The sequence below is a fragment of the Streptomyces pyxinae genome, from assembly GCF_024756275.1.
Taxonomy (GTDB): Bacteria; Actinomycetota; Actinomycetes; order Streptomycetales; family Streptomycetaceae; genus Streptomyces; species Streptomyces pyxinae.
Map to the genome: position 1 here is coordinate 115,344 of NZ_JANUGQ010000017.1, position 52,219 is coordinate 167,562.

Here is a 52,219-nt window from a genome sequence, read left to right on the forward strand (position 1 = left end):
GTGCTGGACGCCTCGGCCGAGCGGATCGCGCGGATGCTCACCGCCGAGCGGCGGCTCGCGGCCGACGCCTCGCACCAGCTCCGTACGCCGCTGACCGCACTCTCCATGCGGCTGGAGGAGATCGCCCTCACCGACGACCTGGAGACGGTGAAGGAGGAGGCGACGGTGGCGCTCACCCAGGTCGAGCGGCTCACCGACGTGGTCGAGCGGCTGCTGACCAACTCGCGCGACCCGCGTACCGGCTCGGCGGTGCCCTTCGACCTGGACGACGTGGTCAAGCAGCAGATCGAGGAGTGGCGGCCCGCCTACCGCAGCGCGGGCCGGGCGATCGTCCGGTCCGGCAAGGTCGGCATGCGGGCGGTCGGCACCCCGGGCGCGGTCGCCCAGGTGCTGGCCGCGCTGATCGAGAACTCGCTGATGCACGGGGGCGGCACCGTCGCCCTGCGCACCCGGGTGACCGGCAACCAGGCGGTGGTCGAGGTGACCGACGAGGGGCCGGGGGTGCCGTCCGGCCTCGGCGCGCGGATCTTCGAGCGGGCGATCAGCGGCCGCAACTCCACCGGCATCGGGCTCGCCGTCGCCCGCGACCTGGCCGAGGCGGACGGCGGCCGGCTGGAGCTGCTCCAGCAGCAGCCCGCGGTCTTCGCGCTGTTCCTGGCCAGGGAGGCGGGCGCCCACCGGGACCAGCCGGAGGGCGAGGAGGCGGCCCCCCGCACGGTCCGCTGAGCCGGGCCGGGTGTGCGGCCGGGGCCTACCGGCGGGGCCTACCGGGCGGGGCCTACCGGGCGGGCCGGGTCGGTGGCGCCGCTCAGCGGGGGCTGCCGCGCCGGTCCGGGCCGCCGGGGGCTGCCGCACCGGTCCGGGCCGCCGGGGGCAGCCGCGCCGCTCGGACGGGCCGGCCCGTCCGACCGGTCAGCCGCGCCGGGCCACCGAGGGGGCCGGCTCGGGGCGCCGCTGCTCCAGGAACGGTTCGGCGGGCCGTACCGCCTCCTGCTCGGGCAGCGCCCGGAAGACCCAGCTGCGGTAGGACCAGAAGCGGAACAGGGTCGCGACGCCGATGCCGAAGAACTTGAAGAAGTTGTTCTGGAGCGGGCTGTCCCAGCCGAAGCCGTAGGTGGCGGTGTAGAGGACGCCGTTCTCGATCACCGCGCCCAGGATGCTGAACACCACGAAGAGCATCAGCTCCCGGGCCCGGCGGCTCTTGTCCCGGTCCCGGTAGGTGAAGTAGCGGAAGCCCACGTAGTTGCAGCCGATCGCCACCGCCGTGGCCAGCAGGCTGGCGCGTACCACCTGGAGGTCGGTGGCGCTCCGCAGCAGATTGAAGACCCCCATGTTGACGAGGAGCCCCAGACCGCCGATCACCCCGAATTTGGCGATCTCCCGGGCGAGCTGGTCCAGCCGCACACGTAGTGCGCCTCGTTCACTCATGGTGACCTTTCAGCTTCATCCGGTCGGCTCTGTCAACCCAGCCATGCTAACCACCACCGCCGGGTGACGCTCGGGGGCTGGGGGACGGAGGGGGCGTACGGGACGAACCCCCGCGCGCCCGGCGGCGCGGGGGCGCCCGGGCGGGCCGTCCGTGGGCTGACGTGACCGGCCCGCGGGGGCGGCGGATACCCTGGAAGAGTGACGTTCCCGGTAGTCGGTATGGTCGGCGGCGGCCAGCTCGCTCGTATGACCCACGAGGCGGGCATCCCGCTCGGCATCAGATTCAAGCTTCTCAGTGACACCCCGCAGGACTCCGCTGCGCAGGTCGTGAGCGATGTCGTCATCGGCGACTACCGCGATCTGGACACGCTGCGTGAGTTCGCGCGGGGCTGCGATGTGATCACTTTCGATCACGAGCATGTACCCACCGAGCACCTCCGGGCCCTGGAAGCGGACGGCATCCCCGTCCGGCCGGGGCCCGACGCCTTGGTGCACGCCCAGGACAAGGGGGTGATGCGGGCGAAGCTGAGCCGGATCGGCGCCCCCTGCCCCCGGCACCGGCTGGTGGCCGACCCGGCGGACGTGACCGCGTTCGCCGCCGAGGGCGACGGCTTCCCGGTCATCCTCAAGACCGTACGCGGCGGATACGACGGCAAGGGCGTCTGGTTCGTCCGCTCCGAGGCGGAGGCGGCCGAGCCCTTCAAGGCGGGCGTCCCGGTGCTCGCCGAGGAGAAGGTCGACTTCGTACGGGAGCTCGCCGCCAACATCGTCCGCTCGCCGCACGGCCAGGCGGTCGCCTACCCGGTGGTGGAGTCCCGGCAGGTGGACGGCGTCTGCGACACCGTGATCGCCCCCGCTCCCGACCTCTCCGAGGAGCTGTCCGGCCAGGCGCAGGAGCTGGCGCTGCGGATCGCCCGGGAGCTGGGCGTGGTGGGCCATCTCGCGGTGGAGCTGTTCGAGACCCGGGACGGCCGGATCCTCGTCAACGAGCTGGCCATGCGCCCGCACAACTCGGGCCACTGGAGCCAGGACGGCGCGGTCACCTCGCAGTTCGCCAACCATGTACGCGCCGTGCTCGACCTGCCGCTGGGCGACCCGCGCCCCCGCGCGCGCTGGACGGTCATGTGCAATGTGCTGGGCGGCGACTACCCGGACATGTACGCGGCCTATCTGCACTGCATGGCCCGTGACCCGCAGCTCAAGATCCACATGTACGGCAAGGACGTGAAGCCCGGCCGCAAGGTGGGTCACGTCAACACCTACGGCGACGACCTGGCCGACGCGCTGGAGCGCGCCCGGCACGCCGCCGGCTATCTGCGAGGAACGATCGTTGAGTAATCCACTCGTGGGCATCGTGATGGGCTCCGACTCGGACTGGCCGGTGATGGAGGCCGCCGCCCAGGCGCTGGACGAGTTCGAGATCCCGTACGAGGTCGACGTGGTGTCCGCGCACCGGATGCCGCGCGAGATGATCGCGTACGGCGAGGAGGCGGCCGGCCGGGGACTCAAGGCGGTCGTCGCCGGGGCCGGGGGCGCCGCCCATCTGCCCGGCATGCTCGCCTCGGTGACCCCGCTGCCGGTCATCGGGGTGCCGGTGCCGCTGAAGTACCTGGACGGCATGGACTCGCTGCTCTCCATCGTGCAGATGCCCGCGGGGGTGCCGGTGGCCACCGTCTCGGTCGGCGGCGCCCGGAACGCCGGACTGCTCGCCGCCCGGATCCTGGCCGCCTCCGACCCCGTACTCCTCGGCCGGATGCGGGAGTTCCAGCAGGAGCTGAACGACCAGGCCACCGAGAAGGGCCGGCGGCTGCGCGGCAAGGTCGAGGGCTCGGCGGCGTTCGGCTTCGCCCGATGAGCGGGGCCGGGGCGCCCGGGCACGGCGGCGCGGCGGACACTGGGGATGGGCCGTCCCGCGCGGCCGGATCCGGGGGCGGGCCCGCAGCCGGGTCCGCGACCGGATCAGCGGCCGGTTTCCTGGCCGAGGCGCGGGAACTGCTGGCGGACCATCCGGTGGCGGACGGTCACAACGACCTTCCGTGGGCGCTGCGCGCGCAGGCCGGGTACGACCTGGACCGGCTGGACATCGCCGCCGACCAGACCGGACGGCTCCACACCGACCTCGGACGGCTCCGGGCCGGCGGGGTCGGCGCGCAGTTCTGGTCCGTCTACGTCCGCAGCGACTTCGCCGGTGACCAGGCGGTCAGCGCCACCCTGGAGCAGATCGACTGCGTCGACCGGCTGCTGGCCCGTCACCCCCGGGAGCTGGCGCCCGCGCTGACCGCCGACGACATGGAGGCGGCCCGCGCCGAGGGCCGGATCGCCTCGCTGAAGGGTGCCGAGGGCGGCCACTCCATCAACTGCTCGCTGGCCACCCTCCGGGCGCTGTACGCGCTGGGCGTCCGCTATATGACGCTCACCCACAACGACAACCTCCCGTGGGCCGACTCGGCCACCGACGAGCCGGGCGTGGGCGGCCTCTCCGCCTTCGGCCGGGAGGTCGTACGGGAGATGAACCGGCTCGGCATGCTGGTGGACCTCTCGCACGTGGCCGCCACCACCATGCGGGACGCGCTGGACACCGCCGAGGCGCCGGTGCTCTTCTCGCACTCCTCCGCCCGGGCGGTCTGCGACCACCCGCGCAACGTGCCGGACGACGTGCTCGGCCGGCTGGCGGACAACGGGGGCGTGGCCATGGCCACCTTCGTCCCGAAGTTCATCCTGCCGGCGGCGGTGGAGTGGACCCGGCTGGCCGACGAGAACATGATCGCCCAGGGGCGGCACCCGCTGGACTCCTCGCCGGAGGCGATGCGGCTGCACGCGGCCTTCGAGGAGGCGCACCCCCGCCCGGTCGCCACGGCGGCCACCGTCGCCGACCATCTGGACCATATGCGGGAGGTCGCCGGTATCGCCCATATCGGTATCGGTGGCGACTTCGACGGCACCCCGTTCACCCCGTCGGGTCTTGACGACGTCTCGGGTTACCCCAACCTGGTGGCCGAGCTGCTGGCCCGCAACTGGTCGCGCACCGACATCGCCATGGTCACCTGGTCCAACGCGGTCCGGGTGCTGCGGGACGCGGAGGCGGTCGCCCGCGACCTGGCCCCCCGCCGCGCCCCCTCCACGGCGACCCTGGAGTCCCTGGACGGCTGACTCCCGGCGCCCGTGGCGCAGGGCCCGGAGCCTTCCGCGCTCCGGCCCCTGCGCGTCCCGACCGGGCCCCTGCTCCCTGGGACCAGCGCGCCTTGGCCCCGGGTCTCTGGGCCTCTCATGCCCCTGTGCCTCGCGTCCTGGGCCACTTGGCCCCGGGCCCGGCTGGGCCGCGCTCGGGGCCTCATACCCCTGGGACCTGTGCCCGGGGCCCCTGGGCTCGCGCCCGGGGGCCTTCGCTCTCCTCGCCACCGGTCGGCCTGGGGCCTTCGCGCACCCGGCCGCCGTACGGTTCCGGCCGTCGTCCGGCCGGTCGCCGCCACCCGGACGCAGTACACCGCCGCGACCCGGTGGGCCGGGCGTGCCACCGTGAAGCCATTGGGCATCGGCTCGTCACTCGCCGTCCTGGAGCGGAGCTCCCCATGGCAGACCTGCAGCACCCGCAGCACCCCATAACCCCGTCGCGCCCCACCTCCGGGGCGTCCCCCGTACCGAGGGCACTCGCCTCCCGTCCCGCGCACTCCTGCGCGCCGACCGCGCCCCCGATCTCCCGCACCCCGGGCGTCCCGCCGCGCGGCGCCGCCGAGGCCCCCGCCCCCTCCTCGGTCGATCTGGCCCGTGCCCGGGTGCTGCTCGCCGCCCAACTCGTGGTGGACGGCCACAACACCCTGGCCCAGGAACTGGGCCGTACCCCCTGGCAGACCCTGTGCGACGGCGAGAGCACGCTGGACGTGGACATCCCGCGGATCCGGGCGGGCGGAGTCGGCGCCCAGTTCTGGGCCCTGCACCCCCCGGACCCGGAGACGGACCCGGAGACCGGCACGGCGACGGCCCCGGAGACCGGCTCCGGGACCGGCCCCGGCACCGCCCCCGCGCCGGACACCACCCCCGGTCTCGTCCCTGCCCTCGTCCCCGACCCGGAGGCCGGTACCGACCGGCTGATCAGCTCGACCCTGGACCGGATCGACGCGGTCCGGTCCCTGATCACCTCCTGCCCGGAGTCCCTCAGCCTGGCCCGCACCGCCCGCGAGATGGCGGACGCCCGGGACCGGGGCCGGGTCGCCTCGCTGCTGGGCCCGGTCGCCGGCGCGGCGCTCGGCGACTCGCTGGGCACCCTCCGCGCGTACCACGCCCTCGGCGTCCGCAGCGTGAGCCTCGCGGGTACGCACTGGGCCGAGGTCCCGGACGGGCTCACCGCCTTCGGGGAGGAGGTGATCCGGGAGCTGAACCGCCTCGGCGTGCTGGCCGATCTCTCCGGTGCCGCGCCCGCCACCATGCACCGGGTGCTCGACGTGACCTCGGCGCCGGTCATGTTCTCCCGCTCGGCGGCGTACGCCCTGACCCCGCACCCGGCGAACGTCCCGGACGACCTGCTGCGCCGGCTGCGCGCCAATGGCGGGGTCTGCATGGTCGGCTTCGCACCCGAACTGGTCGAGAATGGTCATGTCCCGCCCGCCGTCCGGGACGTGGCCGACCACCTGGAGCATGTGCGCGAGGTCGCCGGCCCCGAGTCGGTCGGCATCTCGGGGTCGTACGGCTCCCGGGCCCAGGTCCCGCACACGGTCGGCCTCGAGGACGCCTCCTGCTACCCGCACCTCATCGCGGAGCTGCTGCACCGGGACTGGCCCGAGTCCGACATCGCGGCCCTGACCTGGGGCAACGCGGTACGAGTCGTACGCGAGGCAGCCGACCTGGCCACCCCGCCGCCCCCCTGACCGCCCCGCCCGTCCGGGTCCGGCTCCACCCGGCGACCCGCTGGAAGCGTCAGTGCTCCGGCCGTGGACCGTTGTCCTCGAGACCGGCTCCGGTCGGCGGGTGGGGCCGATACCCGGGTCGATAGCCGGCGATGATGACGCCGCCGGCCGTCGGGGTGGCGTCGGTGAGGCGGAACGCGGTCGGGGCGAAGCCGGCGGTGAACAGGCGTCGTCCGGTGCCCAGGACGAGGGGGTGGACGCAGAGCAGGTACTCGTCGATGAGGCCGAGCGGGGCGAGGGACCGGATCAGCGCGCCGCTGCCCATGATGTGCAGGTCGTTGCCCGGGGTGTTCCTGAGTTCGGTGACCGCCGCGGGGACGTCGCCGCCGAGCAGGGTGGAGTGGGGCCAGGGCAGGGGCTCGGTCAGGGTGCGGGACGCGACGTACTTGGGAGCGTTGTTCAGGGCGTCGCGGAACGGGCTGTCCTGGGTGTTCCAGTGGGTCAGCAGGTCCTGGTAGGTGCGGCGGCCCAGGAGGTATCCGCTGCCGGCGGCCAGCCGCCGGCCCCATGCCCTCGTGACGGCCTCGTCCCCGGCCCGTTCGGCGGCCCAGCCGCCGTGGGCGAACCCCTCGCGGGTGTCCTCGTCGGAGCGGCCGGGGCCCTGCATGACGCCGTCCAGGGTGATGTGGTTGATGACAACGATCTTCACGGCACTCCTGTCCACCGGTAGGACGCGGCTGCGGAAGGGGGTCCGGCGCCCCCGGGACCGGCGCTCGGGCGGCCGGGGTCGCACCGGGCCGATCGGCGCCGGGGCTACTCGGCGCAGAGGCAGAAGGGATGCCCCGCTGGGTCCGCGTATACCCGGAATCGCCACTTTCCGCCCTCGTCGGTGTCCAGCGGCCGGGCGCCGAGCCGCAGCACCTCCCGTTCGGCGGCGTCCATGTCGCTGACGGTGAGATCCAGGTGGAGCTGCTGGGCGTTCCGGTCGGAGCGCGGCCACTCCGGCGGGGTCAGATCGGCCACCCGCTGAAAGGCCAGCCGCCGGCCGTCCGGCAGGAAGAGGTCGTACCAGTCCTCGCCCACATTGCGCACCGAGCCGCCGAGCACGGCGGAGTAGAACTCCGCGAGCGCGCGCGGATCGGGACAGTCGAGGGCGGTCAGGGTGAGCGTGGCGACGGCCATGGGTCCTCCGCGAGTCGCTGGCCACGGCCGGGCGGCCGGGCGGCCATGAGACTGATCGGGTGCCCCGGGGGGAACGCTCCGATGCCGGTACGCCCCCGGATGACACCCGTCCCGGCGGACGGCCGGACAGCCGAACGGGCGGGCGGCCGGACGGATGGATGGGCGGCCGGGCGGCCGGACCGGCCATCGCGGCTCCCGGCCCGTCGCCCGGTACGTCAGGTGTGCGGGCGGCCCGTCGCCCGGTACGTCAGGCGCGCGGACGGCCCATCGCCCGGTACGTCCAGCCCGCCGCCCGCCAGCGCTCGCCGTCCAGGGCGTTCCGGCCGTCCAGGATGATCCGCTCGGCGGCCACCTCGCCCAGCTCCGCCGGGTCCAGCTCGCGGAACTCGCGCCACTCCGTCAGATGCAGCACCACATCGGCGCCGCGCACCGCCTCCAGGGCGCTCTCCGCGTAACCGAGGGTCGGAAAGACCTTGCGGGCGTTCTCCATGCCCTTCGGGTCGTACACCGTGACCTGGCCGCCCTGGAGATGGATCTGCCCGGCCACATTGAGGGCGGGCGAGTCCCGCACGTCGTCCGAGTCCGGCTTGAAGGCGGCGCCGAGCACCGCGACCCGCTTGCCGAGGAAACCGCCGTTCCCGAGCGCCTCCCGGGCCATGCCGACCATCTGGCCGCGCCGCCGCATGTTGATGGAGTCGATCTCGCGGAGGAAGGTCAGTGCCTGGTCGGCGCCCAGCTCGCCGGCCCGGGCCATGAACGCCCGGATGTCCTTGGGCAGACAGCCGCCGCCGAAGCCGATGCCGGCCCGCAGGAACTTGGCACCGATCCGGTCGTCGTGGCCGATCGCCTCCGCGAGCCTGGCCACGTCGCCACCGGCCGCCTCGCAGACCTCGGCCATCGCGTTGATGAAGGAGATCTTGGTGGCCAGGAAGGAGTTGGCGGCGGTCTTCACCAGCTCGGCGGTCGGGAAGTCGGTCACGACCAGCGGCGAGCCCTCGGCCATCGGGGTGGCGTACACCTCGCGGAGGGTCTTCTCGGCGGCGGCGCTCTCCACCCCGACCACGATCCGGTCCGGGTGCAGGGTGTCCTGGACGGCGAAGCCCTCGCGGAGGAACTCCGGGTTCCAGGCCAGCTCGGCGTCGGCACCGGCCGGGGCGCGCTCGGCCAGCAGCCGGGCGAGCCGCTCGGCGCTGCCCACCGGCACGGTCGACTTGCCGACCACCAGCGCCGGGCGCCTGAGGTGCGGGGCGAGCGCGGCGAAGGCGGCGTCGACGTAGCTCATGTCGCAGCCGTACTCGCCGTGCTTCTGCGGGGTGTTGACGCAGACGAAGTGGACGTCTCCGAAGTCCGCGACCTCCTCCCAGGAGAGCGTGAACCGCAGCCGCCCCGAGGAGCCCTCGGCCCCCGCGACATGGCGGCGCAGCAGCTCCTCCAGACCCGGTTCGTACATCGGCACCCGGCCGGCCCGGAGGGTTTCGATCTTCTCCGGGTCGATGTCGAGGGCCAGCACCTCGAAGCCCAGCTCCGCCATGGCCGCCGCATGGGTGGCGCCGAGATAGCCGGTGCCGATCACGGTGATCCTGAGGGCCATGGGGTCTGCTCCATCGACGTACGAGAGGAAGTGCGGGCCCCGAGCATAGTCGGGGTGCCGGGTGGGCACTCTGTCCGCCGGGGCGGGACGGCGGCCCACCCGCACCCCGGACACCGGATCGCCGGGGCCCGGACAGGGCCCGGCCGGCAGCCCATCGGGGCCCGGAAGCCGCCCGGAAGGCGTTCGGACGGCCTCCGGACGGCACCCGGAAGGCTTCCGGGCGGTGCTCCACCGGTGGTCGGGGGCGGCCCGCCCCGCGCGCCCGCGATTTCGCTGTCAGCAAGCTCACGTATGCGGGGGCGGCGAGGGGCACCTAAAATTCGGGTTACTTAACGGTAGTTAGCGTAGTGAGCCAGGGGAGTGAACGATCATGGCGGGAACGCCTGACTTCGATCTGTACCGCCTGTCCGAGGAGCACGACATGCTCCGGGACACCATCCGTTCGCTGTCCGAGGCCAAGATCGCCCCGTTCGCCGCGGCCGTCGACGAGGAGGCCCGCTTCCCGCAGGAGGCGCTGGACGCCCTGGTCGCCGCCGACCTGCACGCGGTGCACGTCCCCGAGACGTACGGGGGCGCGGGCGCCGACGCGCTGGCGACGGTCCTGGTCATCGAGGAGGTGGCCCGGGTCTGCGCCTCCTCCTCGCTGATCCCGGCGGTCAACAAGCTCGGCTCGCTGCCGGTGATCCTCTCCGGCTCCGAGGAGCTGAAGAAGAAGTACCTGGGCCCGCTCGCCAAGGGCGACGCGATGTTCTCGTACTGCCTCTCCGAGCCGGACGCCGGTTCGGACGCGGCCGGCATGAAGACCCGCGCGGTGCGCGACGGCGACTTCTGGGTGCTCAACGGCGTGAAGCGGTGGATCACCAACGCGGGCGTCTCCGAGTACTACACGGTGATGGCCGTCACCGACCCCGAGAAGCGCTCCAAGGGCATCTCGGCCTTCGTGGTGGAGAAGGGCGACGAGGGCGTCTCCTTCGGCGCCCCGGAGAAGAAGCTCGGTATCAAGGGCTCCCCGACCCGCGAGGTCTATCTGGACAACGTCCGGATCCCCGCCGACCGCATGATCGGCGCGGAGGGCACCGGCTTCGCCACCGCCATGAAGACGCTGGACCACACCCGTATCACCATCGCCGCCCAGGCCCTCGGCATCGCCCAGGGTGCTCTGGACTACGCCAAGGGGTACGTCCAGGAGCGCCGGCAGTTCGGCAAGCCGATCGCGGACTTCCAGGGCGTGCAGTTCATGCTCGCGGACATGGCCATGAAGCTGGAGGCCGCCCGTCAGCTCACCTACGCGGCCGCGGCCAAGTCCGAGCGCGTCGACGGCGACCTGACCTTCTTCGGCGCGGCCGCCAAGTGCTACGCCTCCGACGCCGCCATGGAGATCACCACCGACGCCGTCCAGCTCCTCGGCGGCTACGGCTACACCCGTGACTACCCGGTCGAGCGGATGATGCGGGACGCCAAGATCACCCAGATTTATGAGGGTACGAACCAGGTCCAGCGGATCGTCATGGCCCGCAACCTGCCCTGACGGCGGCGCCGGGCGCGCGGTCCTGTTCCACCGGCCGCGCCCCGGCCCGCACCGCAGCTGAGCCCCCGGAGGTCCGGGGGCTCTCGCATGCGCGCTGCCGACCGGGAAGAGGCCGTCAGGGAGAGGGCCGGGGAGCCGGGGTCACTTGCCGGTGACGGTGACCTTCTCGTCGTTCTGGATCTCCTTCACCAGCTGCTGCACCTTGGCCTTGTCCCAGACCAGGTTGGCGCCCCGGCTGCCGCTGATCGGCATGTTCAGCGACGTACCCTCGCCGCCGCTGATCCCCTTCATGGCGAAGAACATCTCGGCCAGGTCGAAGAGCGACATGTCCTTGTCCACGATCAGCGTGTCGAGGCCGGCGCCCAGGGTCGGGTAGAGCGCGAACGGGTTGAGGATCGTGCCCGGGGTGGCCGCCTGGCTCGCCAGCGCGGAGAGGAACTTCTGCTGGTTCTTCGTCCGGGCCAGGTCCGACTCCGCGAAGGCGTACCGGGTGCGGACGAAGGCGAGGGCCTGCTCACCGTCGAGGGTCTGCTTGCCCGCCTGGAAGTCGGCGCCGGACTTCTTGTCCTTGAACGCCTTGGGGATGTCCAGCTCCACCCCGCCCAGCGCGTCCACGATATTGGCGAAGCCCGCGAAACCGATCTCCGCGTAGTGGTCGATGCGCAGTCCGGTGTTGTGCTCCACCGTCCGCACCAGCAGCTCCGGGCCGTCCTCCGCGTAGGCGGCGTTCAGCTTCACCCGGCGGCCCTGGGCCTCGAACCGCTTGCCGGACTCCGAGCCCACGAAGGCGGGGATCTCCACGTCCGAGTCACGGGGAAGCGAGATCATGGTGTTCCCGCTGGAGCAGGAGGCCAGGATCATCATCGAGTCGGTCCGCTTACCCTCGGCCGAGCCGGTGTGCAGCTTCTGCTTCTCCTCGGCCGACATGCCCTCGCGGCTGTCCGATCCGACGATCAGATAGGTGGTGCAGTCGCCTTCCTTCGGCCGGTCGATGACCTTCGCCAGGTCCACCTCGCGCCGCATCTTGCCGTCGGCCCAGAAGTAGGTGCCGATGGTGGTGGCGAGGATCACGACCAGCGCCACGATGGAGCCGATCTTGATGCGCCGCCGCCAGTCGGGCGCGGGGCCCGGCGGCCGGCCCGGTCCGGTGCCCGGCCGGCGCGGACCGCCGCCGCCGGGGGTGCCGTAGACCTGGCCGGTGTTGTAGCCGCTGTCGTACGGCGGTGCCTGCGCCGGGATGGACTCGTACCCGGGCGGGGCGTCGTACCCCGGGGACTGCTGCGGGGGCACCTGGGGCCGCTGCACGTGACGCATCACACGCGCGCCCTCGGGCTGGGCGCCGGCACCGCCGTGCCCGTACCGCGCGTCACGGTCGTCGGGCCGTCTGCCGCCGTGTCCGGCGCCTCCGCCGGGCCGGGGGCCGCCCCCATACCAGTCATTCATGGGGAACAGTGTGCAGGTCGCCCCGGCGCGTCGGACAGGGCGGGTGGAAAATCGGGTCATCGCTGTAGCGAAGCTGATGCAATGGGGCCGTTACCTGCCCGGCATAGGGTGGGGCCATGACAGATCAGGCCCCGTTGGAGGGCAAGCCGACCGCGGCTTCCCGCACCACTCTCAGCCACATCATGACCGGAAGTGACACCAATCTCCTCGGGACGGTGCACGGCGGCGTGATCATGAAACTGGTGGACGACGCCGCCGGGGCCGTCGCCGGCCGCCACTCCGGCGGGCCCGCCGTCACCGCCTCCATGGACGAGATGGTCTTCCTGGAGCCGGTCAGGGTCGGAGACCTGGTGCATGTGAAGGCTCAGGTCAACTGGACCGGCCGGTCCTCCATGGAGGTCGGCGTCCGGGTGCTGGCCGAGCGGTGGAACGAGTCGACCCCGGCCACCCAGGTCGGCAGCGCCTATCTGGTGTTCGCCGCCGTCGACGCGGACGGCAAGCCCCGCCCCGTACCGCCGGTGGTGCCGGAGACCGAGCGGGACAAGCGGCGCTACCAGGAGGCCCAGATCCGGCGCACCCACCGGCTGGCCCGCCGCCGTGCCATCCGCGAGCTGCGCGAACAGCGGGCGGCCGAGGGCATCGACGACTGACGACTGGCAGTGGACCGCCTGACAACTGACGATGGTCTGTCTGCTGTCTGCTGTCTGCTGTCTGCTGTCTGCTGTCTGACGCCGGTCGCCGGTCGCCGGTCGTCTGCCGTCGGCCGCTGACGCCGGCGGCTGCGGGGTGGCGTGGCATGGCGGCTGACAACTGGCGGCTTTTGTCATTCGACAGGCGCCGGCGGGCGACCGGCGACCGGTCCGGCGGCGGTCAGCCGCAGATCACCTGGTCGCCGGTGAGCGTGCCGAACTCGCCCTGATAGGCGTTCTCCGCCCGGACCGGCACCACCGCCGTGAAGTTCTCGCCCGCCGTCACCTTCAGCGTGGCGCCCTGCCCCGAGACCGGGTGCAGCACCGATCCCGGCAGGGCGGTGGCCAGCGAGCGGGCCGACCGGTCCCAGCGCGGGTCGAAGGAGATCACCGTACGGGCGACGTCCCGCCGGTCGCCGTTGAGCGGGGTACGGGTGGTGCTGAAGCCCGTCGAGCGGAGCGCGGAGTCCACCGTGGCGCCCAGCCCGTGCAGCCGGGTGCCGTTGTAGACCTGCACCCGGATCTGCTGTGGCGAGACCTCGACCAGCTTCTTGCGGGCCGCGGTCCGGGGCAGCCGGCCGGCCAGCGGCTGGTCCTCGCGGACGGCGGCGAACAGCTTCTTCGACTTCACCGGGTCCCACTTCACCGTCGAGCCGATCCCCTTCACCTGGTATCCGGCATTGGCCACCGGCACCGAGGTGAACTCCGACGAGGCGGCGGTGAAGCCGCGCATCGCCCTGGCCAGGGCGAGCATCTCCTCGGTACGGAACCCCTGGTCGGCGCGGACCGAGCCGAGCACCGAACCGGCCACCTCCCGCAGCCGCACCGGGTTCAGCAGTACGCCGCCGCTGGTGGTCCGGTCGATGAGCGCCGCCATGAACCGCTGCTGCCGCTGCATCCGGCCCAGGTCCGAGGCGCCGTCCACATGGCGGGAGCGGACGTACTGGAGCGCCTGCCCGCCGTCGAGCCAGTGCGTCCCGGAGTCCAGCACCAGACCGGTGTAGTTGTCCTTCATCGGCTTGGCGGTGCAGATCTCGACGCCACCGACCGCGTCCACGGTGCGCATGAAGGCGGTGAAGTCCACCTCCAGATAGTGGTCGATCTTCACCCCGGTCATGTGCTCCACGGTCCGGACCGTCAGGGTCGGCCCGCCCTCGGCGTAGGCCGCGTTCAGCTTCACCGGGTGGGCGAGGTGCCGCTTGCCGGTGGTGGCGTCGGTATGACCGGGAACCTCGGCGTACGAGTCACGGGGGAGCGAGATCACGCTCGCCCGTGTCCGGTCGGCCGAGATGTGCAGCAGCATGATCGTGTCGGTGCAGTGGCAGGGCGCGCCGCCCAGCCGGTACTTCTCCTTCTCCTCCTCGGTGATCTTGTCGCGGCCGTCGGTGCCGACCAGCAGGACATTGGTGCCGTGGCCCGCCCGTGGCCGGTTCTTCATGTCGCGGAACGGGTCGATCCGGTCGATCTTGGTGTCCAGGCTGCTGACCAGGGCGTGTCCGATCCCGCCCGCCCCCAGGACCAGCACCGAGAGGGCGGTCGCCAGCCGGGCGGCCCACCGGGACCTGCCGCCGCGCGGGGGCCGGGGGCCCTTGCCGCCGGGGGCCGTACCCGGGCCCGTCCCGGAGACGGGGGGCGGGGTGGGCCAGTGCCGGGCCGGTGCCGGTGCGGACCGGCGGCGGGATTTGCCGCGCCCCACCGGGCCGGACCGGACGCCCTGCCGTCCGTCCGTACCTTGTCGTCCGTCCGTACCTTGTCGTCCGTCCGCCCCCCGCCGGTCTTCCGGGCCCGGTCGGCCGTCCGTCCGCCGCCGCCCGTACCTGCTGTGCCTGCCGTCCGCGCTCTGCCGGGCCGGGCTCTGCCTGTGGTCCGGGCTCTGCCGCCGGTACGCACCCTGCCTGCCGTCCGCGCCCGGCCCGGCCACCGCACCCGGGCGCCCGGCCACCGCACCCGGGCGCCCGTCCGCCGGGCCCGGGCGCCTGTCCGTGCCCGGTCGGCCATCCGCCCGCCGGCGGACCTCCGGGCCCCGGCGTCCGGCCGAGCCCGCTCCCGCTCCTGCTCCCGCTCCTGCGGTTTCCGCGTCCGGCCGTCCGTCCGGCCGGGGGCCGCGTTCGGGGGCCTGCGGCCCGGCGCGCCGGGCCGGTACGCGGCTCGCGCCCGGCTCCGGGCGCCCTCCCGGCTCGGGACCCGCCCCGGCCGGCCGGCGCGGCTGCCCGGCGGCGGGGCGCCCCGGTTCGGGCGGCCCGGGACGGGTGGGGCGGCGGGGCGGCATGGGCACGAAGGACACCTCCGCGGGCGAACGGGACAAGCCGGAGCACAGTAGGCCCATACGATCAGATGGCCTCCGTTCCGGCCCCCGTACTGCCCTGGCGGCGCGCATCGGGGTCCCCCGTTCGCGGTAACGTGGCGCCCGATGAACGCCATGCCCCCGCCCCCGGTCTCCGTGATCATGCCGGTCCTCAACGAGGAGCGGCACCTGCGCGACTCGGTCCGTCACATCCTTGAGCAGGAGTACGACGGCGAGCTGGAGGTGGTGATCGCGCTCGGCCCGTCCACCGACCGCACCGACGAGATCGCCGCCGAACTGGTCGCCGGGGACTCCCGGGTGCACACCGTGCCCAACCCCACCGGGCGCACCCCGGCGGCGCTGAACGCGGCGATCAAGGCGTCCCGCCATCCGATCGTGGTGCGGGTCGACGGGCACGGCATGCTCTCCCCGAACTACATCGCCACGGCGGTACGGCTGCTGGCGGAGACCGGCGCGCAGAACGTCGGCGGCATCATGCACGCGGAGGGCGAGAACGCCTGGGAGGACGCCGTCGCGGCGGCGATGACCTCCCGGATAGGCGTCGGCAACGCGGCCTTCCACACCGGTGGCGACGCGGGCCCGGCCGAGACCGTCTATCTGGGGGTCTTCCGGCGGGAGGCGCTGGAGCGGCAGGGCGGCTACAACGAGGAGTTCATCCGCGCCCAGGACTGGGAGCTGAACTTCCGGATCCGCGAGGCGGGCGGGCTCATCTGGTTCTCCCCCGAGCTGCGGGTGCAGTACCGGCCCCGGCCGAGCGTCCGGGCGCTGGCGAAGCAGTACAAGGACTACGGCCGGTGGCGTCATGTGGTCGCCCGCTACCACCAGGGCTCCATCAACCTCCGTTATCTGGCCCCGCCGACCGCCCTCTGCGCCATCGCCGCCGGTGTGGTGGCCGGTGCCACCGTCTCGCCGCTGGGCTTCGTGGTCCCGGCCGGGTATCTGGCCGCGATAACCGCCGGCTCCGTCCCGGCGGGCCGGGGCCTGCCGCTGAAGGCCCGGCTCCGGATCCCGGTCGCGCTCGCCACCATGCACATGTCCTGGGGGTACGGCTTCCTCACCAGCCCGCGTTCGCTGGCCCGGAAGGTGATCGCCAGCCGTCGCCCGGCCGTGGTGCCCGCCGCCGACTGACCGCGCCGCCCGCCCATCGGCCCGAATCCGTGCCATGGGGACCCGGACCGCCGCGCCCGCCCGGGCAACGGGGTCGCCCGCGCCGGTCGGGCCCGGCCGCGCCGCTGGGCCGGGCCGCCGAACCGTACGTCCCGAGGGGCCGCCGAAACACTGTCGGCGGCCCCTCTCCCGTACCCCGGCGCCCGGGTGCTCCCGGCCGGCGGCCCGGCGGGATTACCGGCGCGGCGCGGCTAGCGGGCCGGGGCGGTGTCCCGGTAGGGCGCGTAGACGTCCATGCACCCGGTGTCGTCGGCGCCGTTCGACACCTCGGCGTCCTCGGGGAGGTCGCCCGCCTTCGGCTTGGCCGGTGGCTTGGGATAGGTGTCGCCCTCGCGCCAGTCGGCCCCGACGGTGACCGTCAGTCCGGTCACCTCGCCCGAGGCCCGTACGGCGGTCGCGGGCAGCCCCACCGCGGCGGCCACCGACAGGGCGTCCGCCCGGCCCTGGGCCCCGGTGCCCGCCGGGTAGACGAGGGCGGTCCGCTCGGCCGGTGCCAGGTCCGTGGCGGCGGCCGCCCGTCCGAACCCCTGGTCGCGCAGCGCCCGGGCCACCTGGCCGGCCCGGCCCCGGACGGATCCCTCGCCTCCGCCGCCGGTGCCGTTCACCACCGTGACGGCGAGCGAGCCGGGCGCGGTCGCGGCGGGGCCGCTCGCGGACGCCGCCGGGCTCGGGGAGGTCCCGGCCCCCGGAGCCGTACCGGAGCCGGTGTCCCGCGGGCCGCCGTTCTTGTCGAAGGCGACGTCCTCCCGGAGCATCCGCCAGATCCGCTGGGCCGAACTGTCCACCGGCACCAGGTGATTGGCGTCCCGGGGATCCGGAGCGGTGGGCAGGGTGGTCATGGTGATCCGGTTGACCGGTACGTCCTTGAGCTCCATGGCCAGGTCGAACAGGGCCGGAACCGAGCCCAGTTCGTCGGAGACCTGGAGCGCCTCGATGCCCGCCTCGGCCAGGTTCATGATCCGGCCCGAGTCGGTGAAGGCGTTCTGGCTCTTGAGCTGCCGCAGCATGGAGTTGAGGTACATGTGCTGGGCCTTGGCCCGGCCCTGGTCGTTGTAGAACGCGTGCCGGGTGCGCAGCCACTGGAGCGCCTGCTCGCCCTGCACATAGCTGTCACCGGCCGGCAGCCGCAGGCCCGAGCCGCCCTTGACCATGGCGGTCGGCTTGTCGTGCACCGGGTACTTCACACAGACCTTCACCCCGCCGATGGCGTCCGCCATCTTCACCACACCGGCGAAGTCGATCATCATCCAGTGGTCGATGTAGATACCGCTCAGCTTCTCCCAGGTGGTCAGGGTGCAGCCCGGACCGCCGCGGGTCAGCGACTCCGTGATGATCATGTCGGTCGCGCGAAACGTTTCTCCAGTGGTGGAGTCCCGGCACTCCGGTATGTCGACCCGGGTGTCGCGCGGAACGCTGAGCACCGAGGCGTTCTTGCGGTCGGCCGAGACGTGCAGCAGCATCTGCACATCGCCGCGCGGCTTGTCCCCGGCCGTGTCGCGGGCCCCGCCCAGCGCGATGTTCTCCTCGGTGTTCCGGCCGTCGGCGCCGATGAGCAGGATGTTGAGCGGTGTCTTGCCGGCCGAGTCCGGCTCCGCCTTCCGTACGCCGCTGATCCCGCCGCTGCGATCCCCGGTACGGATCTTGTCGTTGAGCCGCTGGATGTAGAGGTAACCCGCGCCGGCGGTGCCGAGTATCAGCAGGGAGAGCACACAGGCGACCCAGCGGAGCACCCGTCGCCGGCCGCCCTTGCCGCTCCGGTCTCCCCGTACGGCCCGTCCGGCCGGGGCCGGGCGCGCACCCCCGCCCTGCCGGGGCACCCGCCCCCGCGAGGGCACGGAAGCGGACGAGGCCGAAGAGGCCGAAGAGGCCGACGAGCCCGAAGAGGTCGGTGAGCCCGGCGAGGTCGAAGAGATGGGCGAGCGCGAAGAGACGGGCGCGCCCGACGAGTTCGACGAGACGGATGAGCCCGATGCCATGGATGAGCCCGATGAGGCCGATGAGGCCGGTGCGGCCGATGGGATGGGCGAGACCGACGGGGCGTGTCTTCCGCCGGCCGATTCTCCGCCGTCCTCCGCCGGTTCGCCGTCCTCCGCGGATTCGCCGGCGGAGCCCCCGCCGGGCCGGCCGCCGCGCCGGCCGGTCTCACGCGTGCCCGGGACGCGCTTCCGCGCCCCCTCCCCGCGCGCACTGTCGCGTCCCACCCCAGGTCCCCCCTGTCGATCAGGCGCGCGTCACTTCGCGCACACCTGCTTGTCCGCCGCCACCCGCTGCACGCCCTTCGGGGTCTTCGCCGGACCGGCGATCGGGACACCCGCTCCCTTGAAGTCCCCGCCGAGCGTCAGCGTCATCGGCTGCTTCGCTCCCGCCTCCGCCGTGCCCTGCTTGAGGGCGGTGGCCGGCAGGCCCATCAGATCCGCCAGCTTCCGCGCCTGGTCCGCCTGGTTGGGGGCGAACTCCAGCTGGGTCTTCGGCAGGTCCTGGGGCGCGTTGCTCTTGTTGGAGGATTTCAGCACACCCTGCTCGTTCTGCAACCAGAGGATGGTGGACTGCGCCGCGCCCTGCTTGCCGCTCCCGTTGTACACGTCCACCCGTACGCCGGAGGCCTCGGCCCGGGGGCCCTTGAGCAGCGCCGCCTGCGCCGTCTTGGCCTCCTTCTCCTTCTTCTTCACCTCGGTGAGCGAGACGTCGTTCTGGAGCATCGAGAAGAGCGGCTTGGCCCGGCCCTCGTCGACCACGACCGTGGCCTTGACCTTCTCGGCCGGATTGTCGAGGACCGGGAGGGTGGTGAAGGTGATGTTCTTGGGATCCACCTTGGACATCTCCATGCCCAGGTCCTTGAGGTGGCCGATGCTGCCTATCCCCTTGTCGACGGTGAGCGCCTTGGTCGCCGCCTCGGCCAGGTCGAACAGCTTCGACGGGTCGGTGAGCGTGTCGCTGGACTTCATCTTGCGGATCATCGAGCTCAGGAACTGCTGCTGGGTCTCGATCCGGCTCAGGTCGCTCTCGTTGCCGAAGCTGTGCCGGGTGCGGACGAAGGCGAGGGCCTGCTCGCCCTGGATGGTGTGTCTGCCCGCCGGCAGGTTGAGGTGCGAGTCCTTGTCGTTGACGTCCTTGGCGAGGCAGACCTCCACGCCCTGCACCGCCGTCGTCAGCGTCTTGACCGCGTTGAAGTCGACCATCATGAAGTGGTCGGGGCGCACCCCGGTGAGCTGCTCGACCGTGCGCATGGTGCAGCCCGGGTCGCGGTCGCTCTGCCCGAGACTGGTGTTGAACCGGACGCCCCGCTGGCCGGGGACGGTCTTCTTGGTGCCGTCCGGCATGATCGTGTCGCAGTCCGGAATGTCGGTGATCAGGTCGCGCGGGATGGACAGCGCCGTCGCGTTGGTCCGGTCCTTGGAGACATGGAAGAGGATCGTGGTGTCGGCGTGGCCGGGGCTGTCCTTGTCGCCGTAGCCCTCGTTGCCGGACCCGGTGCGCTTGTCGGTGCCGATCACCAGGATGTTGACGGGCTGGTCCTTGGCGAAGCCCTCGCTGCCGGCGTCCGCCACGTCGATGGTGCTGAGGTTGTTGTTCAGATGCTGGTAGTAGGCGTACGCGCCGGCGGCGGTGCCCACCAGGACGAAGGCGGTGACCCCGCCCCCCCACACCAGGACCTTCTTCTTGCCGGACTTCGGCGGCTTCCGCTTGCGCCGCCCGGCCGCGGCGGGGCCGCCACCGGCGCCGCCCGGGCCGCCCGGGCCGTCCGGGGCTCCGGGGGCGCGGCGCCTGCGCTGGCCCGGGACACCGGCGGTCCGGTCGCCCGGGCGTCCGTCGGTCCTGGGGCCGCCGGGGGCCCCGGCGGGGCCGCCCGGGCCCGGGGCCCGGCGCCGGCCGGTGGGGACGGCGCCGGAGGAGGACCGAGGGCCCGAAGACGCCGAGGACGCCGAGGACGCCGAGGACGGGGATGAGGGGGACGACGACGAGGGCGCGGACGAGGAGGCGGCCGCTTGCTCCGCGGAATGGTCCAGTCGCAGTTCGTAACTACCGGTCTGCGGGTTGAGCACCCACTGGTCGGCGGGGTCGATGTCGTCCGCCCGTCCACGGCTGTGCGCGTCCACGGTTCCCTGCATCCTCCGTCGGTGCCACGCGAGGCGCCTCCCCCGGTGGGCGCTCGGTCCCTCGATCCATTGCGTGCGCGACCTCGCGGTCGGAGCACCGGATCGCGTCACACTATCCGCCCAGTTCAGCGCGGGGCGACGCCCGTGACAAATTCCACGCCCCTTACACGGGGACATAACGCCCCATAGGTAAGGGCCGCCGCCGCTCCGTCGATGACCGGTTACTCGCAGGTACCGGCCGCGGCGTTGGTCCCGGCGAAGGTCGGCGTCACCGAGGGGCGCGTCTTTCTCGGCTGCCCGTTCGGCTCCTCACCCCTGGACGTGCCCTCACCGGCCCGCTCCGGGACGACGGTCACCGGCCGGTCCTCGCGCAGCCGCTGGAAGAGCGCGCCGGCCTTCGGCAGCAGCTGGTCGCGGTTGCGGTCCCCGCTGTACGGCTTCCTGGGCACGGTGAGGAACTGGACCTTCTCGGTCGGTACGTCCCGCAGCGCGCGGGACAGGTCGTAGAGGTCCTTCAGGGAGTCGAGGCCGGGGTCGGTGGTGAGGGACCTGGTCGCCGCGTCCAGGACCGGGTAGAGCCGCGCCGGGTTGAGCAGCACCCCATTGCTCTGGACCTTGTTGACGAGCGCGCCGAGGAACCGCTGCTGACGATCCATCCGGCCGGTGTCGCTGCCGTTGCCGAGGGTCTTGCGGGCCCGTACGTAGCCGAGGGCCTGCTCACCGCCGAGCGTCTGGCCGCCCGCCCGCAGGCTGAGGTGCGCCTCGGGGTCGTCGATCGGCTCGTCCACACAGACCCGTACGCCGCCGACCGCGTCCACCATGTCCTTGAAGCCGGCGAAGTCGATCACCATGTGGTGGTCCACCCGGATGCCGGTCAGTTTCTCCAGGGTGCGTACGGTGCAGGCCGTGCCGCCGCGCTCGAAGGCCAGGTTGAACTGGGCGAACCGGGCGGTGCTGGTGGAGCCGTCCGGCGCGCGGCAGGCGGGCTGGCGCACCATCAGGTCGCGGGGCACCGAGACCGCGGTGGCGCTCTGCCCCCGCGCGGCCAGGTGCAGCAGGATCGTCGTGTCCGACCGCTGGGTGCCCTTGTCCCGGCCGTACCGCCCGTTCTCCTGGCCGGCCCGGCTGTCGGAGCCGATGAGCAGGATGTTCCGGGCACCGCGCACCGCGGCGGCGGGGCGCTCCTTCTCGTACCGCTCCAGTTCGGCGGCGGCCGAGGTGTCGGTGGTGATGTTGCCGTCCAGCTTCCGGTACAGCCACCAGGCGCCCCCGGTGGCGGCCAGCACGACGACCGCCGTGCCGAGTGCCACCCGCCGGGGCCACCGCCGCGCCCGCCCCGGGCCCCGCCCCCCACCGGAGCCTCCGGGCGGGGCGGGGGCGCCACCCGGTGGGGGCGGGGGGCCCGGGCGCCCGGTGCCCGCGCCGGTGCCGCCGCCGGTACGGGTGGCGGCGGGGCGCCCGGCACGCGGGGCGCCGGTGCCGGCGGGCTGCCCGCGCGCGCCGGTACGGGGACGGGCGGCGGCCCGACCGCCCGCCGGGGCGGAGGCGGCAGGGCGCTCGGCACCCGGGGCGCCGGTGCCTGGGTGCCCCGGACGGGCGCCCCCGCCGGTGCCGGGCGGTCTCGGGCCCGGGCGGACCGGCGGGGACGCGGTGGGCCGGGCCGCCTCCGCGCCGGCGGATCGTGTACCGGGGGCTTCCGCACCGTGCGTCGTCGCACCGGGGGGCTTCGCGCCGGACGTCGCACTGGGGGGCTTCGCGCCGGACGTCGCACTGGGGGGCTTCGCGCCGGACGTCTTCGCACTCGGGGCCTTCGCGCCGGCCGGGCCGGCGGGGGGCCCGGGCGGGCGGGGGCGGGGCCGCCGCCCGGTGGGCCGGGGGCCCGCCGGAGCGGGGCGCGCGGCACCGGCCTCCGGCGCGGACGGCGGGGGAGCGGGGCGCGCGGCACCGGCCTCCGGCGCGGGTACGGGGCGCGGCGCGCCGGCACCGGCCTCCGGGACGGACGGTGCGGGAGCGACGTGGTGCCTCGGGGGCGGGGGAGCGGCGTCGGGACCGGGGAGCGCGGGAGCGGCGTCGGGACCCGGGGAGGGGGAAGCGGCTTCGGGACCAGGGGGCGGGGGAGCGGGCGGGCGTACCTCGCCGGGGGTGCCCGGCCGGCGGGGACGGCCGGCGGACGGGCGCCGTCCCTTCCCGCCGTTCTTCCCGCTCTTCCCGTTCTTCCCCTTGGTCACGTCAGAGTCCGTCCTTCACGGGGTCGGCGGCGGCGTACCGGTCGGCGGTACCGGTCGGACGGGGAATGTCCCCTGGCACCGATCATCCACCGGTGGCGCCGGGGCGACCCGGGGAGCGGCCCCGCGCTGCGCCGGACGGGTGACGACCCCCGGTTCCGGCAGCGGCCCCGCCCCGCCCCCGGCCCCGGCAGCCGCGCCCGACCGGGCCGACCGGGCCGAAGAGGCCGAAGGGGCCGGACCACGCCCGGGGCGCCCGGCCGGACGGGAGGGGCCGGGGCGCACCGAGGGCGCGGGGGCCGGCGCTCCCGGAAGCCGGTCAGACCGCCGTGTGAGTGACGCGCTCGCTCTCCACCCGCTGGGACAGCGCCTCCTGGCCCAGCCGGTCGAGGTTCCGGCAGAGCACCACCGAACCGCCGGCCGCCAGCGGGGCGTACAGCCCGGCCGACAGCCCCTCCCAGGTGTCGTACGGCAGCCCCGACAGCAGCCGAGCGCCCTCCGCGTCCGTCAGTCCGAGGCGCCCGGCGTCCGCCCGGCCGCGCGCCACCAGGTCGGCGCCGGTGAGCTCGGCGCCCCCGACGGCGAGCGCCGGGGCGTCCGGGTCCACCGGGACGTACGGCGCGAACCGGTCGCCCTGGGTCGGCACCTCGACCGCGTAGTCGGCGTACCCCTCCGGCGGCGCGGGGAAGCGGCGGCCCAGCGGCGCCAGCGACAGGGCGAACCGCTCGCCCCGGCAGGCCAGTCCGTCGGCCAGCCGGTCCGGACCGGCCACCACGTGGTCGGCGGCGGCCGCGTCACCGTCCAGGTCCGCGACGACCCCCACCGAGGCGCAGGCGATCAGCCAGACGGCGGTCTGCCAGTGCGCGGGCAGCAGCAGCGCCACCCGTTCGCCGGGCTCGGCCGACATGCCGTCCTGGAGCAGATTGGCGGTCTTCGCCACCCAATTGGCGAAGGTGGCCACCGACAATTCCACGCGCTCACCGGTGGCGTCGTCGTAGAAGGTGACCAAGGGGCGGGCCGGGTCCGCGGCGAGCGCGGATCGCAGCAGGTCGGCGGGGGTGCGGTCGCTGGCGTTCACGCGAGCCAGGGTACGCGCGGGGCGCGCGGCGCCGGGGCCGTACCGGTGACGCCGTCCACCGGACGGCCCGACGGGGTGTCACGTGTCCGGGGGTTTCCGGACAGGCGAACCCGATCCGGGGTGCCCACGATCGCCCCATGCGTGCACTTCTTGCCTCCGCCATCGGCGTGGCGTGCTCCGCCGCCCTCGCCCTCCCGCTCTCGCCGCCGGCCTCCGCCGCCCACGCGACCCCGGCCCCCGGCACCGCGTCCGCGCCCTCCGCACCCTCCGCGACATCCACGACATCGGCCGGGTCCACAGCCCCGGCCGGGCCCACAGCCGCGGCCGTCTCGACGGCCCCGGCCGTCTCCACAGCCCCGGCCGGCTCCGCGCCGCGTGCCGGAACCACGGAACGCGCCCGCTCCGCGCCGCGCGCCGGATCCGCCGAGCCGTCGGTGCCCGGCTCCACCCAGTCCGTCCCGCTGGAGCCACTGACCTCCGACCGGGCGGGCGCCCCGGCCACACAGGGACTGCTGAAGCGGGACGTCAGGCCGTTCTCACTGGTCGGTGTCGTCTGGGACGACCCGGCCGCCGAACTCCACGGCTCCGTCCAGGTCCGCACCCGCGCCACCTCCACCGCCACCTGGTCGGACTGGCAGGAGGTCGACACCCACAACGACGCCCATGGCGCCGACCCCGACACCGCCGAGAGCCGGCGCGGCACGGTGCGCGGCTCCACCGCCCCGCTCTGGGTGGGTGACTCGGACGGCGTGGAAGTACGGGTCAGGGCCGAGGCCTCGCGCTCCGGCACCCCCGCCCCGGCGCTTCCGCGCGGCCTCCGGATCGAGCTGGTCGACCCCGGCGCCGACCCGGCCGGGGTGGTCTCCTCGCCCGCCCCCGGCAAGGGCACCGGAGCCCCGGGCGCCGACACCGGCCCGGACACCGGCGGGGTCGCGTCCACCGGGGCCGACGCCGACGCCGACCGGGGGGCCACGGCTCTGACCGCCGAGGAGTCGGCCGCCTCCGCCGTCAACGCCGAGCTGACCACGCTCGGAGCGAGCGAGATCCGGGAGCTGACCAGGGCCGAGACCCTGGCGAGCCTGGCGGACTCCGAGGCCACCGAGGCCACCGGGGCCACCGGGGCCGAGGAGTCCGCCGAGGAGAGCGCCGAAGAGACGGCGGAGGAGAGCGACGAGGAGATCGGCGAAGAGACCGCCGAGGAGACCGTCGAGGCGTTCGGCGAGCAGATCGCCGGGATCCTCTCCGACGGAATCACGGTCGCCGCCGCCGACATGGCCGGACCGGCCTCCGGCACACGCGCCAAGCCGTACATCGGCCCCCGGCCCCGGATCGTCACCCGGAAGGGGTGGGGCGCGGACGAGAAGCTCCGCGAGCGCGACTTCGTCTACACCAAGTCGGTGCAGGCGGCCTTCGTCCACCACAGCGCCACCGGCAACAACTACACCTGCGCCCAGGCGCCCTCGGTGCTGCGCAGCATCTACCGCTACCACGTGCAGAGCAGCGGCTGGCGGGACTTCGGCTACAACTTCGCCGTCGACAAGTGCGGCAACATCTACGAGGGCCGCGCGGGCGGGGTGGCCAAGGCGGTGCTCGGCGCGCACACCATGGGCTTCAACACCAACAGCATGGGCATCGCCGTGCTGGGCAGCTTCGGCTCGTCCGCCCCGCCGGCCGCCGCGGTGAGCTCGGTCGCCAAGCTGACGGCGTGGAAGCTGGGCCTGTACAGCAAGGACCCGCGCGGCAAGTCCACGCTCGTCTCGGGCGGCGGAAACAAGTACAAGAAGGGCACCAAGGTCAAGCTCAACACGATCTCCGGCCACCGCGACGGCTTCACCACCGAGTGCCCGGGCGCCAAGCTGTACGGCAAGCTGGGCACCGCCCGTACCTCGGCCGCCAAGCTCCAGGGCCGGTGACCGGACTCCCGGGACGGGTACGGCGGAACGGCCACAGCGGGACGGGCTCGGGAAGAACCGGACCGGGGGAGCGGGTCCGGCCGGGCGGCGAACGGGCGGCCCCGGCGGGCCAGATGGCCGGCCACCGCGTCCGGCCCGATCCGGAAGGAAGCGCTCCGGCGAGGGTCGCCTGGTGAGCGGCCGCCGTGGGTCTGCTTACACTGTCCGGTCATACCGATCATATCGACTGATCAACGACCGGCCCGACAGCCCCCAGCAGGAAGCAGAGAGACGAACAGGTGACTGAAGCGATCCTCCTGGTCGGCGGCAAGGGCACCCGGCTGCGCCCCGTCACGATGCACACGCCCAAGCCGATGGTCCCGGCGGCCGGCGTCCCGTTCCTCACCCACCAGCTGGCCCGTGCCCGGGCGGCCGGGGTGGACCACATCGTGATGGCGACCTCCTATCTGGCGGAGGTCTTCGAGCCGTACTTCGGGGACGGCTCGAAGCTCGGCCTGCACCTCGAGTACGTCACCGAGCGCGAGCCGCTCGGCACCGGCGGGGCCATCCGCAATGTCGCCTCCCGCCTCCGCTCGGGGCCGGACGAGCCGGTCCTGATCTTCAACGGGGACATCCTCACCGGCCTGGACATCCGGGCGCTGGTGGACACCCATGAGACCTCCGGAGCGGATGTCTCCCTCCATCTGACCCGGGTCGAGGACCCCCGGGCGTTCGGGCTGGTGCCCACCGACTCCACCGGCCGGGTCACCGCCTTCCTGGAGAAGCCGCAGACCCCGGAGGAGATCGTCACCGACCAGATCAACGCCGGCGCCTATGTCTTCCGCCGGTCGGTCATCGACACCATCCCGGCCGGCCGGCCGGTCTCCGTGGAGCGCGAGACCTTCCCGGAGCTGCTCGCCTCCGGGGCGTACCTCCAGGGCATGGTCGACTCCACCTACTGGCTGGACCTCGGCACCCCGCAGGCGTTCGTACGCGGCTCCGCCGATCTCGTGCTGGGCCGTGCCCCCTCCCCGGCGGTGCCCGGCCGCTGCGGCGACCGGCTGGTCCTGGACGGCGCGACCGTGGCCGAGGACGCCAAGCTGACCGGTGGCACGGTCGTCTGCGCCGGGGCGACGGTGGGCGAGGGCGCCCGGGTGGACGGCAGCGCGATCCTGGCCGGCGCGGTGGTGGAGCCGGGCGCGGTGATCACCGACTCACTCGTGGGCCCGGGCGCCCGGATCGGCGCGCGGACGGTGCTGAACGGGGCGGTCATCGGCGACGGCGCCCGGGTCGGCGCGGACAACGAGCTGCGGGACGGTGTCCGGATCTGGTGCGGAGCCGTACTGCCCGACGCCTCGATCCGCTTCTCCTCCGACCAGTAGCCCCGAGCAGGTCCCGGCCCCCGCCCGACACCGGGCAGCCGTACGGTGCCGCGCACCTTCCGTGCCGGGTTCCGCCGGTGCCGGATGCTCTGCGGGCGGGGCAGCCACGTGTGCTGGGTCCCTTCCGGGCCGGGGCCCCGCCCGGGTCCCGGGTCCCTTCCGTGCCGGGTTCCGCCGGTGCCGGATGCTCTGCGGGTGGGGCAGCCGCCCGCGCCAGGTCCCGTCCGGGCCCGGGTCCCGTCCGGGCCGGGGCCCCGCCCGACACCGGGTAGTCGTACGGGCCTGTGCTCCCTCCGTGCCGGGTTCCGCCGGCGCCTGCCGGACTCCCCGCAGGCCGGACAGCCACGTGTGCCGGGTGCCGTCCGGCACCGGGCAGCCGTCCGGGCCGGGTCGGTTCCGTGCCGGGTCCCTTCTGCGCCGGGTTCCGCCCGGCACCGGCGTTCGGTCGGCCTGGGGATGCTCGGCACCGGCCGGCCGGGCCGGGTCCCGCCCTCACCGGGTCCCGTTCCGGCCGGATTCCCTGCGGGCCGGGCTGTCGCACGCACCAGGTACCGCCCGGCACCGAGCAGCCGTCCGTGCGGGGCTCCGGACCGGGCCGGGTCCTTCCGTGTCGGGCAGTCGTCCGGCCAGGTTCCGCCGGTGTCCGGTCCCGCCCGGCGCGGGGCTCCCCTCCCGGGTCCCGCCGGCACTCGCGCCCGGTCGTGGTGGCGGCGTCCGGGCATCGTGCGAGACCCCGACCACCTGGCGCGGAGGCCCCGCCCGTACCTCCGGTCCCTTCCGCGACTACCCTCGTCCCCGCGCCCACTCGTCCACTCGCCCACTCGTCGGGGGGTTCCATCCACCAGGACTGGGGCTCCACCGGGTCGGGACGCCGGAGTCAGGAACGGGGTCAGGGCTCCGTCGCCACGACCCCGCCGGGAGCCACTCCGGAACCCGGGCCCGGGCCCGCGCCCGGGGGTGCTCCGGGCACTCCCCGGCAGCCGCCCGTACCATCTCCCACACCCCATCCCCGAGGATCCGAGGACCCCTTCATGGCCGGCCGCTACGCACCCCGGCCGACCCGCACCACCGTGCGCGGCGGCCATGCCGCGCTGCCCGGCGCCGCCCCCGCGAGCGCCGCCGAAGCCGGCAGTGGAACCGGTGGCCCGTACGGCTCCGGGCCCGGGCCCCGGGCCGGAACCGGGTACGGCTCCGGGGCCGGGGCCCGGGCGGTGCCGGTCCAGCGGAGCGGCCCGGCCGCCGGGCACCGCACCAGGAGCTGGACGCCGCCCTGGCCGCTCGACCTCGGCCTGGTGCTGGGCCCGCTGCGGCGCGGCCCGGCCGACCCGACCTTCCGGGTCACCCCGGACGGCTCCGTGTGGCGGGCCAGCCGCACCCCGGCCGGGCCCGGCACCCTCCGGGTGGCGGCGCGCGGGGACGCGGTGGCGGCCGACGCCTGGGGGACCGGCGCCGAATGGCTGCTCGACCGGCTGCCCGAGCTGCTGGGCGCGCTGGACGACCCGGACGCCTTCACTCCCCGGCACCGGCTGCTGGCCGCGAGCCTGCGCCGCCGCCCCGGTCTCCGGCTGCTCCGCACCGGACTGGTCCTGGAGTCGCTGATCCCCTCGATCCTGGAGCAGAAGGTCACCACGGACGAGGCGTACCGGGCCTGGCGGCTGCTGGTGCGGAAGTACGGCGAGCCGGCCCCGGCGCCCGCCGACGCCGGGTTCCCGGTGCCCGAGCTGCATGTGATGCCCGAGCCGCGCACCTGGGCGCTGATCCCGTCCTGGGAGTGGCACCGGGCGGGCGTGGACGCCAAGCGCTCCGGGACGGTGATCCGGGCCGTCCGGGTGGCCCGCAGGCTGGAGGAGGCCGCCGCGATGGCGCCCGAGGACGCCCGGCGGCGGCTGGAGCTGATCCCGGGCATCGGCCCCTGGACCTCCGCCGAGACGGTGCAGCGCAGCAACGGGGCCCCGGACGCCGTCTCGACCGGCGACTACCACCTGCCGGGGATCGTCGGATACGCCCTGGCCGACCGCCGCGAGGCCGGCGACGCCGAGATGCTGGAGCTGCTGGAGCCGTACGCGGGCCAGCGCCACCGGGCGGTCCGGCTGATCCTGCTCGGCGGCCGCACCCCGCCGCGCCGTGGGCCCCGGATGACCCCCGGCGACATCGCCGCCCTCTGAGCCGTACGACCGCCTGACCGTACGACCGCAGGAACATCCGACCGCAGGAACGTCCCACCGTCCGGCCGTCCGGCCATCCGGCCATCCGGCCGTACGACCACCGGCTCACCGACCACGGGATCGCCGGATCACCCGCTCATCGCCCCACCGGCCTCCGGCAATCACCGGCCCACCGGCAATCACGGGCCCACCGGCATCCACCGGCCTCCGGCACCCACCGGCCCCCACCGGCCCACCGGCATCCACCGGCCTCCGGCATCCACCGGCCCCCGGCACCCCTCTCACCGCACCGCGATGAAGTCCTCCGGCTCCCGGCCGGCCCGGTCCCGGGGCGGGGCGGCCGGGCGGCCGACGGCGACCGCGCCCATCGGGTCCCAGTGGTCCGGCAGCTCCAGCGCATCCCGGACCACCTCCCGGCAGAACATCGTCGAGGAGACCCAGGCCGAGCCCAGCCGCTCGCCCGCCAGCGCCACCAGGAAGTTCTGCACCGCCGCGCCCGCCGCGACCACGAACATCTCGCGCTCGGCCGTGTCCCGCCGGGCGTCGCCGTAGTGGTGGGCGCCGTCCGCGACCAGGCAGGGCACCACCAGGTACGGGGCGTTCCGCAGGATGTCCCCGCGCCGCACCCGCCGGGCGATCGCCTCCTCGTTCCGCCCGTCCCGCCGCAGGTCCGCGATCCACGCCTCGCGCATCGCGTCCAGCAGCCGCAGCCGTGCCTCCGCCGTCTCCAGGAGCACGAACCGCCAGGGGGTCGTGTGGTGCGGGGCCGGTGCCGTCACCGCGGCGGCCACCGCCCGCCGTACGGCGCCGGGGTCCACCGGGTCGTCGGTGAACTCCCGTACCGTGCGCCGCAGCGTCACCGCCTCGCGGACCGCCTCCGAGGTGCCGAGCCGGAACATGTCGTCGGCCGCGTCCCGCACCAGCGCCCGGGCACCCGGATCGGGCTCGTCCTCGCCGGTCACCAGGTGCGCGAGCCCGCGTACCACCGCCACCGGCCGCCCGGTCGCCTTGCCCTTCACCAGGTCCCCGGCGGCGGCCAGTTCGTCGGCCGCGGCCACCACTGTGGCGACCAGCGGATTGCCGTGCGCGTCGGTGCCGCCGCGCAGATCGTCCAGGACCCGTACGCCCGCGGCGCCGATCGCCATGTCGGTGAGCCCGCTCCGCCAGGGCCGGCCGGCGGTGTCGGTGACGACCACCCCCACATTCACGCCCAGGGTGTCCCGCAACCCCGCCCGCACGGCCCGCGCCGAGGCGTCCGGGTCCTCCGGCAGCAGGAGCACCGTGCCGGCCGGGGTGTTGGAGGCGTCGACCCCGGCGGCGGCCATCACCAGGCCCTGCCGGTTCTGGACGATCCGCAGGGTCCCGCGCCGGGCCACCAGCCGGACCGTCTCGGCGTCGATGGCCGCCTCCCGGTCGTCCGCCGCGACGATCCGGCCCTCCGCCTTGCTGACGATCTTCGAGGTGACCAGCAGCACGTCCCCGTCGGCCAGACCGGGACCGGTGGCGGCGATCAGCTTGGCCAGATCGTCGCCGGGCCGTACCTCGGGCAGCCCGTCCAACGCCCAGACCCGATACGCCGGCCCGGTCATCCACGGACCTCCGCGGCCAGCGCCAGCGCCTCGCCCGCCATCGCGGCGGTCGCGTCCGGACCGGTCATCATCAGCGGCACCGCCCGGCACCGGATGCCGGCCGCCTCCACCTCGGCGACCGCGCCCGCGTCGACGGTGTCCACCAGCCAGCCGTCGAGCAGCCCGGAGCCGTAGTGCGCCGCGACGGCCGCCGCCGTGGCCTCGACCCCGACCGCGGCGAGCACCTTGTCGGCCATTCCGCGCACCGGGGCGTCCCCGACGATGGGGGAGAGCCCCACCACCGGGACGCCCGCCTCCGCGATCGCCTCCCGGATGCCGGGCACGGCGAGAATGGTGCCGATGCTGACCACCGGGTTGGACGGCGGGAAGAGGATCACATCGGCGGCGGCGATCGCCGCCAGCACCCCGGGCGCCGGCTCGGCCTGCTCGGCGCCGACCGGCACCACCGCCTCGGCGGGCACCGAGGCGCGCAGCCGGACCCAGTACTCCTGGAAGTGCACGGCCTTCCGCTCGCCGTCCACCTCCACGGCCACATGGGTCTCGATCCGGTCGTCCGACATGGGCAGCAGCGTCACGCCCGGCTTCCAGCGGGCGCACAGCGCCTCGGTGACGGCGCTCAGCGGATAGCCGGCCGCCAGCATCTGGGTACGGACGATGTGGGTGGCGAAGTCCCGGTCACCGAGCCCGAACCACTCCGGGCCCACCCCGTAGGCGCCGAGTTCCTCCTTGACCCGGAAGGTCTCGTCCGCGCGCCCCCACCCCTGTTCCTCGTCGATGCCACCGCCAAGCGTGTACATCACGGTGTCCAGGTCGGGGCAGACCTTCAACCCGAACAGATGAATGTCATCACCGGTGTTGCCGATGACCGTGATCTCCGCGTCGGGCGCGGCCCGCTTGAGGCCGCGCAGGAAACGGGCACCGCCGATGCCGCCGGCCAGAACCACAATGCGCATGCGGACAGTCTCTCAGCCGCTGCCGTGCGTCAGCGGCTGGGTACGGTGCCCCGCTCCTCCGCCGCGCAGGCGGCGGCCGCGCGGACCGATCCGGTCGTCCCGCGGACCGGCTCGCGCATCGGCATGGCGGTCAGCCCGGGGAAGTAGACGTGGAGGCTGACGGCCGGCTCCAGGGAGTCGTTGGCGACCTCGTGGACGTACCCCGGGGCGAAGACCCGCTGGCCGCCCGCCGTGAGCGCCCGGTCGCCCCGCCGGGTGCGCTCGGTCAGCTCGCCCGCCAGCACCGTCAGCACGCCCGAGGAGGCGCCGTGGTCATGGGCGCCACTGCTCTGGCCGGGGAGCCAGGAGAGCAGCCACACCTCGTACCCGGGGCCGGTGCGCAGCCGGTGGTACCAGCGGGTGGTGGCGTCGTACCGGACGAGCGGCGCCCAGGCCGCCCGGTCGCCGGCGATGGACCGGGCGAGCCCGGCGAACTCGGCCACGGTGGCGGGGTGTTCCCTGGCCGGCTGGAGCAGATGCTGCACGGCGAGGAGGTCGCCGGCGATCTGGAGGTCGCTCTCGCCGCCGTCCGGGCGGTCCGGCGAGCTGTCGGCGAAGCCGCTCAGCGGGCTGTTCGCGGGGCCGTTCGTGAGGCCGTTCGGGAGACTGTTCATGGGGCTGTTGGAGAGGCCGTTCATGGGACTGTTCGGAAGACCGTTCGTGGAGCCGTTCATGGAGCCGTTCATGGAGGGTGGGGGGTTCCTCGGTGACGAGCGGAAGCAGCGGAGGCGGTACGGTCACCCGACCCGGTCCGGTGGGGCCCGGGCGGCACGTCCGGTGGTGCGCGCGGTGCGAGGGGCGGTGATCACGCCCGGTGCGGAGCGAGGCGGGCTCCGGCCGTGTGAGGACGGTCACCCGCGAACAGAAGTGCTGGAGCTCTGGGGCGTCAACAGCAGAAACAGCTGGAACAGCGGAAACAGCGACAGCGTGCGCGGACAGCACTCTGGAACCCACGGGCGTGGGTCACGGTGAGCACTGCGGTCGCTGGCATGGACTCCACGGTGACGGGCCGGATATCCGGCTGTCAACCCAATGCCCGGTTTGGCCGCAATCTTTCACCTCATCCGGTTGCCGTGAGCGGAGAAAGGTTTGTGCTGCCGTGGGCCGGGACACATGGCGCAGCAGCCACTCGCGCAAACTCTGTCGCGGCTCCGTGACCGGACTGTGATCCGGATCGCTTCGCCTCCTCCGCCGCAACAGTTGGACGGCGGCCGACGTCTCTCTGGAAGAGGTACCGAAAGAGAGGGTGCGGGAGAGGTGCGGCATGTGTCTCGTTTCTGATGATTTGAACACTTACCGTATAGCTTTGGTTCCGGAGAGTGAATACCGGGCTCAATAGCAGATCCTGGCTTGACTGGCCCGGAGCACCGTACTTGTAATTTCACTCGTGTCGTTCGGCCGAAAACGGGCACGGCAACCTCACGGGGACGCGAAGACAGACGAGGGGCGCACATGACCGAGTTGTTCCAGGAACTGCTGCTGGTCGAGGACGCGGACGAGGAACTCGGCTGGCAGGAGCGCGCGTTGTGCGCCCAGACCGACCCCGAGTCCTTCTTCCCCGAGAAGGGCGGCTCCACCCGGGAGGCCAAGAAGGTCTGCCTCGCCTGCGAGGTCCGCTCCGAGTGTCTTGAATACGCCCTCGCCAACGACGAGCGGTTCGGCATCTGGGGCGGTCTCTCGGAGCGTGAGCGCCGCAGGCTCAAGAAGGCGGCGGTCTGAAGCGGCGGTCCGACGGCCCGAATTCCCGCCCGTCGCGACCGCCGCCACCATCACCGTCGCGACCGCCACGGTCGCGACCGTCGCCATCATCTGCGGCCCTCGCCGCCACGCTCACCACCACCAGGTGCCGGCGCACCGCCGCCATCGCACCACGGGCCACGCGCCATGGTCAGTACCGCCCGGCCGTGACCGGCCCGTACTCGTCCGGCCCGGCCCGCCGCCACCGACCGGCGCCCGCCGCATTCCGGTGCACCACCGCCCGCACGGCTCCCGCACCACCGGGCGCGCGCCTTCCCCGCATCCGCGCCACCGGGCACGTACCCGCGCCACCGGACGCGTACCGCCGACGCCACCGAGCGCGTGCCCGCGACGGCGTACGCGCACCTTCCGCGGCCGGCCACGCCGCTCGGCTCCCGCCCGCGCCGCCGGCCCTCCGTGTCTCCGGCGCGTGTCCTCCGCCGGTTCCCGCACCTCCCGACGTGCCCGTTGCAGTCGTCACGGTGCCCGCCTTCCGCGTCTCCGCCCCCGCCCGGCCGCGGTGCCCCGCCCGTACTCGTGTGCCCCGCGCGGCCACCGGTGACACCCGGGGCCGGATATGCCGTCCGCCGGGCACGCGGGCCGCGGGAGCAGGCGCCGCACACCTCCCGGCGGGCAACCGCGAGGCCCATGTCTCCGATGTCCGGCACCACCGGCGGCCTTGTGCCGTCCGCTGTCCGGGAGTTGTCCACAGGCGGCGGACCGCTCTGTTGCCAGCCACTAGGGTGGAGCCCCGTCCCAGACGCTCCGCCGCCCCCCGCGGGCGATCCCCGGCCGGAGGGCCCGTTCGTCGATGTCCGCCACCACTGCCGCGTTCTCCCCTGCCTCCCCCGAGCACGCGCCCGAGTTCCCCCGACACGTCGTCACCGCCGTGCTCGTCGCCCACGACGGGGCCCGCTGGCTGCCGGAGGCCCTCGCCGGGCTGCTCGCCCAGGACCGTCCGGTGCAGAACGCCCTCGCCGCCGACACCGGCAGCGCCGACGACTCCGCCCGGCTGCTCGAAGAGGCGCTCGGCGCGGACCGGGTGCTGCACCTCGCCCGCCGCACCGGTTTCGGCGCCGCCGTCGACGAGGCCCGGCGCACCGCACCGGCGCTCGGCCCCGAGGAGCTGCCCTATCTGAAGCGGCCCAGCGGCTGGGACCCGGTCAGCAGAACCTGGCGCGACGACACCTACGACCTCCCCGAACTCCCGCACGGCGAACCGGTCCAGTGGCTCTGGCTGCTGCACGACGACTGCGCCCCCGAGCCGGGCGCCCTCGCCGAACTGCTGCGGGTGGCCGACGGGGACGACGACATCGCGGTGGTCGGCCCCAAGCTGCGCGGCTGGTACGACCGCAGGCAACTCCTCGAAGCCGGCGTCTCGATCGCCAACAGCGGCCGCCGCTGGACCGGCCTCGACCGGCGCGAGCAGGACCAGGGCCAGCACGACCAGGTCCGCCCGGTGCTCTCCGTCTCCAGCGCCGGCATGCTCGTCCGCCGGGACGTCTTCGAGCGGCTCGGCGGCTTCGACCGGCGGCTGCCGCTGATGCGGGACGACGTCGATCTGTGCTGGCGCGTCCACTCCGCAGGCCACCGGGTGCTGGTGGCGCCGGACGCCGTACTCCGGCACGCCGAGGCATCCGCCCGGGAGCGGCGCACCGTCGACTGCGCCGGCCGCTCGGTCACCAGCCCGCACCGGGTCGACAAGGCGGGCGCCGTCTACACCCTGCTCGCCAACGCGCGCGGCGCCGCCCTGCCGTTCGTGCTGCTCCGGCTGGTCCTCGGCACCCTGCTCCGTACCCTCGCCCATCTCGTCGCCAAGGTGCCGGGACAGGCGGTGGACGAGGTGATGGGCCTCTTCGCCGTGCTGCTGCGCCCCGAGCGGGTCCTCGCCGCCCGGCGCGCCCGCTCCGCCCGGACCGTCCCGCACGCCGAACTGCGCCCGCTCTTCCCGCCGCCCGGTGCCACCGTCCGGGCCACCACCGAGCAGATCGTCACCCACTTCGGCGGCGGCACCTCGGACTCCGGCGGCTCCCGGCACGGCGCCGTCGAGTCCGGGCCCGGCGGAGACGAAGCCGATTATCTGGAGATCGAACAGTTCGCCCGGCTGAAGAAGATCGCCGCCCGCCCGGCCCCGGTCCTCTTCGCCCTGCTGCTGCTCGTCTCCATGGTCGCCTGCCGGGCGCTGCTCGGCGGCGGTGCGCTGGCCGGCGGCGCCCTGCTGCCCGCGCCCGCCACCGTCGGCGAGCTGTGGGGCCGGTACGCCGACGCCTGGCACCCGCTCTCCACCGGCGGCACCCAGAGCGCCCCGCCGTATCTCGCGCTTCTCGCCGTGCTCTCCGGGGTCTTCCTCGGCTCCACCAACCTCGCGCTCACCGTGCTGCTGGTCTGCTCGGTGCCGCTGGCCGGCCTCACCGCCTACTTCGTCTCCCGGCCGCTGGTCGGCTCCCGGCTGCTGCGCGCCTGGGGGGCGATCGCCTACGCCTTCCTGCCCGCCGCCACCGGCGCCCTCGCCACCGGCCGGCTCGGCACCGCGGTCCTCGCCGTTCTGCTGCCGCTGATCGCCCGGGCCGCCGTGGCCGCCTACGGGCTGCGTGCCGGGACCGGTGCCGCCGGCCCCCGGGGCAGCTGGCGGGCCACCTGGGCGTACGCCTTCCTGCTCACCTTCACCATGGCGTTCACCCCGGTCGTCTGGCCGCTCGCCGTGCTCCTCGGCCTGGTGGCGCTGGTGCTGCGCCGCCGGGACCCGGTGGCGTACGGGCTGCGCCTGCTCGCCGTCGCCGGCACCCCGCTGCTGCTCCTCGCCCCCTGGTCGCTGTCGCTGCTCACCGACCCCGTCGCCTTCCTGCGCGAGGCCGGTACGGACCCGGGCACGGCTCCGGCGACCCCGCTGGACCTGCTGGGCGTGAGCCCCGGCGGCCCCGGCGCCACCGGCGGACTGCTGCTGGTCGGGCTGGTGCTGGCCGCCCTCGCCGCGCTGCTGCGCCCGGAGCGGCGGCTCGCCGTCCGCACCGCCTGGGGCGTGGCGCTGCTCGGGCTCGGCTGCGCGGTGCTGGGCAACGGGTTCGCGGACGGCTCCGGCTGGGCGGGCCCCGGCACCCTGGTCTACGGGCTCGCCCTGATCGCCGCCGGCGTGCTCGGCGCCGAGGGCGGCCGCACCCGGGTCGCCGCGCGGAACTTCGGCTGGCGGCAGCCCGCCGCCGTGCTGATCGCGCTGGCCGCCGCCGCGGGCCCGCTGGTGTCGGCGGCGAGCTGGATGCTCGGCGGCGCGGACGGTCCCCTGGAGCGGCGCGACCCGGCGCAGGTGCCCGCGTTCGTCGCGGAGGAGAGCACCACCCGGGACCAGCCCCGCACCCTGGTGCTCGGCGGCAGCTCCCCGGCCGCCGTCTCGTACGCCCTGGTGCGCGGCTCCGGCGCCCGGCTCGGGGACGCCGAACTGGCCGCCGGCCCGGAAGCACCGCACCTCGACAAGCTCGACGGCGTGGTCGCCCGGCTGGTCGCGGGATCGGGCGCCGACCAGTCCGATCAGCTGAGCGGCTTCGCCATCCGGTACGTCCTGGTCCGGGACGGCGCCCCGCGCCAGATGAGCCGGGTCCTGGACGCCACCCCCGGGCTGACCCGGCTCAGCCGGCTCGACGGCAGCGCGCTGTGGCGGGTGGACCGCCAGGTCGCCCGCGCCACCATCGTCCCGGCCGGAAACGGAACCGGAAATGGGAACGGCGGCGGGGAAGCCGGGGAGGACGGCGAGAGCAGTGCCGACGGCGGCTCGGCGGCCGGGAGCGGCCCGGCCGAGCGGCTGCCGGTCGCCGCCGGACCGGTCGAGGCGCACACCGACCTCCCGGCGGGCGGCGCCGGCCGGGTGCTGCGGATCGCCGACCGCGCCGACGACGGCTGGACGGCCACCCTGGACGGCCGGCCACTGAAGAAGACCGTGGTCGACGGCTGGGCGCAGGGCTTCGAGCTGCCCGCCGAGGGCGGCCGGCTCGACCTGACGTACGACACCCCGCTCACCCGGACCGCCTGGATCTGGGCCCAGTCCTTCCTCGCCGTGGTGCTGCTGGTCCTCGCCCTGCCGGGCCGGCGCCGGGACGTGGACGACGACCTGCCGGACGCCCAGCCGCTGGTGCCCGCGCAGGACACCGGTGGCGAGGGCCGCCGGGCCCGCCGGCTGCGCGCCGCCGAGGCGGCCGGCGCCACCGGGGCGGCGGAACCGGACGCGGGGCCCGGAGCCGGGCCCGCGGCGGTCGCGGAGCCCGAGCCCGCGCCCGTACCGGACACCGATCCGTACGCCTACGCCCAGCCGGAGCCCGGCCCGGGGACCTCGTACGAGCACACCGGATACGACGACGGCGGCGGTTACGCCGACCCCGGCACCGGCGGACAGCGGGGCTGGACCGACCCCTACGGACAGCCCTATCCGGCCGACGCGTACCAGCAGTACCCGCAGCAGGGGTACGACCGGGGCTACGAGCAGGGGTACGAGCAGGGGCCCTCCGGGGCCGGCGCGTACCAGCAGTACCCGGGTTACGGACAGCAGCCGTACCCCGGCTCCGGCCAGGAGGACGACGCGTACGGCGGCTACGGCTCGTACGGGCAGTACGGCGCCGGGCAGGGGTACGGCCGGCCTCAGGCGCACGACCAGGACCAGGACCAGGACCGGGCCCAGGACCCGTACGACCCCCGGGGCCGGGACCGGCGGCGGCCGTACGCCGGCGGCCATGAGAACGAGCAGCGTCCCGACGGGAGCAGCAACCAGTGAACCGCAGCAGCCTCTCCCTCCTCGCGGTCGTCACCGCCCTCGCCGCCGTCACCGGCCTCGCCGCGCTGACCGTGCCGGACGACGCCCCGGCGCCCGTCGCCACCGGGGCGCCCGCCCGGCTGCCGGTCGAGCGGTCCAGCCTGCTCTGCCCGGCGCCGAGCACCTCCGAGGTCGCCGACACGGTCTACAGCTCCTTCACCCCCACCGGCGGCGGCGCCGGCGGGTCCGGCCGGGCGGAGCTGAGGCCCTCGGCGGCCACCCCGGGCGACTCCACCACCACCGGCAAGGCGCCCGCGAAGGACGGCAAGGCGCCCGCGAAGGACGGCAAGGACGGGTCGGCGGAAGGGGGCGGGGACGGGGCCGGAGCCGGGTCCGCCGACGGGACGAAGCCGTCCGGCGCGGCCAAGCCGGCCACCGCGTCCGCCAAGGCGGCCCTCACCCTCACCCAGCCCGGCAAGCCGGTCACCGCCGAGGCCGAGGGCGGCGACGCCCCGGCCCTCATCGGCACCGCGTCCGGACCGCTCGCCCCCGGCTGGACCACCCAGCAGACCACCACCGTCGTGGCCGGCAGCGCACGCGGTCTGCTGGGCGTCGGCTGCACCGCCCCCGACACGGACTTCTGGTTCCCCGGCGCCTCCACCGCCAAGGAGCGCCAGGACTACCTCCACCTCACCAACCCCGACGACACCGCGAACGTCGTGGACATCGAGCTGTACGGGCCGAACGGCGCACTGAAGTCCGACCTCACCGACGGCATCCCGGTCCCGGCCGGGGCCAGCGTGCCGGTGCTGCTCTCCACCCTGACCGGGGACGCCCCCGCCGAGGACGTCACCGTGCATGTCACCACCCGCAGCGGCCGGGTGGGCGCGGTGCTGGCCGCCGCCGACGACCGGTTCGGCAGCGACTGGCTGTCCGCCTCCGCCGATCCGGCCGGCTCCCTGGTGCTGCCCGGCATCCCCGCCGACGCCACCTCCGTACGGCTGGTGGTGTACGCGCCCGGCGAGGACGACGCCGATCTGAAGATCCGGCTGGCCGGCCCGTCCGGCACCATCACCCCGGCGGGCGCGGAGAGCCTGCGGGTGAAGGCCGGGATGACGGCGGCGGTGGACCTCAAGGACATCACCCGGGGCGAGGCGGGCTCCCTGCTCCTCACCCCCTCCCAGCCGGGCCGGGTGACCCCGGTGGTCGCCGCGCTCCGGGTGGTCCGGGGCAGGGGCGACAAGCAGGAGGTCGCCTTCATCCCGGCCACCGGCCCGGTGGGGCAGCGGGCCACGGTCGCGGGCAACCAGGCGAAGGGCACCACCCTCTCCCTGACCGCGCCGGGGGCCACCGCGCAGGTCAGGGTCACCGCCTCGGCGGGCAGCGAGGGCGGGGCGCCGGCCACCAAGACGTACACCGTCAAGGGCGGCACCACCACGGCCCTCACCGCGCCGCCCGTCCCGGCCGGGCTCAAGGGCACCTACGCGCTCACCGTCGAGACCGTCTCCGGCGGCCCGGTGCACGCGGCACGCACCCTGGAGGCGCCGAAGGACGGCATCCCGATGTTCACCGTGCAGCCCCTGGCCGACGACCGGGGCACGGTCGCCGTACCGGCGGCCCGCGAGGACCTCTCGGTCCTGGACTGATCCCCCTGGACCGACTCGACTCGACTCGACCCGACCCGGCCGGGCCCGGCGGCCGGCCGCTGTGCGGGCCCCGGCCCGCGTCCGGGCGGGTCACCGTCCTTCACTCGGGCGGGCCGATGACCCCTTCACTCGGGCGGGCCGATGACCCCTTCACCCGGGCGGGCCCGTGGCCCTTCACCCGGGCGGGCCCGTGGCCCTTCGCCCGGGCGGGCCGGTGGCGGTCGGCCGGGCGCCGTACGGGCGGTGGGTGCGCGCCCCGGTGGACCCGGAGCCATGGCCGGTCGGGCCCCGGCCCTGTGGCGCGGTGGCGGCCGCCGGTCAGGTCCGTGCCCGGTCGGTCCGGAGCTGGGCGCAGGCGGCCGGGCGGGTCGTCGGATGCCGTACGGATCCCGTGTCCCGGGCCGGGTCCCGCCCTGGCCGTCGGGGTCGGTCCTGGCCGTACCGGTGGGCGGCCCTGGCGTATCGGGGGGGCAGTCCCGGCCGTACGGGTGGCCAGTCCTGGCGTACCGGGGGGGTCAGTCCTGGCCGTATCGCGGGTCCACGGACTCCGGGGCCAGCCCCAGCAGCTCCGCGACCTGTTCCACGACGACCTCGTGCACCAGCAGGGCCCGCTCGTCCCGGCTCCTGGCGCGCAGTTCGACGGGGCGCCGGTAGACCACGATCCGGGCGGGCCGGTCCCGCTCGGCCGGCACCGAGACGCCCAGCGGCACGGTCTCGTCCGGGACGTCGACGGGCACCTCCAGCACGTGGAAGTCCACCTCGGCCAGCTGCGGCCAGTGCCGCTCCAGCCGTTCCACCGAGTCCTGGACCAGATCGCGGAAGGTCTCCGCCCGGGTCAGCGACAGCGGCACCTGCGGCGGTGCGACGGGCCCCCGCATACCGCGGCCGTGACGGTCGCGACGGCGGGGCCGCGGCTCGGCCGGAGGGGGCGGAACGGGACTGTCCATCACCGTCGCAGAGTAGCTCCCGGGGCTCCGTCCGGGCGGTCCGCCGTCCTCCGACGGCAACGATTTTCGGCCCCGCCCGCGGTCCCGCCCCGAGCCGTCCGGCCCCGTGTCCGGTGCGGGGAGCGGCCGTCGGCCGTACCGTCCGGGAGAGCGTTCCGGCCATCCGGACCCGGTTGGACGAATGCCGCCCGTCCGGCCCGGCGGTCCGCCGTGACCCGTCCCCGCGCACCGAGCCGGAGCCCGCCTCCGCCGGGCGGGTCGGATCCGGCGAAGGGCCGCCGGAGGCGCGTCCTGGCAGGTCGGCGGAGGTCACCCGGGAGGGCACTGTGGGCGACGTCACAGCGCGACACGGGCGAGTGACCTGGTGGAGAGTCGTCGCGGCCCGGTCAAGAGTGCGGTACCGTCCAACGTCGTGAGCCCTGTACGTCGCTGTTCGCGCACCGCGTGCGGCCGCCCTGCCGTCGCGACACTGACGTACGTCTATGCCGACTCGACCGCGGTCCTCGGCCCGCTCGCCACCTACGCCGAACCCCACTGCTACGACCTGTGCGCCGAGCACAGCGAGCGCCTCACCGCGCCGCGCGGCTGGGAGGTCGTCCGGCTCTCGGACGGCTCGGCCCCCGCCCGCCCCAGCGGAGACGATCTGGAGGCCCTCGCCAACGCCGTACGGGAGGCGGCCCGCCCCCAGGAGCGGGCGGCCGAGGGCGGCGGCGGCAAGAGCGGCGGGCGCGGTGGCGACCCGGTGGAGGTCGGACGCCGCGGCCACCTCCGCGTCCTGCGCTCCCCCGACTCCTGACGCCCCGGCGCGCCGCCCTCCCTGGGCCCCTGGCCTTCTGCGTCCGGCCGTCTCCGGGCTCCTGGCCTCCGGTGTACCGCCCTCCGCGGGCACCTGGCGCCCCGGCGCACCGCAGTCTCCGGGCTCCTGGCCTTCGGCGTACCGCCCTTCCCGGACGCCTGGCGTCCTGGCACCGCGATCCCCGGACCTCCGACCCCTCCGCCCGGCCGCCCCGGTTCGTCCCGGGTGCCCGGCCGGGCCCGGTGCCGGGGGCCCGGTTCCGGTGCCCGGCCGCCCCGGCTCGTTCCGCTGCCCGGCCCGTCGCGGTGCCGGGTCCGCGCCCCCGTGAGTGATCGGAAACCCGCCGGGTAACTTGGCTTCCGCATGCCGGTGCCGCCGCACCGGGCAGAGGTTCGCGGGAAGGCTGGGGCTGGGCAGTGGCTGCTGATTCGACCGGTACGTCGGAACCGACGGGAACGCCGGGTCTCCCCGACCTGTCGGGGCTCGTCAAGGCGTACGACGTACGCGGTGTGGTGCCGGACCAGTGGGACGAGCCGCTGGCCGAGCTGTTCGGCGCGGCGTTCGTCCAGGTCACCGGGGCCGAGGCGATGGTCGTCGGCCATGACATGCGGCCCTCGTCGCCCGGACTGTCCGGGGCCTTCGCCCGGGGCGCGACGGCCCAGGGCGCCGACGTCACGCTGATCGGGCTCTGCTCGACCGACCAGCTCTACTACGCCTCGGGCGCCCTGGACCTGCCCGGCGCCATGTTCACCGCCTCGCACAACCCGGCCCAGTACAACGGCATCAAGCTCTGCCGCGCCGGCGCCGCCCCGGTCGGCCAGGACACCGGGCTGGCCGACATCCGGAAGCTGGCCGAGACCTGGCTCGCCGCCGGCCCGCCCACCCCGGCGGCCAGGACCGGCACGGTCACCCGGCGGGACACCCTCACCGACTACGCCGACTATCTGAAGTCGCTGGTGGCGCTGGACGGCATCCGCCCGCTGAAGGTCGTGGTCGACGCGGGCAACGGCATGGGCGGCCACACCGTGCCGACCGTCTTCGCGGGGCTGCCGCTCACCCTGGTCCCGCTCTACTTCGAGCTGGACGGCACCTTCCCCAACCACGAGGCCAACCCACTGGACCCGGCGAACCTGGTGGACCTCCGGCACCGGGTGCGCGCGGAGGGCGCGGACCTGGGCCTCGCCTTCGACGGCGACGCCGACCGCTGCTTCGTGGTGGACGAGCGGGGCGAGCCGGTCTCGCCGTCCGCGATCACCGCCCTGGTGGCCGCGCGCGAGCTGGCCCGGAACGGCGGCACCGGCACGGTCATCCACAACCTGATCACCTCCTGGTCGGTGCCCGAGGTGGTGCGTGAGAACGGCGGCTCGCCGGTGCGCACCCGGGTCGGCCACTCCTTCATCAAGCAGGAGATGGCCAGGACCGGAGCGATTTTCGGCGGCGAGCACTCGGCGCACTACTACTTCCGCGACTTCTGGAACGCCGACACCGGCATGCTGGCCGCCCTGCACGTCCTCGCGGCCCTGGGCGAGCAGCCGGGACCGCTCTCCGGCCTGGTCGCCGCGTACGACCGGTACACCGGCTCCGGCGAGATCAACTCGACCGTCGCCGACCAGGCCGGCCGCTCCGCCGCCGTACGCGCGGAGTTCGGCGCCCGCGAGGGCGTGACCGTCGACGAGCTGGACGGGCTGACCTTCACCGGCCCGGACTGGTGGTTCAACCTGCGTCCGTCCAACACGGAACCGCTGCTCCGGCTGAACGTCGAGGCGCGCGACGAGCCGACGATGGCCAAGCTCCGCGACGAGGTGCTGGCCCTGGTCCGCGCCTGAGCCCCGGCCCCGCCCCTTGTACGACGGGGCGTCCCGGCCGGCGCCGCCGAGGCCGGGTCCGTCCGGTGCCCGGGCCGGGTGGCTTGGCCCGTCCGGTGTCCGGGCGCCCAGGGCCCGGCCGCTCCGGGTCCGCCCGGTGCCCGGCCGAGCGGGGGCGGGGCCGGGCGCCCCGGCCCAACTGCGCCGGGTCCGTCCGGGCGGCGCCGAGCCGGCCGGTCTCCGGGCCGAGCGGGGCCGGGTCCGTCCGGGGTGCGGGCCGGGGCGGCGCGGGGCGTCCGGCGGTACCGGCGCCGGAGCCACGGGGCCGCCCGGCCCGGCGGTAGGCTGACGTGGCCGTACGGCACCGCCGGGACCCGCCGTTCCGGCACCACGAACCGTTCGAAGGGACCGTACCCATGCCGCTCGAAGCCGGCCTCCTGGAGATCCTCGCCTGCCCGGCCTGCCACGCGCCGCTGGACGACCGCACCGCGGACGAGACCCCCGAGCTGGTCTGCACCGGTGAGGGCTGCGGTCTGGCCTACCCGGTGCGCGACGAGATCCCGGTGCTCCTGGTGGACGAGGCCCGTCGCCCGGCCTGACCCGGAGCCGCCGGGCCGCCCCGCGTACCGGCGGCCCGGCCCGGCACCCCGTCGCGCGCCGCCGCCGTCCGGCCCGCCGCGTGGTGCCGCCACCGGGCGTGCGCGCCCGCCCTTCCCCGTACCGGCCCCACGGACCCCGTACCGGCGAATCGGAGGCCCCACCCCATGCTCGACGAGTCGCTGCTCGACGACCCCGAGGCCCTGGCCAGGGCCGACCGGCGCGGACTGCTGCGCGGGGCGGCCGAGGCCGGCGCCCGGGTGCGCACCGCCGCCCGGCACGCCGCCGAGGCCGGGATCGCGGAGCTGAACCCCGAGGGCCGGCCGCGCGCCGTGCTGGTCGCCGGCCCCGGCACGGCCGCCACCGGGGTCGCGGACCTGGTCGGCGCGCTCGTCGGTGCCGCCGCCCCGGTCACCCGGCTCCGGCCGACCGGTGTCGCCTCCGCCGCGGGTGCCCTGCGCTGGGCGCTGCCCGGCTGGGCGGGCCCGGTGGACCTGCTGCTCATCGCCACCGCCGACGGCTCCGAACCGGGACTCGCCCTCCTCGCGGAGCAGGCGTACCACCGGGGCGTCACCGTCGTCGTGGTCGCCCCGCGCCGCTCCCCGCTCACCGAGGCGGTCGGCGGTGCCCGGGGCCTGGCGGTCCCGATGGCCACCGCGCCGCACGAGCAGCCGTACGAGGAGATCCAGGCCGCCGCCCCCGGCACCCTCTGGGCGCTCTTCACCCCGCTGCTGGCCCTGCTCGACCGGGTCGGCCTGGTCACCGCGACCGCCGAGGACCTGGACCGGGTGGCCGACCGGCTGGACCGGACCGCCGAGCGGTGCGGCCCGGCCATCGCGACGTACAGCAATCCGGCCAAGACCCTCGCCGCCGAGCTGGCCGACGCGCTGCCGCTGATCTGGACCGAGGGTCCGGCCGCCGCCCCGGTCGGCCGCCGCTTCACCGCCGTACTGGCCGAGCTTGCGGGGCGCCCGGCGCTCGGCGCGGAACTGCCCGAGGCGCTGCCCGCCCACGGCACCCTGCTCGCGGGCGACCTGGCGGCGGGCGCCGACCCCGACGACTTCTTCCGCGACCGGGTGGAGGAGCCGCAGCCGCTGCGGGCGCGGATCGTGCTGCTGCGCGACCGGCCGACCGACGGGCTCAGCGCGGCGCCGGCCGCCCGGGAACTGGCGCTCGGCCACGACACGGCCATCAGCGAGCTCGAACCGGAGGAGGGCACGGAGCTGGAGGTGCTGGCCGAGCTGCTGGCCGTCACCGACTTCGCGGCCAGTTACCTCGCCCTGGCCGCCGGCCACCCGGACTGACCGTCGACGGTCCGAGCGTGACCGGCCCCGTCGGCGTGGCCCCCCGGGCCCGGGGCGCCCCGACCGCCGGCCGCCGGGACCGGTGACCGTCCGAATGACCGGCCGCCGGGGTTGGTGGCCCCAGGGACGGCCGACCGCCGGGACGGCCGACCTCCGGGATCGGTGACGGCCTGGACCGGTGACCGTCCGGCCTGGCGACCACCGACCACCGGCCGCCCGGCTGGTGACCGCCGCCGGCCGGCCGTTCGCCGGTCCGCTGCCCGCCGGTCGGCTCTGCTCCGGTCGGCTGTGCTCCGGCCGAGGTGTCCGGCGGCCCCGTCGCCGCACGTCCGGTCCGGCCCGCTCCGGCCGGGCCCCGGCCGCTGAGAGGTCCGCCCGCACCCCGAGCCACCGAGTCTCGCCGCTCCCCGTAACCCGCCGCCGGCCCGTACATGACCGAACCCCCGACGAACGAATGACGAGGACCCCATGGACCGACTGACCGCCACCGTCCGGCCGTACGCCTGGGGCTCCACCACGGCCATCCCGGAGCTGCTGGGCGTCCCGCCCACCGGCGAGCCCCAGGCCGAGCTGTGGCTGGGCGCCCACCCCGGCGCGCCCTCCCGGGTCACCCGCGCCGGTGCCGAGCGGGCGCTCGACGAGGTGATCGCCGCCGGCCCGGAGCGGGAGCTGGGCGCGGCCACCGTGGAGCGGTTCGGCCCCCGGCTGCCCTTCCTGCTGAAGCTGCTCGCCGCCGCCCGCCCGCTCTCCCTCCAGGTGCACCCCGACAACGCCCAGGCGCGCGCGGGGTTCGAGCGGGAGGAGCGCGCGGGCGTGCCGCTCGCCGCCCCCCACCGCACCTACAAGGACCCGCACCACAAGCCCGAACTCCTCTGCGCCCTCACGCCCTTCGAGGGCCTCTGCGGCTTCCGCGCCCCCGGCCGCACCGCCGAGCTGCTCGCCGCGCTGGAGGTGGACTCGCTCAAGCCGTACGCCGATCTCCTGCACGCCCACCCCGAGGACGCCGCCCTGCGCGAGGTGCTGACGGCCGTGCTCTCGGCCGACCGGGAGGAGATGGCCTCGACCGTCGCCGAGGCCGCCGCCGCCTGCGAGCGCCTGGGCGGCGCCCACGCCCCGTACGCCGCGCTCGCCCATCACTACCCGGGCGACCCCGGGGTGGTCGCCGCCATGCTGCTCAACCACGTCCGGCTCCAGCCGGGGGAGGCGCTGTACCTCGGCGCCGGGGTGCCGCACGCCTATCTCCAGGGCCTCGGCGTGGAGATCATGGCCAACTCGGACAACGTCCTGCGCTGCGGGCTCACCCCCAAGCACATCGACGTCCCCGAACTGCTGCGGATCGTGCGCTTCGAGGCCACCGACCCGGCCGTCCTCCGCCCCGAGGCGACGGCCGGCGGTGAGGAGATCTACGAGACGCCCGTCGAGGAGTTCCGGCTCTCCCGTTACGTACGCCCCGAGGGCGCCGCTCCGGCCGACCTCACCGCGGCCGTTCCGCAGATCCTGCTCACCACCGCGGGCGCGCCGGAAGTGGGCGGTCTTCCGCTCGCCCCCGGACAGGCGCTCTTCGTCCCGGCGGGCGAGGTGGTTGAACTGCGGGGCGGGGGAACGCTGTTCCGAGCGGCCGTGGCGGGCTGACCACGCCCCGCCGCGCCTGCTGCGACAATGTGCCGCCGTACGCACACCACGCAGCACCACCCAGCGGCACCACCCGGTGCCCACGGGCCCCGCGCCCACGGACCGACGGAAGGGACACCCGCACGCATGAGCGCGTCAGGCGGAACCAAGGCCATCGTGGCGGCACTCGGCGCCAACCTCGCCATCGCCGCGGCCAAATTCGTGGCGTTCCTCTTCAGCGGGTCGTCCTCGATGCTCGCGGAGAGCGTCCACTCGGTGGCCGACTCCGGCAACCAGGGACTGCTGCTCCTCGGCGGCAAGCGCGCCCAGCGCGAGGCCACCCCGCAGCACCCCTTCGGCTACGGCCGCGAGCGCTACATCTACGCCTTCCTCGTCTCGATCGTCCTCTTCTCGGTCGGCGGCATGTTCGCCCTGTACGAGGGCTACGAGAAGATCAAGCACCCACACGAGATCACCGACTGGTACTGGCCGGTCGGCGTCCTGGTCTTCGCGATCGTCGCGGAGGGCTTCTCCTTCCGCACCGCGATCAAGGAGTCCAACCCCCAGCGCGGCAACCTCTCCTGGAAGGAGTTCATCCGCCGGGCCAAGGCCCCCGAGCTGCCCGTGGTGCTGCTGGAGGACCTCGGCGCGCTGGTCGGCCTGGTCCTGGCCCTCGGCGGTGTCGGTCTCGCCCTGCTGACCGGGAACGGCGTCTGGGACGGCGTCGGCACCCTCTGCATCGGTGTCCTGCTGATCGCCATCGCCCTGGTGCTCGCCGCCGAGACCAAGTCGCTGCTGCTGGGCGAGTCCGCGGGGCTGGAGGACGTACGGAAGATCGAGCGCGCCGTGGTGGACGGCGAGACCGTGACCCGCGTCATCCACATGCGCACCCTCCACCTCGGGCCCGAGGAACTGCTCGTCGCCGCCAAGATCGCCGTCGAGCACGACGACACGGCCGGCCAGGTCGCGGCCGCCATCAACGCGGCCGAGGAGCGCATCCGCGCGGCGGTCCCGATCGCCCGGGTCATCTACCTGGAACCGGACATCTACCGGCCGTCCGCCGCCCCCACCGCCACCGAGGTTCCCGGAGCCCCGGCGAGCTGACGGCCGGATCCCGCCGTCCGCCGCCCGTGAACTCCCGCGTCCCGGCAGGGGCCGTCGTGCCCGCCGGGCGCGGGGTCCGGGCCCGGCCGGACCGGGAGCGGCGGCCGTCCGGTCTTCGGACAGGCGCCGGACGGGCTTGTCGGCCGCCACGCCCATCGGTGTAGATTCGAACCAGAGCCAGACGTCGCTGCTGATGGCGGTCGGGCGGTCCGAGGCCGGACCGTCCGAGGGAGAGAGGGCCTCCGACGACTGCACTGCGCGTGTGTCCGGGCGAGCCTTGCGCCCCCGCCACCGCAGAGCCAGCCGTACCCACCCTCGACCCAACCACGAGGAGCAGCTCGAAATGACGACTGTCGAGAACCGACAGGACTTCAAGGTCGCCGACCTCTCCCTGGCCGACTTCGGCCGCAAGGAGATCACCCTCGCCGAGCACGAGATGCCGGGCCTGATGGCGATCCGCAAGGAGTACGCCGAGTCCCAGCCGCTCGCCGGTGCCCGGATCACCGGCTCGCTGCACATGACGGTGCAGACCGCGGTGCTCATCGAGACGCTCGTCGCCCTCGGCGCCGAGGTCCGCTGGGCCTCCTGCAACATCTTCTCCACCCAGGACCACGCCGCCGCGGCCATCGCCGTCGGCCCGAACGGCACCCCGGAGAACCCCCAGGGCGTGCCCGTCTTCGCCTGGAAGGGCGAGACCCTGGAGGAGTACTGGTGGTGCACCGAGCAGGCGCTGACCTGGCCGGACGCCTCCACCGGCGGCCCGAACATGATCCTCGACGACGGCGGTGACGCGACCCTCCTCGTCCACAAGGGCGTCGAGTTCGAGAAGGCCGGAGAGGTCCCGGACCCGGCCACCGCGGACAGCGAGGAGTACGCCCACATCCTCCGCGTCCTCACCCGCACCCTCGGTGAGAACGCGCAGAAGTGGACCCTGCTCTCCTCCGAGATCCGCGGCGTGACCGAGGAGACCACCACCGGCGTCCACCGGCTCTACGAGATGCACCGGGACGGCACCCTGCTCTTCCCGGCGATCAATGTGAACGACGCCGTCACCAAGTCCAAGTTCGACAACAAGTACGGCTGCCGCCACTCCCTGGTCGACGGCATCAACCGCGCCACCGACGTGCTGATCGGCGGCAAGGTCGCGGTCGTCTGCGGCTACGGCGACGTCGGCAAGGGCTGCGCGGAGTCGCTCCGCGGCCAGGGCGCCCGTGTCATCGTCACCGAGATCGACCCCATCTGCGCCCTCCAGGCGGCGATGGACGGCTACCAGGTCGCCACGCTGGACGACGTCGTGGAGACCGCCGACATCTTCGTCACCACCACCGGCAACAAGGACATCATCATGGCCGCCGACATGGCCAAGATGAAGCACCAGGCCATCGTGGGCAACATCGGTCACTTCGACAACGAGATCGACATGGCCGGCCTGGCCAAGATCGATGGCATCGTCAAGGACGAGGTCAAGCCGCAGGTCCACACCTGGACCTTCCCGGACGGCAAGAAGATCATCGTGCTGTCCGAGGGCCGTCTGCTGAACCTGGGCAACGCCACCGGGCACCCCTCGTTCGTGATGTCCAACTCCTTCGCCGACCAGACGCTGGCGCAGATCGAGCTGTTCACCAAGCCCGAGGAGTACCCGACCGACGTCTATGTGCTCCCCAAGCACCTGGACGAGAAGGTCGCCCGGCTGCACCTCGACGCCCTGGGCGTGAAGCTGACCACGCTCCGCCCGGAGCAGGCGGCGTACATCGGCGTCCAGGTCGAGGGCCCGTACAAGCCCGACCACTACCGCTACTGAGCCACCACCGCACCGGCGCCGCCGACCGACCCCGTCGGCCCGGCGCCGGTGCCACGCGCCGCCGGGTCCGGTGCCGGTTCACGGGCACCGACACCGCTTGTGAACCCGGCACCGGCAGCCGCCGGCCGACCGCGCAAGGCAGACACCGAGCAGGCCCCCGCACCCCCGTGACGGGGGCCTGCCCCTTGCCCGTACGCCCTGACGCCCGCACGGCCCCGGCCTGGCGAGCCGGACTCGTGGGATCCCGCGCCTCCGCGCCTCCCCTCCGGTTCCTTTCCGGTCCTTTCCCCCCCGACGGGCCCGGGCGGCTCTTCTCAGTAACCCCTCGGCGCCGACATCCGGGGTGCCCGGATGCTCTCCTCGCGCGCGGTTGGTCGCCCCTTGCCGCCCGGCGGTTGCGGTCGGCCGCGCAGCCGCCGCCGGGCTCCCCGCCGCCCGACTCCTGTTGGTCCAGCGCCCCTGGTCGGCCCTGGCCGAGGCGAGTGCGGCCGCCGCCGGACCGGGTCCGTCACAACCCGGTCCGACCGCCCCTCGCCGCCCGGCGCCGTCCGCTCCGTCACGTCCGGAACTGCCCGTAGCGTGGGCGCCGAGCAACCGACCGACCGCCCGGCCCGACGCGGGGCCGACCCACCGCCGATCTCAAGGACCCGTCACCACATGCCCCGTGGCCGCTATTCGCTCCATGATCCGCACGATCGCACCCCCCTCGGTGAAGAGCATTTCCACTGCGCGCCCGGCCCCTCCGGCTGGCGCTATGTCTCCCAGATCGTCACCCCCTCCGGTGATCACTCCGGCTCCGTCGATCTCGCCCTCGACGACCTCGGCCGACCCATCCGACTCGAACTGCACGCCGCCGCCTGGCAGGTACGGGGTGCCGCCCTGGACGGCGTCACCTGGGTCCGTACCGATCCCACCGGCGTCCACGCCAGCGAAGGCAATGTGCGCGCCCATGCCTTCACCGGCGCCTCCCCCGCCTTCCTCGTCGCCATCTCCCGCCTGCTGCGCCTCACCCCTGCTTCCCCCGCGGCACGGATCCGCCTGGTCGCGTTCACGGATCCGGTCCTCGCCCCCCGTACCGTCGACCAGTCGTGGGCGCTGGTGAAGAGTGAAGCGCACGCCACTGACAACGGCCCTCTGACAGTGGACGAATACCAGGTCAGCGCCCTGGACACGGGGGAACAGCACACCGTGCACCTGGCCGGCGACGTGGTTCTGGCAGCCCCCGGCATCGAGCTGGAGGACCTGGACACTCCGCCGTCCGCGCTGGGCTGACCACAGTCGGGAGCAGCCGGACGAAACCGTCCGGACGAGCCTGTCATGCCGAATCAGGCCGGTTCAGGCCGGCGGAACGAACCCCGAGGCCCGGGACGAGGCCGACCCCGGCGCGGCCGCCGGGTCGTCGCCCTGCCCGGCCCGCCGGACTCCGGGAGCGGCCCAGGGTGTGGCCCCCGCCCCCTCGGCGCCGGCCTCGCCGGGCAGCATCTGCCGCCGGGCCTCCCGTGCCTGCCGCTCGGCCACCGCCCCGGCCAGGAACTGCGCCGCAGGCACCCCGGGCGGGAGGGAAGCCCGGGTCCGCGCCACCGTGACCGGCGTCCGCCGGGCCTCCTGGCGGAACGCCGTCCGCTTCCTGAGTGCCGGCTTCCCGGCCGCCGTGTACAGCTCGCGCCACTGGTGGATCCCGACCGCCGTCCTTTCCGTCGCCGTGGCCGCGCTGATCGGCTGGTGGGTCGGCACAACCCCGGAGGTCCAGGCGTCGATCGCGGGACCCGACGCCCTGCGCGAGACGACCCGCCCGGGTGGTGGGTACGAGGCGTACTACTCCAGCCGTCCGGCCGGACACCGTCCTGGGGTTGCTCCTCCCCGCACGGCCTGCTCGAACTGACCGCCGTCTTCGTCGCCGCGGGGACCGGACTCCGCCTGGGGTGGGCCGTCATCGACCGCGGTCCCCATCCCACGCCGCGCGGCCCCGCACGGCAGGGCCGGACAGCGCTCGGCGCGACCATCGGACCGGCGCTGGTCCGTCTCGTCTCGGGCCTGCTCGAAGGCTTCGTCACCCCCTCGGCCCCCCCACCTGGGCGCGGAACACCTTGAGGGTGACGGCCGAACTGGCCTTCCTGGACTACGGGTACCTGCTCGGTGGGCGGGCCGTCCGGGCGGGCGAGACGGGCGATGTGGCGGCCGACGACCGAAGCGCGGAGCTGCCCACCACCGCCTGATGTGCAATCAGCCCTCCCGACCTGCTACTGTCCTCTTCGCCCACAAAAACCGTTGACACGGCCGCTGTGGGGAGGTAGGTTTTAACGGTTGCCTCGAACTGGACAGGTTCGACTGCATCAGCTAAATTCTCTCTCGCTCCGGATGAAGCAACGCTTTCCCGGAGTCACCCCGATTCCTTATTCGAATCACTGAAGCCGATGAGATCGGCGGAAATGCTTCTGATAAAGTCGGAACCGCCGAAAGGGAAAGTCGAAAGACGGAACCGGAAGGCAAGGCCCCCAGTGGCCGCCGGATACGAAATTCCGAGAGCAGGAAGCGGAAAAAA

The 52,219-nt window shown here is 74.6% G+C and carries 36 protein-coding genes and 2 pseudogenes (1 of these 38 running past the window's edge); 23 read left to right on the forward strand and 15 right to left on the reverse strand.

The window, feature by feature from the left end; translation table 11 throughout:
* Window positions 1-726, forward strand: partial view of an ATP-binding protein gene (locus tag NX801_RS20010; RefSeq protein ID WP_258789164.1) — the 3' portion only. 561 nt of this gene lie to the left of the window's left edge; 726 of the gene's 1,287 nt are visible here — the last part of the coding sequence; its start codon lies beyond the left edge, outside the window; its stop codon occupies window positions 724-726.
* A 186-nt stretch (window positions 727-912) separates the two neighbouring features.
* On the opposite strand, the gene NX801_RS20015 is transcribed toward NX801_RS20010, so the two are convergent.
* Window positions 913-1,428, reverse strand: a complete 516-nt coding sequence (locus NX801_RS20015; RefSeq protein WP_258789165.1) for a GtrA family protein — start codon at window positions 1,426-1,428, stop codon at window positions 913-915.
* Window positions 1,429-1,626: 198 nt separating this feature from the next.
* Between NX801_RS20015 and NX801_RS20020 the strand changes: the two genes are divergently transcribed.
* The 4 genes from NX801_RS20020 (at window position 1,627) to NX801_RS20035 (ending at window position 6,290) form a co-directional block, all read left to right on the forward strand.
* Window positions 1,627-2,766 (forward strand): 5-(carboxyamino)imidazole ribonucleotide synthase, encoded by a 1,140-nt coding sequence (locus NX801_RS20020; protein WP_309505864.1) that lies wholly within the window; start codon window positions 1,627-1,629, stop codon window positions 2,764-2,766.
* Window positions 2,767-2,785: 19 nt separating this feature from the next.
* A complete protein-coding gene (gene purE / locus NX801_RS20025) occupies window positions 2,786-3,283 on the forward strand; it encodes a 5-(carboxyamino)imidazole ribonucleotide mutase (RefSeq protein WP_258789199.1) in 498 nt (165 codons plus the stop codon).
* Window positions 3,280-4,578 carry a dipeptidase gene (locus NX801_RS20030; RefSeq protein WP_258789166.1) on the forward strand — a complete coding sequence of 433 codons (1,299 nt, stop codon included), beginning with the start codon at window positions 3,280-3,282 and terminating at the stop codon, window positions 4,576-4,578. The genes purE and NX801_RS20030 overlap by 4 nt, the downstream gene beginning before the upstream one ends.
* Before the next feature lie 419 nt (window positions 4,579-4,997).
* Window positions 4,998-6,290 (forward strand): dipeptidase, encoded by a 1,293-nt coding sequence (locus tag NX801_RS20035; protein WP_258789167.1) that lies wholly within the window; start codon window positions 4,998-5,000, stop codon window positions 6,288-6,290.
* 49 nt (window positions 6,291-6,339) lie between these two features.
* Here NX801_RS20035 and NX801_RS20040 read toward each other — a convergent pair whose 3' ends face one another.
* The 3 genes from NX801_RS20040 to NX801_RS20050 all read right to left on the reverse strand — a co-directional run bounded on the left by NX801_RS20040 (window position 6,340) and on the right by NX801_RS20050 (window position 9,042).
* The gene (locus tag NX801_RS20040) at window positions 6,340-6,978 is read right to left on the reverse strand and encodes a dihydrofolate reductase family protein (RefSeq protein WP_258789168.1); all 639 of its coding nucleotides are present in this window, start codon (window positions 6,976-6,978) and stop codon (window positions 6,340-6,342) included.
* Window positions 6,979-7,082: 104 nt separating this feature from the next.
* On the reverse strand, window positions 7,083-7,451 hold the full coding sequence (locus tag NX801_RS20045; protein WP_258789169.1) for a VOC family protein: 369 nt from the start codon (window positions 7,449-7,451) through the stop codon (window positions 7,083-7,085).
* 247 nt (window positions 7,452-7,698) lie between these two features.
* Window positions 7,699-9,042 carry a UDP-glucose dehydrogenase family protein gene (locus NX801_RS20050; protein WP_258789170.1) on the reverse strand — a complete coding sequence of 448 codons (1,344 nt, stop codon included), beginning with the start codon at window positions 9,040-9,042 and terminating at the stop codon, window positions 7,699-7,701.
* Between the two features lie 370 nt (window positions 9,043-9,412).
* Between NX801_RS20050 and NX801_RS20055 the strand changes: the two genes are divergently transcribed.
* Entirely contained in the window at window positions 9,413-10,570 is a 1,158-nt protein-coding gene (locus NX801_RS20055; protein ID WP_258789171.1) for an acyl-CoA dehydrogenase family protein, read from the forward strand.
* A 141-nt stretch (window positions 10,571-10,711) separates the two neighbouring features.
* On the opposite strand, the gene NX801_RS20060 is transcribed toward NX801_RS20055, so the two are convergent.
* Window positions 10,712-12,013: an LCP family protein gene (locus tag NX801_RS20060; RefSeq protein ID WP_428986184.1), complete on the reverse strand. Its 1,302-nt coding sequence runs from the start codon at window positions 12,011-12,013 to the stop codon at window positions 10,712-10,714.
* A gap of 116 nt (window positions 12,014-12,129) precedes the next feature.
* Between NX801_RS20060 and NX801_RS20065 the strand changes: the two genes are divergently transcribed.
* Window positions 12,130-12,663 carry an acyl-CoA thioesterase gene (locus NX801_RS20065; protein WP_258789172.1) on the forward strand — a complete coding sequence of 178 codons (534 nt, stop codon included), beginning with the start codon at window positions 12,130-12,132 and terminating at the stop codon, window positions 12,661-12,663.
* A gap of 220 nt (window positions 12,664-12,883) precedes the next feature.
* On the opposite strand, the pseudogene NX801_RS20070 reads toward NX801_RS20065, so the two are convergent.
* Window positions 12,884-14,343 (reverse strand): annotated as a pseudogene (locus NX801_RS20070) (LCP family protein); the annotation flags it as partial.
* A 769-nt stretch (window positions 14,344-15,112) separates the two neighbouring features.
* Here NX801_RS20070 and NX801_RS20075 point away from each other — a divergent pair.
* Entirely contained in the window at window positions 15,113-16,135 is a 1,023-nt protein-coding gene (locus NX801_RS20075) for a glycosyltransferase family 2 protein (protein ID WP_258789173.1), read from the forward strand.
* A gap of 230 nt (window positions 16,136-16,365) precedes the next feature.
* Here the strand turns inward: NX801_RS20075 and NX801_RS20080 are convergent, their stop codons facing one another.
* The 4 genes from NX801_RS20080 to NX801_RS20095 form a co-directional block, all read right to left on the reverse strand.
* Window positions 16,366-17,904 (reverse strand): LCP family protein, encoded by a 1,539-nt coding sequence (locus tag NX801_RS20080; protein WP_258789174.1) that lies wholly within the window; start codon window positions 17,902-17,904, stop codon window positions 16,366-16,368.
* A 501-nt stretch (window positions 17,905-18,405) separates the two neighbouring features.
* Window positions 18,406-20,271, reverse strand: a complete 1,866-nt coding sequence (locus NX801_RS20085; protein WP_258789175.1) for an LCP family protein — start codon at window positions 20,269-20,271, stop codon at window positions 18,406-18,408.
* A gap of 221 nt (window positions 20,272-20,492) precedes the next feature.
* Window positions 20,493-21,581 carry an LCP family protein gene (locus tag NX801_RS20090; RefSeq protein WP_428986185.1) on the reverse strand — a complete coding sequence of 363 codons (1,089 nt, stop codon included), beginning with the start codon at window positions 21,579-21,581 and terminating at the stop codon, window positions 20,493-20,495.
* A gap of 1,234 nt (window positions 21,582-22,815) precedes the next feature.
* Entirely contained in the window at window positions 22,816-23,574 is a 759-nt protein-coding gene (locus NX801_RS20095) for a TIGR03089 family protein (RefSeq protein WP_258789176.1), read from the reverse strand.
* 137 nt (window positions 23,575-23,711) lie between these two features.
* Between NX801_RS20095 and NX801_RS20100 the strand changes: the two genes are divergently transcribed.
* The 3 genes from NX801_RS20100 to NX801_RS20110 all read left to right on the forward strand — a co-directional run bounded on the left by NX801_RS20100 (window position 23,712) and on the right by NX801_RS20110 (window position 29,013).
* Window positions 23,712-25,487 carry an N-acetylmuramoyl-L-alanine amidase gene (locus NX801_RS20100; RefSeq protein WP_258789177.1) on the forward strand — a complete coding sequence of 592 codons (1,776 nt, stop codon included), beginning with the start codon at window positions 23,712-23,714 and terminating at the stop codon, window positions 25,485-25,487.
* A 278-nt stretch (window positions 25,488-25,765) separates the two neighbouring features.
* A complete protein-coding gene (gene manB, locus NX801_RS20105) occupies window positions 25,766-26,848 on the forward strand; it encodes a mannose-1-phosphate guanylyltransferase (RefSeq protein ID WP_258789178.1) in 1,083 nt (360 codons plus the stop codon).
* Between the two features lie 1,031 nt (window positions 26,849-27,879).
* Window positions 27,880-29,013 carry a DNA-3-methyladenine glycosylase family protein gene (locus tag NX801_RS20110; RefSeq protein ID WP_258789179.1) on the forward strand — a complete coding sequence of 378 codons (1,134 nt, stop codon included), beginning with the start codon at window positions 27,880-27,882 and terminating at the stop codon, window positions 29,011-29,013.
* Between the two features lie 281 nt (window positions 29,014-29,294).
* On the opposite strand, the gene NX801_RS20115 is transcribed toward NX801_RS20110, so the two are convergent.
* Genes NX801_RS20115 through NX801_RS20125 form a run of 3 tightly spaced genes read right to left on the reverse strand, consistent with a single transcriptional unit; the run spans window position 29,295 to window position 32,208 of the window.
* Window positions 29,295-30,602: a coenzyme F420-0:L-glutamate ligase gene (locus tag NX801_RS20115; RefSeq protein WP_258789180.1), complete on the reverse strand. Its 1,308-nt coding sequence runs from the start codon at window positions 30,600-30,602 to the stop codon at window positions 29,295-29,297.
* A complete protein-coding gene (gene cofD / locus NX801_RS20120; protein ID WP_258789181.1) occupies window positions 30,599-31,555 on the reverse strand; it encodes a 2-phospho-L-lactate transferase in 957 nt (318 codons plus the stop codon). The genes NX801_RS20115 and cofD overlap by 4 nt, the downstream gene beginning before the upstream one ends.
* A gap of 29 nt (window positions 31,556-31,584) precedes the next feature.
* Window positions 31,585-32,208: a cysteine dioxygenase gene (locus NX801_RS20125; protein ID WP_258789182.1), complete on the reverse strand. Its 624-nt coding sequence runs from the start codon at window positions 32,206-32,208 to the stop codon at window positions 31,585-31,587.
* Between the two features lie 838 nt (window positions 32,209-33,046).
* On the opposite strand from NX801_RS20125, the gene NX801_RS20130 reads away from it, so the two are divergent.
* The 3 genes from NX801_RS20130 (at window position 33,047) to NX801_RS20140 (ending at window position 39,712) form a co-directional block, all read left to right on the forward strand.
* Window positions 33,047-33,313, forward strand: a complete 267-nt coding sequence (locus NX801_RS20130) for a WhiB family transcriptional regulator (RefSeq protein ID WP_258789183.1) — start codon at window positions 33,047-33,049, stop codon at window positions 33,311-33,313.
* A gap of 829 nt (window positions 33,314-34,142) precedes the next feature.
* Window positions 34,143-38,087, forward strand: coding sequence for a glycosyltransferase (locus NX801_RS20135; RefSeq protein ID WP_258789184.1), 3,945 nt, complete (start codon window positions 34,143-34,145; stop codon window positions 38,085-38,087).
* A complete protein-coding gene (locus NX801_RS20140) occupies window positions 38,084-39,712 on the forward strand; it encodes a DUF5719 family protein (RefSeq protein ID WP_258789185.1) in 1,629 nt (542 codons plus the stop codon). The genes NX801_RS20135 and NX801_RS20140 overlap by 4 nt, the downstream gene beginning before the upstream one ends.
* Window positions 39,713-40,227: 515 nt before the next feature.
* Here NX801_RS20140 and NX801_RS20145 read toward each other — a convergent pair.
* Entirely contained in the window at window positions 40,228-40,659 is a 432-nt protein-coding gene (locus tag NX801_RS20145) for a metallopeptidase family protein (protein WP_258789186.1), read from the reverse strand.
* Window positions 40,660-41,023: 364 nt separating this feature from the next.
* Here NX801_RS20145 and NX801_RS20150 point away from each other — a divergent pair, with 364 nt between their 5' ends.
* From NX801_RS20150 to NX801_RS20185, 8 genes are all read left to right on the forward strand, one after another.
* Window positions 41,024-41,455, forward strand: coding sequence for a DUF3499 domain-containing protein (locus NX801_RS20150; RefSeq protein ID WP_258789187.1), 432 nt, complete (start codon window positions 41,024-41,026; stop codon window positions 41,453-41,455).
* A gap of 416 nt (window positions 41,456-41,871) precedes the next feature.
* Window positions 41,872-43,281: a phosphomannomutase/phosphoglucomutase gene (locus NX801_RS20155; RefSeq protein WP_258789188.1), complete on the forward strand. Its 1,410-nt coding sequence runs from the start codon at window positions 41,872-41,874 to the stop codon at window positions 43,279-43,281.
* Between the two features lie 395 nt (window positions 43,282-43,676).
* Window positions 43,677-43,859 (forward strand): Trm112 family protein, encoded by a 183-nt coding sequence (locus NX801_RS20160; protein WP_258789189.1) that lies wholly within the window; start codon window positions 43,677-43,679, stop codon window positions 43,857-43,859.
* A 165-nt stretch (window positions 43,860-44,024) separates the two neighbouring features.
* Window positions 44,025-45,161, forward strand: a complete 1,137-nt coding sequence (locus NX801_RS20165; RefSeq protein ID WP_258789190.1) for an SIS domain-containing protein — start codon at window positions 44,025-44,027, stop codon at window positions 45,159-45,161.
* 468 nt (window positions 45,162-45,629) lie between these two features.
* A complete protein-coding gene (manA, locus tag NX801_RS20170) occupies window positions 45,630-46,793 on the forward strand; it encodes a mannose-6-phosphate isomerase, class I (RefSeq protein ID WP_258789191.1) in 1,164 nt (387 codons plus the stop codon).
* Between the two features lie 126 nt (window positions 46,794-46,919).
* Entirely contained in the window at window positions 46,920-47,876 is a 957-nt protein-coding gene (locus tag NX801_RS20175; RefSeq protein ID WP_258789192.1) for a cation diffusion facilitator family transporter, read from the forward strand.
* Between the two features lie 343 nt (window positions 47,877-48,219).
* Window positions 48,220-49,677 (forward strand): adenosylhomocysteinase, encoded by a 1,458-nt coding sequence (gene ahcY, locus NX801_RS20180; RefSeq protein ID WP_258789193.1) that lies wholly within the window; start codon window positions 48,220-48,222, stop codon window positions 49,675-49,677.
* A gap of 657 nt (window positions 49,678-50,334) precedes the next feature.
* The gene (locus NX801_RS20185) at window positions 50,335-50,949 is read left to right on the forward strand and encodes a hypothetical protein (protein WP_258789194.1); all 615 of its coding nucleotides are present in this window, start codon (window positions 50,335-50,337) and stop codon (window positions 50,947-50,949) included.
* A gap of 63 nt (window positions 50,950-51,012) precedes the next feature.
* Here NX801_RS20185 and NX801_RS30800 read toward each other — a convergent pair whose 3' ends face one another.
* The gene (locus tag NX801_RS30800; protein ID WP_309505865.1) at window positions 51,013-51,225 is read right to left on the reverse strand and encodes a hypothetical protein; all 213 of its coding nucleotides are present in this window, start codon (window positions 51,223-51,225) and stop codon (window positions 51,013-51,015) included.
* Between the two features lie 16 nt (window positions 51,226-51,241).
* On the opposite strand from NX801_RS30800, the pseudogene NX801_RS20195 reads away from it, so the two are divergent.
* Window positions 51,242-51,893 (forward strand): annotated as a pseudogene (locus NX801_RS20195) (stage II sporulation protein M); the annotation flags it as partial.
* Window positions 51,894-52,219: the final 326 nt, after the last annotated feature.

Coding starts and splice junctions, on each gene's coding strand:
- NX801_RS20015 (WP_258789165.1), bottom strand. CDS start 1,428: ATGAGTGAACGAGGCGCACTACGTGTGCGGCTGGACCAGCTCGCCCGG.
- purE (WP_258789199.1), top strand. CDS start 2,786: ATGGGCTCCGACTCGGACTGGCCGGTGATGGAGGCCGCCGCCCAGGCG.
- NX801_RS20030 (WP_258789166.1), top strand. CDS start 3,280: ATGAGCGGGGCCGGGGCGCCCGGGCACGGCGGCGCGGCGGACACTGGG.
- NX801_RS20035 (WP_258789167.1), top strand. CDS start 4,998: ATGGCAGACCTGCAGCACCCGCAGCACCCCATAACCCCGTCGCGCCCC.
- NX801_RS20045 (WP_258789169.1), bottom strand. CDS start 7,451: ATGGCCGTCGCCACGCTCACCCTGACCGCCCTCGACTGTCCCGATCCG.
- NX801_RS20050 (WP_258789170.1), bottom strand. CDS start 9,042: ATGGCCCTCAGGATCACCGTGATCGGCACCGGCTATCTCGGCGCCACC.
- NX801_RS20055 (WP_258789171.1), top strand. CDS start 9,413: ATGGCGGGAACGCCTGACTTCGATCTGTACCGCCTGTCCGAGGAGCAC.
- NX801_RS20060 (WP_428986184.1), bottom strand. CDS start 12,013: ATGAATGACTGGTATGGGGGCGGCCCCCGGCCCGGCGGAGGCGCCGGA.
- NX801_RS20065 (WP_258789172.1), top strand. CDS start 12,130: ATGACAGATCAGGCCCCGTTGGAGGGCAAGCCGACCGCGGCTTCCCGC.
- NX801_RS20075 (WP_258789173.1), top strand. CDS start 15,113: ATGAACGCCATGCCCCCGCCCCCGGTCTCCGTGATCATGCCGGTCCTC.
- NX801_RS20100 (WP_258789177.1), top strand. CDS start 23,712: ATGCGTGCACTTCTTGCCTCCGCCATCGGCGTGGCGTGCTCCGCCGCC.
- NX801_RS20110 (WP_258789179.1), top strand. CDS start 27,880: ATGGCCGGCCGCTACGCACCCCGGCCGACCCGCACCACCGTGCGCGGC.
- NX801_RS20115 (WP_258789180.1), bottom strand. CDS start 30,602: ATGACCGGGCCGGCGTATCGGGTCTGGGCGTTGGACGGGCTGCCCGAG.
- cofD (WP_258789181.1), bottom strand. CDS start 31,555: ATGCGCATTGTGGTTCTGGCCGGCGGCATCGGCGGTGCCCGTTTCCTG.
- NX801_RS20125 (WP_258789182.1), bottom strand. CDS start 32,208: ATGAACAGTCTCCCGAACGGCCTCACGAACGGCCCCGCGAACAGCCCG.
- NX801_RS20130 (WP_258789183.1), top strand. CDS start 33,047: ATGACCGAGTTGTTCCAGGAACTGCTGCTGGTCGAGGACGCGGACGAG.
- NX801_RS20135 (WP_258789184.1), top strand. CDS start 34,143: ATGTCCGCCACCACTGCCGCGTTCTCCCCTGCCTCCCCCGAGCACGCG.
- NX801_RS20145 (WP_258789186.1), bottom strand. CDS start 40,659: ATGGACAGTCCCGTTCCGCCCCCTCCGGCCGAGCCGCGGCCCCGCCGT.
- NX801_RS20160 (WP_258789189.1), top strand. CDS start 43,677: ATGCCGCTCGAAGCCGGCCTCCTGGAGATCCTCGCCTGCCCGGCCTGC.
- NX801_RS20165 (WP_258789190.1), top strand. CDS start 44,025: ATGCTCGACGAGTCGCTGCTCGACGACCCCGAGGCCCTGGCCAGGGCC.
- manA (WP_258789191.1), top strand. CDS start 45,630: ATGGACCGACTGACCGCCACCGTCCGGCCGTACGCCTGGGGCTCCACC.
- NX801_RS20175 (WP_258789192.1), top strand. CDS start 46,920: ATGAGCGCGTCAGGCGGAACCAAGGCCATCGTGGCGGCACTCGGCGCC.
- ahcY (WP_258789193.1), top strand. CDS start 48,220: ATGACGACTGTCGAGAACCGACAGGACTTCAAGGTCGCCGACCTCTCC.
- NX801_RS20185 (WP_258789194.1), top strand. CDS start 50,335: ATGCCCCGTGGCCGCTATTCGCTCCATGATCCGCACGATCGCACCCCC.